This window comes from Cohnella sp. GCM10012308, from assembly GCF_042649185.1.
Lineage (GTDB): Bacteria > Bacillota > Bacilli > Paenibacillales > Paenibacillaceae > Cohnella.
Genome location: NZ_JBHRYU010000014.1, coordinates 115,343 through 173,013, shown reverse-complemented (window position 1 = coordinate 173,013; position 57,671 = coordinate 115,343). Strand labels below are relative to the sequence as shown.

Below are 57,671 nucleotides of genomic sequence, written 5' to 3'. Positions count from 1 at the left end.
GCTGCTGCAGCGCGAGCGGCAAATGCCTGTCGCTGAAGTTTTCCTTGTAAAGCTGGCGTAGCACGGCCTCGACTTCCTCGGGCTCGCCCGCTTTGGCATAATTGATCAAGCGGTTCTCCAGCTCCTGCGGGAAGAAGAAGCGGGCGTTCGTATGCGGAAGATCGGCAAACCAGACCGTCTCGTTTTTGCTTTCGTAGCTGATCGAGGACAAGCACTGCCTTGCCTCTTCATAAGAGCCGGACACCTCGAGCAAGGTCGACCGGAAGCCCCCGATGGCAAAATAAAGCTGCAGCCCCTCGCGCCCGCTCGTCTCCGCTTCGATCGCGGCCACGCTCCGGTCGATCATATGCCGGAACGACGCCTCGTCTCCCAGTTCGTCCACGAACAGCAAAGCAATCTTGTCCTCCGCGATATGATGGGCGTACCGATCGTCCCCGAGACCTCTGCGGATCGCTTCGGTTACCCATACGCGATTGACGTCCAGCTTGTCCAGCTCCGCTTCCGTATTGCTCTGACCTGAACGGCTGAAATTCAGGATCCCGATCGCGTAGCCTTGACCGTGCAGGCCGATCCGCTGGTGAGCGAGCAGCGAATTGATCTCGTTCATCGACAGGAAGTCGCCCTTGAGCAGCCGCTGGAAAAACGTGTCCCAGACGAGCGGCACCTGCTTGTCCATCTCCTCCCGCAGCTCCGCGTTGTTATCGAGCAGTGAAGACAACGACTGCTGGATATAGCCGTACATGTCCTTCGGCTTCTGCGGCGCGCCGGCCGCCTGGTGGCGGTCCCGAAGCGTGGACATAATGCGCACGAGCGGACGTCCGCTCCGGGTCGCGAACAAATACGCCAGCACGATGCCGAGCCCGAGGAACACAGCCACGATCGAGAAAGTCAGCTTTTTAATGGAGATGACCTTCCCCAGCACGATATGGGGAGGCTGCGCCACGACATAGGACCATTTGTTATACGAGGAAGTCGTATATGTAACCATGCGTCCGTCCGTCTTGTCCGAAGCCTCGATCGTTCCGGAAAGGCCGGGCAGGACGACGTTCCCGCCAAGCGCGGACTTCGAGCCGTCGCCGATGAGCGAAGCGACCACTCTCCCCTTGTCGTCAATGATCGATGCCGAGCCGCCGTCCGAGATGTCGATCCCGCTCAGCAGCGACTTCAGTTCGTTTCCGTCCACGAGCACGATTAGAGCGCCCTGGATGCGTCCCGGATACCCGAGCGACTGCACGTAGGTGATCATATCGTACGTCTTATCCTCGTACCGGGCCGCTCCCGTCGGCATGATCTCCCGGTTGCGGTACGTCGAGAGCAGATCGTCGCGCCATGCTTTGTAATCGATTTCATTGTAGGTTAATACATGATCGTAGAAGTACGGCAGCTCATACGAGGAATTGGACGATAAGGCCAGGTTGCTGTTCTTGAAAATAAGAAAATAGTCCAACACAAAATTGTTGGAGGCATTGTAGCTGTACAGGCTCTTCTGCGTCCGCAGAACCTTGTACGCGTTGGTGCTGCTGAACGGATCGGAGACGCGCTGGAAGCTGTTGACGCCCGGGTCGTTGAGCAGCTGCAGGGAGATCGTGTTGATCTCGGAAAAGCGGCTGTCGAGCGTATTCTTGACCTGGTCCAGCATCTGCATGTTGTTGCGGACGACTTCGTCCTTCACCACGTGATACGTCTTGTTATAGAACAGCCACCCCAGCGTCAGCGCCAAGAGCATAAACAGAAAATAAGGAAGCATCATTCGGAGAAATAAAGGCTGCTGGCCCAGTCGATTCCTCAAGCGCATGACTCACGTTCCTCCGTTCGTCTCAGGTGTGTTGTTAGCTATTATAACATCAATCCGAAAATTCTTAACATGAAATTAACAAAATAGAGAAAGAGCAGCGTTATCGCTGCCCGTCATTAAACAGCATTAGAAGTGTAGCGCTTACAAGAAGCAAATTTAATCATAACACATGTAGTCAAGGTGTTGAGGCGGGGCTAGGCGGTGAAAGCAAACCAAAAAGGGATGAAGCAGAGGTATCTCCTGCTTACATCCCTTTTCAGTCCGCGGTTCGGCGCGGGATCGCCATGTAGCTCTATCCGGAGCTTCTACGCCTCAGTTGGCCGCGCGGACTTCCCATGTAGCTCTATATGGAACTTCTTCGCCTCAGTTGGCAGCTTGGGCTGAACAACTTTCAAGCCAACAAACTCCCGGCAAAATCCGGATCGTCGAGCATCGGACTGCCGATGGCGATCAGATCCGCAAGTCGATCCTCCAACGCGCGGTTGGCGAGACTTTGCGTATGCAGTTTGCCGACCGCGATCACTGGAATGCGGAAATGCTGCTTAATCGCGGCGGCATGCGGCAATTGATAGCCCGGATGCACGTCCGCCGGCTTGATCGGGAGCAGTCCGCCGCTGGAGACGTGAATGCCGTCCAGCTCGGCTTCAAGTGGCTTCAACAGCCGTACCCATCCCTCGGGCGTAAGCCCGCCTTCGCAATAGTCCGTTGCGGAGATCCGTACGATGACCGGATAGTCCCTCCCCACTTCCTGCCTGATCGCCGAGAGCGCCTCCTTCAGAAACCTGGACCTGCCCTCGGAACTGCCGCCGTATTCGTCCGATCTTACATTGGTGAGCGGAGATAAAAATTGGTGGATCAAAAAACCGTGCGCCGCGTGGATCTCAATGCCGTCAAACCCGGCTTCGACGCTTCTGGCGGCAGCGAGGCGATATTCTTCGAGGACGCCGCGAATGCCGGCCTGCGTCAACGCCTCGGGCGTGCCGTAATGATCGTCGAAAGGCAAGGCGCTTGGCGCAATCAGCGACCGGGTCACCTTGGGCGAGGATTTCCGGCCGCCATGCGACAATTGAACGAACACAGGCGTTCCGAGCGCGTGGATCGCATCCGTTATCTTTTTCAGAGGCTGCACGTGCTCCTCCTTATAAATACCGATATCGTTCGGCCATAGCCGGCCATTGGGCGAGACAGCTGTCGACTCTACGATAATAAGCCCTACATGGCGCGCTCTGCTGCCGTAATGGGCGATATGATGATCCGTCGGGAACGCGTCGATCGTGCCTTTGTATTGCTGCAGCGGGGCCATGACCAGCCGGTTTTTTAGCTTCAAAGCGCCCAGGGTCGCAGCGTCGTTGACGGTAACTGTCATAGAAGATTCTCCTTCGCAAGTCATGATTGGCATTTTATAATGGATTGGTGTGAATTCGCATGCTATTATCGAGGCCAAATATTGAATACTCATTATTTATTCAGTCATTTTATTTGAACAACCTTAATTCATTAAGCGGAGGCTCTTATGGACCACATCGATTCCAAAATCCTGTCTCTCTTGCACGACAACGCCAGAATATCGATCTCCGAAATGAGCAGAACGATCGCCATGTCGCAGCCTGCCGTCACGGAACGGGTTCGGAAGCTGGAGGAGCAGGGGGTTATCACCGGTTACCGCGTGCAGCTGTCCCCGCACAAACTGGGGAAGCATACGACTGCCTTCGTGTTGTTTAAAACGAATAAATGCCCCGACCTGACCGCGTTCTGCGAATCGTCGCCCGATATCGTGGAGCTTTACAGAATTAGCGGAGAATACAACTTTCTGATGAAAATCGTTACGGAAACGACAGAATCGCTAGCCAGCCTGCTGGATGAATGCAATGCTTTTGGCTTTTCGTCTATTCTGGTCGTGCTATCCACGGCGTTCGAGGATAAAAATATCGCGGAGGTCGGCCCCTCTCATAATTGAGCATCCGCCGCCGTCGCGGCAAGCGCGTGGCGATTGGCCGGTATTGGAACGCCCAGATTGCCTCGCAGCGTGTCTGCTTCGTATTCGGTGCGATAAAGGCCTCTTTCCTGCAAAATAGGGATGACCTGCTCCACGAATTCCTCCAGCGCGCTTGGCGTAACGGACTGAATGAAGAAGCCGTCCGCCGCTTCTTCCTCGTAATAAAGCTGGATCAAGTCGGCGATCTGTTCCGGCGTGCCCATAAAGCCGCCTGGCGGCGATACGAAGCGAAGCGCGACCTGGCGCAGCGTCAGATTTTCCTCGCGCGCGATTCGCCGGATTCGTTCGGTCGTGCTTCTATAGCTGTTGTTGCCGAGATCGCCCAGGTCGGGGAACGGCTCATCCAGCGGAAATTGCGAGAAATCGTGATGCTCATAGAATCGGCCAAGGTGGGCGATGGCTTTTTCAATCGTGACCAAATTGGCGATCTCCTCGTATTTGGCCTTTGCTTCTGCTTCCGTGCGGCCGATAATGACGCCGATGCCGTGCAGGATCGCGATGTCGTCGGGCGACCGCCCATAGGCCGCGGCGCGCGCTTTGACATCCCGGTAGAATTGCTTGGCGTCTTCGATATAAGCATGCTCCGTCAAGACGGCATCCGCCGACCGCGCGGCCAGATTTTTGCCGGCTTCGGACGAGCCCGCCTGGAATACGACCGGCTGCCCCTGCTTCGAACGCCCGATGTTGAGAGGCCCGCGTACGGAGAAAAATTCGCCCTTGTGGTCAAGCGTATGCAGCTTGGAACGGTCGAAAAAAACGCCGGTGTCTTTATTGCGGATAAAGGCGTCGTCCTCCCAAGAATCCCACAGTCCCCGCACGACTTCGAGATACTCCTCCGCCATGCGGTAACGCTGGGCATGGGAAGGATGCCCGTCCTTGCCGTAGTTGAGAGCGGAGCCTTCCAGCGGCGAGGTGACGACATTCCATCCCGCTCGGCCGGCGCTGATGTGATCCAGCGAAGCGAACTGGCGGGCAGCGTTAAACGGTTCGCTGTAGGAGGTCGACAGCGTGCCTACCAGGCCGATCCTGCTCGTAACGGCGGCTATCGCGGACAAGATGGTAATCGGCTCGAACCGGTTCAGAAAATGCGGAAGGGAATCCTCCGTGATATAGAGCCCGTCGGCGATAAAGACGAGATCGAACTTGCCGGCTTCGGCCGTCCGCGCCTGCCGTTTGTAAAATTCAAGGTTGACGCTCGCATCGACCGGCATGTCAGGGTGTCTCCACAGGCCGGTGTGCGCCCCCAAGCCTTGAAGGATGGCTCCGAATTTAAGCAGCTTTTTTCCGGACATTCCGATTCGCGCTCCTTGTCGTTAGATGATCGAGCCTTCGTCTACGTTACACTTCGATAAGCGTATCACCAACTATTCAAGGCGGTCTATGCGGATTTAAAGGGAAATGGACGTTAAAAAATTAAATTTAACGGAAATCGCATGCGAAAAAGCCCTCCACGAATGGAGGGCCCTCGCACTGCTTATACGATCGACTCAATAAACCTTTGCAGCACAGCCGCGACTTCCGCCCGCGTCGCCGTTTCCTTCGGCGCGAAGGCATTGTCATTGCGACCGGTAATGATACCAGATTGCTGCGCGTATAGCGCGGCTTGGCGTGCCCAGGCATCGATTGCCGATGCGTCGGAATAGCGAAGCTCCGAACCTGCCGTTACGTTCGTGTCCGCCTTGATGAACTGCGCGAAGCGATAGAGCATCGCGGCCAGCTCTTGACGCGTCACTTGACGGTTCGGATCGAATCGCGTGCCGCCGACGCCCTGAACAATGCCGCTGCTCGCAGCCCAATCCAGGTACGCGCCGTACCAGCTGTCGTAATTCACGTCCGTGAACGCATGCTGTCCGGTCGCGGCCAACGGGCCATAGCTTCTCTCGTAAAGGCGGCCGATGACGGTCGCGAGCATCGCGCGGGTCATGCCCGTGTTCGGCGCAAAATTTTGCTCGCTGACGCCCAAGAAGAGCTCGCGCTCGGCGACGAAGTCGATGTAGGACTTGCCCCAATGGTTCGCGATGTCGCCGAAAGTCTTGGGATTGGCCTGGAACTCGATTGTCTTGCCGGCAGGCGCGATATACTTCATTTCTCCGGAAGCGTCGGTAGAGAAGCCGATAAATACCTTGGTACTACCATTATAGTAGAACGGCAGTCCGGCGGCTTTTACTTTTGCAAATACCGCCTTGATCGTATGTGCCTCGGTAACATTGGCGAACGTGTAGCTGCCGATCTTGCCCACGCTCTTGCCGTCTACGGTCACATCCGAGATCGCATAGCCCGCATCCGGCGTGATCGTATAGGTCTGGCTGCCGCCTCTGCTAACCGCGACATTCCCCGCAGGACTTATGCTGCCGCCTGCGTCCGCGTCCGCCGTAATGGTCAGGCTGCCGACCGATACGCTGCCTGTCGGAGAGACGATCTCGCCATTGGCGACCGCATAGGTCGAGAAGTTCTGCGCCCAGATGATAATCTGGTTGTCTGCTTCGTCAAGCATATAGCCTTCCGTAGATGGCGTAGTTGCGGAAAGGGCCAGCCGCGTCATCTTTTGCGCCACGCCGATGTGGTACCGATAAATCGTGACGTTTTCTTTTCCGGCCAGATCGTACGGCACGATAATCTTCAGCAGACTGCCTACCGTAGATAGCGTGGTGCGGCTCGACTGGTTGGACGTATCGATCCGTGTCTTGGTCAGCGTCAGATCCAGATACAGGTCGATGCTTTGTCCGCCCGCCAGATTCCGCAGATCGGAAGCGCCTATCGCCGCCGCTGCGTCCTGCTTCTCCACGCCGAGCGTGATCTTGACCGATCCGCCATCCGCGACGAGCTGCTGGTCGTCGGCCGTATACACGTTTTGCGTATCTGCGAACAACTCGTTCAACCCGTCCACGACAACGCTTGGCGTGTCTCCCTTGATCTCCAAAGCGCTGTTCTTGTTGCCTCTCGGCAGAACAAGGCGTCGCGGACTGAAGTCGTAATCCTGATCCTTTACGGTAACGGCGACCGTAATGATCTGATCTTCCTTGGTGACAACCAGATTATAGGTTCCGTTCGGCACGCCGGTGACTTTGAAATGCCCGTTCGCATCGGTCAATGCGGTCGAACCGATCTGGACGTTGCCCTTCATCACCTTAACGGTCGCGCCAGCGCTGTAGTTGGCGTCCGGGGTGTCGTCTACTACGGTTCCGATGACGCTATAAGTGCCGTTGATCGTGAAAAGGATCGTTTTCGCCTGGCCTGCCGGCGTGCTGCCGCTTGCTCGGACGCGAACCTTGACTGTGTGCTCGCCGCTCAAGTTGGGCGGGTTCGCCGGGTCGTAGGTTGCCCAGCTGCCGTCGTCGATCGCGTATTCCATCGTCGCATCCGCGCCGACAATCGTATTTAATGTGTCGTTCGCCGATACGTTCGGCGCTGCCGGTGCATTTGGCGTGAAGTGCAGCGTCGCCGCCGAACCAGCCAGTGCGGTTGCGGTGGCGGATGTACGCACTTGTACCGTATGCGTGCCGGACAGGTCAGGCGCGCTTGTACCGTTGAATTTCACATAAGAGCCGCCATCAATCGCGTACTCCATACCGTTGGCGAGGCCTGCAATCGTGTTGGCATCGTCGTTTGCCGAAACAGACGGAGCCGCCGGACGGGACGGAACAACCAGCGTCTGCGGCGCCGAGTTCGTCGTCGACGTTCCGTCGCCGACCTTCACGATGGAGAGCGATGTGCCGAGCCAGCCGGCTTCAATCGCGATTTTACCGTCATTCCCCGCCGTCTTGGTCACGCCGCCGATCAGATAGTCCGATCCCGGCGTCAGGCCCGTAAGCTTCTCGTCGCTGTAGCTGATCGCGACATTCGGCGTCATCTCTGGAGTGGCCGTGAATGCTACCACCGTTACCGACGTAGTTGCTGACGCAAATGCCGTTGCCGTTGCTGCCGTCCGCACGTAATACGTGTCCGGCGCAAGGCCCGTTACCGTCGTGCCGGTGATTGCCGTCCACGTGCCCGCAGCGCCCTTCTTGTACTCCAGATCGCTGGTGACGCCCGTGATCGTGCCATCGTTCTTGGCCGATGTCTCATCTGTCTTGCCGACAGTTGTCGGTGCGGCCGGACGCGCTGGCACAACCAGCGTCTGCGGCGCCGAGTTCGTCGTCGACGTGCCGTTGCCGACCTTCACGATCGATAGCGATGTGCCGAGCCAGCCGGCTTCTATCGCGATTTTTCCGTCATTGCCCGCCGTCTTGATCACGCCGCTGATGAGATAGTCCGCTCCCGGCGTCAGGCCCGTCAGCTTCTCGTCGATGTAGCTGATCGCGGCATTCGGCGTCGTTTCCTGCGTGGCCGTGAACGCCCCCACCGTTACCGAAGTTGCCTCCGACGCAAACGTTGTTGCCGTTGCAGCCGTCCGCACGTAATACGTGTCCGGCGCAAGGCCAGTTACCGTCGTGCCGGCGATAGCCGTCCAAGTGCCCGCAGCGCCCTTCTTGTACTCCAGATCGCTGGTGACGCCCGTGATCGTGCCATCATTCCCGGCCGATGTCTCATCCGTCTTGCCAACGCCAGTCGGTGCGATCGGACGCGAAGGCACAACCAGCGTCTGCGGCGCCGAGTTCGTCGTTGACGTGCCGTCGCCTACCTTCACGATGGAGAGCGATGTGCCAAGCCAGCCGGCTTCGATCGCGATCTTGCCGCTGCCGTCGGCCGTCTTGCTCACGCCGCCGATCAGGTAAGAGGCGCCAGAAGTCAGACCCGTCAGCATCTCGTCGCTGAAACCGATCGCCGCATTCGGCGTCGTTTCCGGCGCGGCTGTGAATGCTCCCACTGTCACCGACGTCGCTTCCGACGCAAACGCCGTTGCCGTTGCTGCCGTCCGCACATAGTAGGTGTCCGGTGCAAGGCCTGTGACCGTCGTGCCCGCAATTGCCATCCAAGTACCTGCCGTGCCCTTCTTGTACTCCAGCTCGTTAGTGACGCCCGTGATCGTGCCATCGTTCTTGGCCGATGTCTCATCTGTCTTGCCGACAGTTGTCGGTGCGGCCGGACGCGCTGGCACTACCAGCGTCTGCGGCGCCGAGTTTGTCGTCGACGTGCCGTCGCCGACCTTCACGATCGATAGCGACATACCGAGCCAGCCGGTCTCAATCGCTATTTTCCCGTCATTGCCCGCCGTCTTGATTACGCCGCCGATCAGATAGTCCGCTCCCGGCGTCAGGCCCGTCAGCTTCTCGTCGCTGTAGCTGATCGCGGCATTCGGCGTCGATTCCGGCGTGGCCGTGAACGCACCCACCGTCACCGACGTCGTCTCCGACGCGAATGCCGATGCAGTTGCTGCCGTCCGCACGTAATACGTGTCCGGCGCAAGGCCCGTTACCGTCGTTCCGGCGATTGCCGTCCACGTGCCTGCCGCGCTCTTCTTGTACTCGAGCGCGCTGGTCACGCCCGTGATCTTGCCGTCGTTCTTCGCCGATGTCTCATCCGTCTTGCCGACACCTGTCGGCGCAGCCGGACGCGCTGGCACAACCAGCGTCTGCGCCGCCGAGTTCGTCGTCGACGTGCCGTCGCCGACCTTTACGATTGAGAGTGATGTGCCGAGCCAAGCGGCTTCGATCGCGATCTTGCCGCTACCGTCGGCCGTCTTGCTCACGCCGCCGATCAGATAGTCCGCTCCCGGCGTCAGGCCCGTCAGCTTCTCGTCGCTGTAGCTGATCGCGGCATTCGGCGTCGATTCCGGCGTGGCCGTGAACGCACCCACCGTCACCGACGTCGTCTCCGACGCGAATGCCGATGCAGTTGCTACCGTCCGCACGTAATACGTGTCCGGCGCAAGACCCGTTACCGTCGTGCCGGTGATTGCCGTCCACGTGCCCGCAGCGCCCTTCTTGTACTCCAGATCGCTGGTGACGCCCGTGATCGTGCCATCGTTCTTGGCCGATGTCTCGTTCGTCTTGCCAACATCTGTCGGCGCAGCCGGACGCACTGGCACAACCAGCGTCTGCGGCGCCGAGTTCGTCGTCGACGTACCGTTGCCAACCTTCACGATGGAGAGCGATGTGCCGAGCCAGCCGGCTTCAATCGCGATTTTTCCATCATTGCCAGCCGTCTTGGTCACGCCGCCGATGAGATAGTCCGCTCCCGGCGTCAGGCTCGTCAGCTTCTCGTCGCTATAGCTGATCGCGACATTCGGCGTCGTTTCCGGCGTCGCAGTGAACGCACCAACCGTTACCGACGTCGTCTCCGACGCGAATGCCGATGCCGTTGCTGCCGTCCGCACGTAGTAGGTGTCTGGTGCAAGACCCGTCGCGGTTGTGCCAGTGATAGCCGTCCAAGTGCCCGCAGCGCCCTTCTTGTACTCGAACGCACTGGTCACGCCCGTGATCGTGCCGTCGTTCCCGGCCGATGTCTCGTCCGTCTTGCCAACACCCGTCGGCGCAGCCGGACGCGCTGGCACAACCAGCGTCTGCGGCGCCGAGTTCGTCGTCGACGAGCCGTCGCCGACCTTCACGATGGAGAGCGCTGTGCCGAGCCAGCCGGCTTCAATTGCGATTTTTCCATCATTGCCAGCCGTCTTGGTCACGCCGCCGATGAGATAGTCCGCTCCCGGCGTTAGGCCCGTCAGCTTCTCGTCGCTGTAGCTGATAGCGGCATTCGGCGTCGATTCCGGCGTGGCCGTGAACGCACCCACCGTCACCGACGTCGTCTCCGACGCGAATGCCGATGCAGTTGCTGCCGCCCGCACGTAATACGTGTCCGGCGCAAGGCCCGTTACCGTCGTGCCCGCAATTGCCACCCAAGTACCTGCCGTGCCCTTCTTGTACTCCAGATCGCTGGTGACGCCCGTAATCGTGCCGTCATTCCCGGCCGATGTCTCATTCGTCTTGCCAACACCTGTCGGCGCAGCCGGACGCGCTGGCACAACCAGCGTCTGCGGTGCCGAGTTCGTCGTCGACGTTCCGTCGCCGACCTTTACTATGGACAACGACATGCCGAGCCAGCCGGTCTCAATCGCTATTTTCCCGTCATTGCCCGCCGTCTTGATTACGCCGCCGATCAGGTACGCCGCTCCAGGCGTTAGACCTGTAAGCTTCTCGTCGCTGTAACTGATCGCGGCATTCGGCGTCGCTTCCGGCGTCGTTCCCGAGCTGGGCACCTGGAACACGATCGGGAAGCCCTGCAAGTAGGTAAGCGCCACGCCGCCCGAAGCCCCGTTCTTGCCGCCGACGATCACAATCCTGCCGTTTTTGTCGACTGCCATTCCATACGCGTCATACTTGATCAGCAGCTCGTTAAGCGAAGTAATATCGATTCGGCCATCAATGAGCGTACCGTCGCTTGCAAGCGTCACTACTCGACTGGTGGTGTCGTAATTCTCGTCCAGCTCGGACTGCAGAAAATAAGCCGCACCGTCGGAGCCGAGCGCAAGGGCGCTTCCCGCATTCGGGTTGTTAGATGGTGCATATATGCCGTTACTGCCGCTTTGAACGTTTCCGGTAACAACCTGTTTGTTTCCCCACGTTGTGCCGTCGAACTCCATAAGATTAATCGAAAATTGAGGAAAGTCAACGACCGTGTAATAGACCTTCAATTTTCCGTTGCCAGGATCGATAGCCGCACCTGAAATGGATACAGAGCCGCTATGTTCAAATGGTATCGTCTTGGCGCTGAAGGCGCCGTTTTCGTAAACGGAGAATTCTCCATTCGAGTAGATCAGATAAAGCTTGCCCGCTGCCGGAGAAAGGACGTAAACGGGCGCAAACACATCGGTCGAGGCTGTGTAATGCTCGATATTGCTTGTCTGCCACGACCCGGTAATATTCGTAGTCAGAATGGTCGAATAGTAGGAGAAGGGCGAGGACAGCGCATTATTATATTTTTTGGCTGCAACAAACACCTTATTGTTTGCATCCACTTCAACTTTGACATCCTCGATATAGTCCCTGTCCAATGAATTGCCGCTGTAGATTTGACCTGTAATCAGTCGTGTCGGATTCCAGTTCGCCCCGTCGTAGTAGGCATAATCCAGATTGTCCACGCCGGCGTTGCGACTCATGAACGCGACATGGATATTTCCGCTTCCGTCGACCGCAAAGGAACCGCGGTTGACAAGGGAATACGGATTGGACACTGGCGGCGTATATGTCGTTAGCTTGATCCAAGACGAGCCGTCGAATTTATAAAATACAAACGCGTTAGCGCTATTCGTCACCATGGTGTAGAGATTGCCTGCCGAGTCCCGGTTGATGTCGAGGAGAAAGGCGCTGCCGTTCGACAATTGACCGGTCTGGATAGCGGGATCAACGATCCCGCTATCCGGGTCCGTTGCAGTGGGCGCGGCAACAGCAATCGTCACCGAAGCCGCCGTGGAAGCAAACGCGCTGGACGTCGCCTTCGCTCGCACATCATACGTGCCAGGCGTAAGGCCGGTGACCGAAGTCCCCGTCACGCTCGTCCAGCTGCCCGATGGGCTCAGCCTGTATTCCAAGGCGCTGGAAACGCCCGTGATCGTACCGTCGTTCTCGGCCGACGTCTCGTCCGTCTTGCCAACGCCGGTCGGCGCGGCCGGACGCGCCGGCACAGCCAGCGTCTGCGGCGCCGAGTTCGTTGTCGACGAACCGTTGCCGACCTTCACGATCGAGAGCGACGTGCCGAGCCAGCCGGCCTCAATCGCGAGCTTGCCGCTGCTATCGGCCGTCTTGCTCGCGCCGCCGATAGTATAAGCCGCATTCGGCGTCAGACCCGTGAGCATCTCATCGCTGTAGCTGATTGCTGCATTCGGCGTCGCTTCCGGCGTCATTCCCGGCCTGGGCACCTGAAATACGATCGGCAAGCCCTGCAAGTAAGTAAGCGCTGCGCCGCCCGAAGCCAGGTCCTTGCCGCCGACGATCACGATCCTGCCGTTTTTGTCGACAGCCATGCCATACGCATCATCCGTGTTCATCAGTTCGCTGAGCGAAGCAATATCGCTTCGGCCATCGATGAGCGTGCCGTTGCTTTCAAGCGTCACCACTCGATAAGTGATGCTGCCATCTTCAACGTATTCATTTTGCAGGAAATATGCCGTACCGTCTGGCCCAATCGCAAGGGAGCTGCCGGGATGCTGGTGGTGGCTTACTGTAGGTGCCGATAAGCCGAAACTGCCTGGTCCGCTTTGCACGTTGCCAATAACGGACAGCCTGTCCCCCCAAGTTGTGCCATCGAATTCCATAAGATAAAGAGAACTTTGCCCGGTGTTGTAATCAATATCCGTGTAATAAACCTTTAAATGTCCGTTGCCGGGATCGATAGCTGCACCGGCCAACGCTAAATCAGCGTCATGTTCAAATGGTGTCGTTTTGGCGCTGAAGACGCCGTTTTCGTATATGGAGAACTCTCCATCCGGATAGATGAGATAAAGCTTGCCCGCTGCCGGAGAAAGTACGTAAACGGGTACAGACACCAGGGTTGAGTCAACATAATGCTCTATATTGCTTGTTTGCCACGCCCCGGTAATATTGGTGGTCATAATAGTCGAGTTGTAGGCGTCCGGCGAGGACAGGGAATTATTGTATTTTCTAGTCACAATAAATACCTTGTTGTTTACATCAACTTCAATTTTAACGTCCTCGAAAACGTCCCTATCCCCCGCATCGCCGCTATAGCTTTGACCTGTAATCAAGCTCTCCTTATTCCAGTTCGCTCCATCGTAGTAGGCATAATCCAGATAGTCTACACCTGCGGAACTGCGAGTTAGAAACGCGACATGCAGATGCCCGCCACTGTCGACCGCAAAGGAACCGCGCTCGACAAGGGAATACGGATAGGATTCCGGCGTATCGGAATACGTCGTGAACTTGGTCCAAGACGATCCGTCGAATTTATAAAACACGAACTTGTTATCGCTATCCGTAACCATGGTGTACAGATTACCTGCCGCATCCCGGTTGATGTCGAGCAGAATGGGGTTGCCGTTCGTCAATTGCCCTGTTTGAATGCTGGGATCGACGATCCCACTATCCGGATTAAGGACGCCGGCATGCGCGGGAGCCGAATAGGAGAAAGAGGCAACAATTAGACTGACCGCCAACATGTATATCGAAAATAACCTTGCTAAGCTTGCCCGATTGCCTCGAGCTCGATGTCGATTTTTCATCATCTGATAGGAACGCTCCTCGTATAAATAGATTGAGCTTATGTCAAAATCCGACGATATACGCGCTCTACACCTCCGCCGGACCTAGTTATCGATGATACTTACTATATTAAAGCAAGCTTACCAGAGGATGCTGAACAAACTCTTAACCTCACACAAAGCAATATCAAATCAGCATGTTACAAATTCATACAGATTGTGATAGGATTACCTGGGTCGTAAAAACAAGCGATCCCAATCCGCTGCTAGCGTACAATCGAAGCTATGACAGCAGCGGCGGTGTATGCGGCATCGTCAACTACGCTGGTCCCGTTCAAGGTAATTTTCGAGTCGCTGAATTACAAGATTACCTATGATGCCAAGGCGAAGACCATTAAAGCCGTGAAGGACGACACCACCTTATCTTTGACAGTCGGCAGCACCAATGCCTACGTAAATGGAAAGGAAACGAAACTTCCGGTCGCACCCAAGATCGTAAATGGCGTTACTTACGTGCCGCTACGATTCATTGCAAATGCTTCAGGCGAGAACGTTACGTTCGACAACAGCTGGCGAGCCATCCAGATCGGCGATCAGATTGACTGGAAGAAGCTCGGGAACCCTTCTTTCCGCAATGCCAAGTGGGGGATGACGAAGGCTCAGGTGAAGAAAACGGAGAATTCCGTCCTCATAGAAGACAACACGACAGATCCCTCGCAATATCTTAGCTATCAAGCTAAAATTTCGGGATACGATGCACTGGCGGCTTATTTTCTACCGGACAACGCGTTCTCGGCTGCTGCCTACTTTGTTGAACCGTCCGGGGCAAGCACCCATGTCGAGGATTTTAAAACCTTGCGCGCCTATCTCACCAGTCTTTACGGACCGCCCGTCAAAGATTTCATGGCTTTATATCAAGAGCAGGGATACGATTACTCGGACGAGATATGGGAACAGCTCATGTTGGCTGGACAATGGGACGGGTTCGTCGCCTCCTGGCATTCGGTCGATGCCGAGATCTCGCTGATCGTCACGCCGCCGAATACGTTGGACATCACAGATATTCAGATCAACTATTCCAGTTGGAACGCACACGTGGAATAGACAAGAAAAAGGCCCTCCGCACCCCGGAGAGCCTTTTTCCTTATTCACCCCATCTTCTTCGAAGCCTTCCCCTTCCTGCTCCGCTGCTCCAGCACCTCGTCCAGATACGCCGTAAACTTCGACTCGCCGCTATAGGACACATACAGCCAGTCTAGTGCTCGCGTCAACGCGATGTAGAACAACGACACTTCCTTCTCCTCCGCCGCCTCGAGCGGAAACGGCATGCTGTCGACATTGACCACGAAGACCGCTCTAAAATTCAGCTCCTTCGCGCCGTCGATCGTGGAGAGCTTGACGGATTCGCGGGCGCGGTCCAGCTGCTTTTTCGCATCCTCGTTCTCCGTCACCCAGTAATAAGGCATGCCCGCCTCAGTCAGCGCTCTGCGAATCGTATCGACGTAGGAGAACTGGTAGTTATCCTTCACGCGGTACAGAATCGCCATGTCGGCATACGGTATGCTCTTCTCGTCGCGCAAATAAGCGATACGCTCGCACACCCGCTTGATCTCATCGGTAAACCGATCGCATCGCGCAATGACCGGCTCCGGCCCTTTGCGGTGCGTGCTGTAGGGCGGGATGATGTCTACGCCGTCGACGGACCCGCTTCTCACCGTATCCTGAAGGGCGGAATGCCGCTGGTAAAAATCCCAGGCGAACTGCGCGATCTGCGCCGTGTTGCGGTAATTCATCGAGAGAATACGGGACCTGCCGCGGAGGTGATTGGTTGGCGTCCGATCCCCTGTCAGTGGGTTCCCCTGCAGCTCCGGGTTCAAGACGAGCCCCAGCAGCTTGAGCCATTCCGGCTCGAAATCCTGCACTTTATCGATCAAGATCGTATCGTACGTTGGGAGAATCGCCTCATTCTGATCAAGCTTCTCAATCAAGACCGGTATGTCCGTCACCCGCGCATTCAGGACCGCTCTCAGCCACTCGTAAAAGCCGAACACCGCGATGTTCGGCGCCGCGGCGGCGCCGGCCTTTTGTTCTTCGAGGCGGATGAGGTCCAGCAGGTCCTCCGGCTCGCTCATCAGCTGCTCGATCATCTGCTGCAGCGTCAGCGACCGCGCGGCGTCGCGGCACAGCACGAGAAGCTTCCAGTCCGGGTACTGCTTGGCGAGCGTTCGCGCCCGGCCGGCCAGTTTCGCCGCATTCCCGTTTCCCACTCCCCCTCGCCTTTTCCGCTGAACATCGCCCGACTGCCCGGCTCTATTTTCCGCATACGGATCCATCGTCTTGATATAGCGAAGCGAGAGGAGCAGCTGATCCTGGTCATCGGCCGGCTGCCTGAACTCCGCGCTGATCCGCGCCTCGGCGAACAGATGCTGGCGAATCGCCCGAATATCCGCCGTCGTCAGAAAATAGCGACTGCTGCTCCACACCGTGAACATCGCATGTATTTTCTCGATCAGGACATCTGCCGAAAAAGCCTTATCCTCCGGATCCACCTCGTCGCGGCACAGCACGAACGCCGGGGCGATCGCCTCGTAAAGGTCATACTTGATGAAGTCTGTCTGCTTCAATCTCGTAAATACGGTCCCGCAGCCGCACGCAAACTTGAGCTGTCCTCGCTGCTTCCCCGCGGGCTGGATCAGTTGCTCATCCTGCTTCAGTTGCTCCGCGACAAACCTGGCGTTATCTCTCGCCTCGTTGTACGGATTCCGTACGATCTCCACGCGGCCGGCCGCGCCATGCAGTTGCCATTGATCATGATCGACCTGGAGGAGCGCGCTCGGCGTATAATCCTTCACGTCCAGCACGACCAGTCCCAGATCCGGACCGATAATGACGAAGTCGAGCCTCCGCCCCTCGATCTCCGGTTCGTAATACACCATATAATCGCTCGGCAGGTATTCTTCCAATGTGCGAAAAAGTAGACGTTCTCCCGCTGCGGCACTCGTCCGAATAACCTCCGGGACCATATAGGCCATCTTTCGTCACACCTTTAACGGATTTATCCCAATTGTTAATAGTATATATTTATTTCCTTGGGATGGGTAGGAAATGAGATAAAGCAAATCTCATATAAGGCAGCATGCATAATTCCAATATTTTCAAATTTTCATCAAGTTCTACTCTGCTATTTTACGTAATAAAGAGCAGGCTATCATTTACGATAACCTGCCCTTTGGTATTCGTCAGATGCTTAAAGTATTGGCATTTCACGAACTTGCGTCTCGAACGGATGGCTTTGCTTTAAATCCAGGTCTCCAAACGATTTGGAGCCCAGATATTGTTTAGCTTTTTCTTCAGGAATTTCGTTGTCAACCAGTACAAAGGGATCTTCAGCTAAATACGTTAACAGCCCATTGTGATGAGCGAATTTATCATACCATTCATAGTCAAACATTCGCTTAGCTCCAAAGAAATCTAAAAACATAGGTCCAAAATAGTTACACCAAAATATACCCGGCATTCGATCTTCTAATCGACCTGTTACATGCTGTCGTTCTTGAGGTCCGAGATGAGAAATATACCCGTAATCCGCATCAACTATACAGATACAAGAATTAAAAATAGACTTCAATTCAGAATTGATTTTATTCAATGTTAAATGATTGAAAAGCAAAGTAATGTTATTATACTTTCTTAACGGCACTTCCCACCAGCTTACTTGACCCAGAAGCAAAGGCTTTTTCTTTTTAAACATAACGCTCGCTGCTCTCCCATTAAAAGTATTACTTCCCATCCAAAATGATAGAATGTCATCTCTATTAAAAGGGGTTCTGAGCGGTTCAGCCTGTCCACACAAATCGAAATTTAAACCAACATCATTAAAAAGCTCTAAAATCGCATTCGCTGTTTTTCCATTTGCAATATTACTTCTAAAATGAAGTGAAATGACCATGTTATACATAAAGTCACGATCGTCCCTTATAGTGAATTTACCGTTGTTGCCACTTTTTCAGTATGTATAAACTTGTTAAAGATGGACATAAGTATCCATTAGCATGCGGAAACCTTTGTAGTACGCACCTGTCGCATGATCTTTGAACCGGGCGAGCAACTCAACGGCTTTGCTGCGATTGCGTTCGAACATCGAATCGTCGACGATGAAGACGGCATCTCGATCCGCAGACGTCAGCGCGTCCACCTTCTTTACGGTGGCGACACTAAGCGAGGTCAAAAACCGGCGCCATGCAAGGCCGGTATGATTGAGAAAGCGATAAACCGCATCTTTGCCGGGCATGGAATCATCTTTGCGGCTCTCCAGCAGACGAAACCAGTTTTTCTGATGAAACAACAGAACGAAGACGAGTTGAAACAATTGGGCGCAGCTAAAGCCAAAGCGTTTGCGAAATCCAGCTTGCTGTAAATGCTGCATGACTTTCAATTCTTGAAACGTCGGTTTTAGTTCGTTAGGCAGTTGATTCAAATTGGAGGGTTGGGCTATCATAAGGGTAGACACCTCTTCGGTTGAAGTGATTGCTCGACACTCTCACTTTATCAAACGGAACGGTGTTTTTCTATTTACAAGCCCAATACCTGATCGCCTCGCGAGCTTACAACGACCTGCACTTAAGATGATTTTTGCTCTGCGAAAGTTGAGTTACTAAAGCTAGATCAGAATAGGCGCTCATGCAGCAGCGGATTCGCCATATGGGGAGCCAGCAACTTAATTTGGAGCAGAAATTAAAAGGGAAAGTCTAATCATTTGTGATTATGGTTAGGCTTTTTCTTATATGAAAGTAGAGATTGAGGGTAAAAAAGAAAACCACATGGAGTCAGTTCACTCGCATGTGGCTTTGAAAAAATGTTTTAATTTGTCATCAGTGGCCGAGTCCTGTTTGATAACAAAATAACATTAAGTTGTTAGACTCACATATGGTAAAAACATTAAAGTACTTCTCCATCAGCAACTTTCTTTGCTTCAAACAATTCAAATTTACTCCCTGATACTAATAAACTGGACGGGGCACTTTCTGGAAATAAAAATTCAATATAACATAAGTATTTGAATTTTTCAATTTTTTTTATAACTTCTAAATTTACGCTCCAGTCCTGTCTTGGTTCGTCGTTTCTGAAGTGGGCCGCTGTAGAGTAATAATTGGATGGAAATGTTCTTTTCCCCCCTTTTTCAGTCGGAATCCATGTTATTAATGCGTTCTTACGATCGACCATTTTATTTCACAACCTTTACTTTAGTGAATATACTATTTAGAAAGTCAATATCATATGCATATGCTTGCCCTAATAAGTCTAGATTTGAAGAAGGGTAGGCTTGGCTTATCGATGATGTTGGGACAGTAACCTCAATTATTCTAGTATTATTCGCTAAATTTTCCGCATGTCCTTCAGCCTGAGCGAGGGTAGGAACCATCCATTTTGAAGATGACGAATTTGGACCTTCTGAGAATTTGCCTAAAGTTTGAATACTCACTAATTCTTCTTCACTGACAGATCGATATAGCTTTGTCGTACTAGGACCAAATAAACTAGAGAGAAACCCCGCCGACTTCCCTGCAATTATTGTTCCAGTAGCAATACCCGATGTTGAAACACCCATTGTCGCTACATCTGCAGCAGCTGCCACAGCTGGAGCATAAACAATTCCAGCCGCTATAAGCGGAACTGCCAACACTTCACTTAAATAATCCTCTCTAACCCCCCCTTTATCCTTTTCATCAAGGGTATAGATTTTCTTTGGCTCAGCGGGATCGATGTAATATCGTGATTCCTTTATTTGTTGTTTTGCCCAAGCTGCAGCTGGGCCATTTCCAGATGCTAAATTTTTCAAATAAGTATACTGATTCTTATTAAATGTCGCATCATGTACATCATGACCACTTGGATCAGTATAAATTAACGGATTATTTTCAACATACGTATATATGTTCAAGCTTAACGGGTTGTTAATCTGCCCCTCATACGTATCCTCATTAATAAATCTACCTACTGAAGGATCGTAATACCTAGCTCTCAGGTAATAAAGACCAGTCTCAGAGTCGTAAGTCTCCCCCGAATATTTAAATGCATTGGGTACTCCTTCGACTTGTGCAGTTGGCGTCCCCCATACATCGTAGGAATACTTGTTGACGACAGTCCCATTCTCATCGACGATCTGCACCACATCACCATGACCGTTATACAAGTAATAGTACTTGCTACCGGCTACACCTGCGTTTACCGCTTGCTTCATCAGAAGGCGGTCACCACGCACATATTTGGCAGTGATCGCATTACTCGCATCGCTCTCGGAGATCACTTGCCCACTAAGATCGTATTGATACTGAACGGTCCCTGTCGTCGCCGTTTTCTTATATCGAAGCCCATTAGCTCCGTATTCAAAGCTGGTTGTATCAAATCCAATAGTAGCACTTTTAAGTGTATTGAGCAGGTCGTAGATAAAGGAAGCTTCGTTTAAGTTACTGTTTGTTGCCGTCTCTCTTTGTTCGGTCCGGCTGCCTAACAAATCATACGAGTAGCTCGCAGTGGTTGTTCCCCCAAGCTTCACTGCGCTTAGTCGATTTAATTTGTCGTACACATAAGTATAAATCGACGCTCCTTGACCCGCTACCGTTTCTGTGACGGACTCGATATTGCCGTTATTGTCATACGCATAGTCGTATTTGGATATGATCGTTCCTGCTCTGGTGTTCGTCACTGTCTTTACCTGATTTAATGGCGTATACGCATAGGTCGTGAGAAGCTGCGCACCTCCTGTCAGGGTTGGGTACGTAATGGTTTTTACACGACCATTGTCAAAATAGGCATAGATTGCATTGGCCCCTGCCGCAGTACTTAGTGTGGACTGTCCATCCGTCTGTACCCTCAGCAAACGTGTCTTATCGTAGGTAAAATTAACTGATTGCGCGGCAGAATTATTTGTTTGCCGAGTGACTCGTCCCAATTTGTCATAATTAAGCGACAGACTTGATGAGTAGCCAGTAGCGCTCTGCGTGACTCCAGTCACTTGTTTGTTCTGATTAATTGTCACATTCATGCTGCTCGACAAGACGCCATTATTAAATATTTCTGTCTTGTCTGTCAAAATATTATTGCTGCCGATCGTCATCTTAGTCGCTTGACTCACGGATCCAAGTGTCACGCTGCTGAACGTTTGACGATTTTGAGCATCATATTGGTAACCATATACGGCTCCGCTGCGGTCTGTGTACGTTGTCAATTGGCCGAGAGAATTGTAATTAAAGCTTTCGCTTACACCGGACATATCCGTTTTTTGAGCAAGCTGTCCTAATTCGTTGAATTGCTTGCCGCGGATGATCTTGGGCGTATCCGTTGGTGAAGCCTGTATCGTAATTTGCTTAAGTTGACCGGTTGTCGAGTCATAAGAGTAATTGGTTAATTGATTTAATGAATCCTTTACTTGAGTCAAACGACCAAGTACATCATAGGTGTAACCTGTTGTAACATTATTTTCATTGAGATTCCCCTTGGGATCTTTATAGCTAATGACATTGCCCAAGATATCATAGCCGAAATACTCTGTCATCGGAGAGGTTTGACTTGTGCCTTTGTAAGCTGTGCGCGAAATCATTCTACCCCATTGGTCTAACTGGGTAATAATATGATTGGACTGAACTGTAAGTGTAGTTGCGCCGACAAAATAGTTGGTCGACTGTCTACCCTTTAAGTTGTATGTTGTCTTGTACAAATTACTAAATGCGTCTTTAGCCTCAATCTGACGTCCCCAAATATCAAAAGTTACATTTAATGTGTTGCTCATCGGATCAGCTTGGTCGACCGCACGGCCCATGTCATCATAATGATACTGCGTGTTCAAGAGTTGATTCGTGTCATAATCCCAAGACTGACCTAACCTCAGGTTCCCCAATCCATCGTAATACTCATAACGTCTATTCAACTCTGTTTGCACATTATCTGAGACGCGGATGTACTTCCGATAGGAAGTAAAATATAAAGAAGATAACCCTTCATTTGCAGAGTCAAAATCTGATGAAAAGTAATTGTTGGCGTAACTAAAATAGTCCGATACATCATACTCGACCTGCGGCACACCTTGATTTTTAAATCTGGGGTATTTGATTTCTGTCGTACGCCCCAGCTTATCATAGGTATATACCGTTTTATTGTTAGACTCATCCCACTTCTCTTTAAGCAAACCTGTTCCCGGATAATAAGACATAAAGGCTTTCACAACTTTAGCTGTCGAGCCATCCGTAAAATATTGATCCGTCTCAGCGGGAAATGCATAGTTGGTCGCTGCTGAAAAAATCATTTCTGTTTTTGACGATCCCTTTGTGGAGACGACTTTAGCAACTTTGCCTGTTGTCGGTGGATTCGTCCCTTGGCATGTATTTACTGATGCACCGCCAGCACCAGGAATAACCTCATAGCATGTATTCGTTACTTCACCTGCGGCATTTACATATTGTTTAAGCCTGCCGCTGGTATCATATTGATAACTTTCGTTCTTCTGTGTTGAATCACTTTCATTTTGATACCAGGTCTTTCCGCTTAATTGGCGATAAGAAGGTTCATAACTATAAGCTGTTGTATACTTGGACTGGAGCCCTCCATTAATTTGAGAATCGGTTAACGGTCTAGTTTCTGATTGGAGTTCTCCCCAAGCTGTATAGGTTTTAAAGGTTTTAAGTACATCTGGCGAAGCATCCGAATCGCTAGCGTGCAGCTCGCTCTGCATACTCGTAGGTTTAAAACTATAGAGACTGTCAAAAGCAGTGTACCGGGTAATCTGATGCTCTCCATTAGTTGCCCGTGTATCTAAACTAATCTGTTGCTTGAGTCCGTTGAAGGTTGTTGTTGTTTTCAGACCTTTTGTAGGGTTAACTGAAGAAGCTTCTCCTGCAGTCGCAGTAGAAGAAAATAGATAAGTCGCGGGCACAGTATCTGGATTACTATAAGTAGGATAACCCGTGTAGTCCCCTGTGTATAAGTAAGATAAGTAATTATAATTACCAACAAACGAAGAAGTGCTTCCTCCATTACTATACTTTCTCAACTGGTCAAATCTTGACGAAATTCTCGCTTCTTGCCTAACCCCCCATTCGCCTAAATTATGGGTAGCCACATCATAATTATAAGTCGTTTGCGAATTGGGAAATATAATTTTACTTAGTAAAATAAAGTAGTTGTTTATTGCGCCGCTTAATGATTTAGAATTGTAATTAAACAAAAGTCCGTTCATAAATTGATTTTCAAAACTAGTGATTTGTCCTTCTTGATTTTTGAATTGGGTTAACATAGGCGAATGACCATCCGGCATTGAACCTCGCGTGTCGTCCGATCTTCCTTTCAAATAACTGATTTCCTGAACATCTGCGTTTGAAGCATCTTTCACCGTAAGCGTAATTTTTTCTCCATTAAATGTTCCAGTGGTTTGTAATGTATTCTCATAACTGAAAATTACCTTGCGACCAATCGTGTCTTCAATAGAGGCTATCAAAGCGTGAGGTTGACCATCATATAGTGTTCGAGTAGTATACTGAAATTTAATCGTGTTACCGTATCGGTCTACGATTCCGAGCAGTTTACCATCTGCGGCGAAGTATTCTCTTTTTTTGCTAGCGTATTCCAAATAGTATGCTGATGTCTCAGCTCCGTTTGAGAAAGAACCGCCCGATAAAAACTGGACATCCTTTCCTTGGTATCCTTTTAGGTGCGTATAGAGTTCAGCGTCCCCAGTGAGTTGATAATCGACTTGGTAAACGCCGCCTTCACCGTCATGGTAATACTTGTATCCGCCCTCTTCTATTTGTACGGATGGAAATCTAAAAGACCATCCTACACCGAGATCATATCGAGAAATCAGGTAATTTTTTTTACGAGTATAAGGGTATGCATACATTTGCTCATAAGCATAGCCATAGTTGCTCTGGTACATGATACCGACATCTAAATCCAGTCCATCACGACCAGGAAGATGAATATGATTTTGCTTCCAAGTGAGAGAACCTGATACAGGATCAACCAACTCGCTTGAGCTAGAGGCGTCGGCATATTGGGGTTTTTTAGTCTGGTTGATCTGCTGTTGTGTAATTAGGCCGTTCATGACAGCAGTGTCCCCAATAACGTCTGCGTGTGCGGAAGGAGCTTGCTGCATGGACAGCCAGAGTATAGCGATAAAACCGCCCAAATATAATAGTGATTTTTTAATCATTTTATTGGTCTCCCTCGCCGTTCTTCAATGTGTTACTTTCCTCAATTCCATCTATAGAATTGGAAGACGTTGTGTCAGCAGCCGATTCCTCAATTGAATCGCTAGTTACACCATCTGATTCCAACATATTTAGATCATCCTTCTCTAGCAATCCCTGCTTTGCAAAGTCCGATAGGATATCTTCAAAATTAGCTTTTTGTGTATCCATTTTATCTGCAATCTCCAACTGCTCAGCGGGACTAATATTCATCTTTGCAAACTTTTTTGCCAGTGCAGGATTCTGTTTGAGCTTCTTTTGAAGCTTGTTTATCGTATCCGCGCTCAACTCTGAGGCTACCTGCGCCCAATCCATTTGACCCTCTTGCTTGCGCTTTAATAATTCTCGTGGATTTACATTCCACTGATTGCCTAATTGATCGGACATGTAGATGTCCTCCATTGGCACGCCTGCAAGTACCAATTCTTCGACGTCTTTTTGCTGATAGTTAAATCGATCTTTTTTTATAAGGCGGTGTTTTCGATTTTCAGCGGAGACATTTTTAATTTCCAAAAGTTTGTCTCCAGTTGCATAGACACTTTCTGGAATAGAGATATCCATTTTGATTTCTTGCTGCTCCAGCGGCGGCACCATTCCCTGCACCGCATTGCTCTTGCTGAATTGCCCTGCAATATCACTCATGGTATCCCGAATTGTGTTATCTGCCGCCAGTGCAGGCCAAGCAATACTAACGAACAACGACAAAATAACAATTGGAATTAACCAGTGATTTCTTTTCATTTTTCGCATTTCATAACCTCCAATAATTTAAATTAGAAACTTCAGTTAAAAGCAATATCATCGACATATATTGTGCCGCTTCCGTTTGCAGCGGTCGCTTCGATCATAACAATTACATTTGCAAATACAGCATTGGCGGGAACTGTAAAGTTATTCATGTAGATTTGTGTATAGGCATTGTTTATCGTGCTGTAAGGAAAGGACTGTACGCCGACGATCTGATTTTGAGCATTAAAAAAGTTGATTTGAAAGCGTATGTTAGCATTGGAAAGGCTTTGAACATTTACATTCACGCTGGTTGAGTATGAAGCACCAGCGTTTACTTTGATAGATTGGAAAATATAATTCATTGTTCCGCTCGACAAATTTGATCCTGCTATTTTCTGCGCTTTTGTACCACTATTTACAGGCGAAGTTATGAGCTCATATTGCTGCGCAAACCCACCCCAGCCATCAGCAATTTGCTTGTTGCCAGTTGAAAGTTCAAATCCGCTATTTGCCAACTTATTTGGAGCCGCAGAGTACTTCAGATTCATCAAATCTACATAAATCGTTCCTGCACCATTTGCCGCTGTAGAACGCAACAGCACATAAACCACCGCATAAGCTGTATTAGTAGGCGTCGTACCACTGAGAGACAAGGTCACATTCGATGTAAGCAGTGTACTTTCCGAAACATTTGAGCCAATATACTGATGCTGATTATTTAAGAAATCAATATAGAGCTGTGCCTTGGCATTCGTAAGTGATGTATTCGTAAATATGCCAGTTAAGTTATAAGTCGAATTAGGCTTCATTTTTACGTTTTGAGATATTCCTGCGTAGCCTCCCGATGCAATTGTAGTATCGCTTATTTTATGAGATCGAAATCCTTCGTTAACCGATTGGTTTGCAACTTGTATACTAGGCGTTGTCCCGCCGATCGTTTTACTCCAAGCGTCAGCCATACCGGCCAAGCCACTGTAAGCCTCAAATCCCGGGTTAGAAAGCAAATTAGGTTCCGTGTCATAACGAAAATTCATCATATCAACGTAAAGTGTAGAAGAACCGTAGTTTGCATTAGCCAATATCATAATATAGACGTCAGCATAGGTTGCAGTTGCCGGGACGGTGCCGGTTGTTGTCAAAGTTATAAATTTACCGTTGGTGGTTCCCGAATAACTCTCGCTACTATTGCCTACCCAGTAGTTCTGACTGCTCATGAAGTCCATATACAAATACACGTTGGCATTAGAGAGAGATTCGATATTTAGGCTGGCATTTGATATAAAAGCCTTTCCGCCGTCTACCCTAATTCGTTGGGACATGCCGACGTAGTACCCATTCATAACACCGCTTGCAGTAAGTTTTTGTGACTTAATTCCACCCGACACAGGCGTACTGACAGTTTGCGGCACAAGATAAATGGGGTTCCAACCATCTGCCATGCCACTCGTCCCCGTGTTCAATTCGAAGCTGCCATTTACGAATAAGTTGTTGGTCTTAGACTTGCGTATCAGGTTCCCTTTAATGTCGTATTGGTAGTCAATGGTTCCCAGAGAGGACGCGACCTGCGAAAGTCTCCCCCCATTGTCATACAAATGATAGCTGCCCCCGCTGCTAATCACGTCATAAATTGCAGCAGTGGAAGGGTCAATGACGATTGGATACTGCAGTCCTTCAGTGTCTAAGTTCAGTTGGATTATCGACTTTCCTTTGCCTTCCGCTATGTTTATCTTGAGTTTGTCGTAGCGACGATCAGGGCTTGAGGAATCTTGCACCCAAAAGGAAGGAATTTTAAATACGGGGACATCAGAAGCATTTAAGAAGTCTATGGACTGATCCTCGTTTACACGGTAGGTTACGCCCTTAGTCTGCATTTCAAAACTGAATGACTTCGGCGCTTTTTCGTTTAACAAGTGAATTTCCATCTTTAACTCGTCTTCTTGTACCTGATAAATAAGATTAGCGTTCGTCCAAGCATTTTTGAAGGTAATCGAATCTCCTTGGACAGTACCTGAACTATCTTTCATACCAAGAGGTTTGTACGTAACGGACTCATCTCCCAAAGAGAAGGAAATGGCCGCTTTTCCACTACCATGGTTGAGACGAACCTTGAACTGGTTAGCAAGCATACTGTAACTAAAGCCGGCCATTGATGAGTCTGCTTTTATATTTGTATCAATTGGCAACCACGCTTTACCAGAAAAGTAGTTAACCGAATAGCGCGATTCGTCTACACGCTTGCTGCCGTCCGGCCTTATAAAGGTACGCGATGTACGGGTACGTTTGCTGATATCTTCTTTGTCATCTCTGTTGAGATCCCCAATTAACGATTTTTTGCTACTGATCTCTGAATTCCCCATATCATTATTAGCGGCAGAGGTTATGCTAGTTGGTTTCTGTACTCCTGCTTGTCCAGAAGTATCTTTCGGCAGCTTGCTTGCAATTGCCGGATCCCCGAAAATGTTCATCATCGAGGCAGAGGATTGTCCTTCTGCAGCCACACTTCTAATCGACATTCCCCAGCCTGTACCGGATAGTCCCATTGTTATTACAATTGCCAGGATCAAAATAATGAATGATTTCGTACTAAACCTCATCTTTTCCCCACCTTATTTTTGTTTACAGACTTGTATAAAATAATCGAAAATTAAATTTTTAGCGATCAGAGATTTTTTGTTATTTTGTATAAAAAAGTCGAATTTCGATGAAATACATAAATAACAAAAAGTGTATTTTTTATACTTTGTTATAAATGTTATATTATCAGTAATATTTGGTTTTGAAATCCAATGACAAACTACGAAAACTAAAATTTAATAAGATGCGTAAGGTAAAAAATTTCAGAGGTGAAAAACGATGCGGATCATAACAAGGCTGGCCATCGCCATTCTCATACTGGCAACGATGCTGTCCGCGTCCGGCTGCGGATTTAAGAATGGTCTTGCCGGAGCCCTCAGGGGAAATTGCCTTGGAGAGATCGAATGGGTCGACTTTCTTATGCTGGGCGATGTCAGGTATACGTCCAATTCCGAAGGCACGAAGGGCGTCTCCGAAGGAAAACAAGGCGAAAAGATCGGCGACGTATCGTATATGTTGAACGACCATGCATGCACGGACCATAAGTCGAAAAACGGCGATGCCGCCTACCTGCCGATCGGCACGCCGATCTATGCCATGAACGGCTATAAACCGTCGTACCGCGTCATAGCGGACGGTAAAGTATACGAGGCCCATAGCAATCCGCATGCGAAAACGATCGGTGACCTGTGGGACATCGACGGAAAAACCGCAAAGGTCAGCCTGGAGAGCGGCATGGATGGCAGTCCGATCGGCGACTTCACGCCGGAAGCGTCAGCCGTCTTCGCCAGAGATCTAACGCAACTGACGCTGGTCGGTTACGATAAAATCTACAAGGACAACAAGCCCGAATACGGCATCTTCCTCAGGGTTCATCTACAGGATGGAACCTCGTTCCGGATGGTCTACTACGAGAACGCGAACGCCTTCACGGCAGGCGCCTATGGGACCGAAGCGATGAAGTCGGTCATTGTCAGCGAGCGAACGCGGATCAAGAAGGCGGCGGGATTGATGTAACGGAGGCATGATAGCGCATTCAACATCCGTCTGCTACAATACGTTTGACGAAAATTCACGTACTGACAACGGAGGATGGGCTATGAACTTACGGCCGCTGGGCAAAACGGGTTTGCAGGTGAGCGAAGTCAGCTTCGGTACGTGGGCGATCGGAGGTTCATGGGGGCAGACGAACGACGCGGAGTCGCTCCGCGCCTTGGACAAGGCGATGAACGAAGGCGTCAACTTCTTCGATACAGCCGACGTGTACGGCGACGGCAAGAGCGAGCGTCTGCTCGCACGCGCCACCAAGGGCAAGACGGACAAGATCCATGTTGCCACGAAGTTCTGCCGGCAGGGCGATATCCACGACCCGCAGACCTACTCGGAGCGGCAGGTGCGCCAGTGGTGCGAGGATAGCCTGAAGCGTCTGGAACGCGATACGATCGATCTGTACCAGATCCACTGCGCGCCGTTCGAGATCCTGAAGCAGGGCGCCGTGTTCGAGGTGCTGGACAAGCTGCAGCAGGAAGGCAAGATCCGCGCCTACGGCGTCAGCGTCGAGACCGTGGAGGAGGGCTTGTTCTGTCTGGAAAAGTCGGGCGTGCAGGCGCTGCAGATTATTTTTAACATCTTCCGGCAGAAACCGATCGCGGAGCTCCTCCCCCGCGCGGCCGAACGCGGTGTCGGCCTGCTCGTCCGGCTGCCGCTCGCCAGCGGTCTGCTGACCGGCAAGTTCAAGGCGGATACTTCCTTTGAGCCCGAAGACCATCGCAATTTCAACCAGAATGGCGAAGCCTTTAACGTCGGCGAGACGTTCGCGGGCCTCCCCTTCGCCAAAGGCGTAGAGCTCGCGTCGCAGCTCGGCTGGATCGCCGAAGGCCGCGACAACATGACGCGCGCATCGCTCCGCTGGCTGCTGGACTTCAAGGAAATTACCTGCGTGATTCCGGGGTTCAAGAACGTGCGCCAGGTCGAGGACAACCTCGGGGTGCTCGCTACGAAGCCGTTTAGCGCGGAAGAGCACGAGCGGTTGCGACAGTTTTACCGGGAGCAAGTGAGCGAGCATATTCGAGGCGCTTATTAAGCGAGATGGTATAGGCGCTCCATCAGCAGCGGTTCCGCCATTTAGGGGATCCGCTGCATTCATTTTAGGCACAACGACGTTCGATACGAATATCGCCTTCGCTTATTTATTTAGGTTATTGAGTCCCTCTAGCTCTCTGACCCTCTCCTCTAAATGAGCGATTTTTTTATTCATCTTGCCGATAACCGGGACACCGAAGACAAGAATTAAAATAAACAATACGACGGCCATTCTCCACACCTCCCTCTCAGATTCATCGGCAGTGCAGTCGCTTCATTTCACCTGACAGGAGATAGCGGTTATCCTTAAACGAAAAACAGAGCCGAAACGATATACGTTTCAGCTCTGTCTTCGTTCCGCCGTGTCAAGGATGAAGCGCCAACAGGTGTTTGAGGTTGTCATCAATAAACTGATTATCGGCCCTGTTGATGCCGCGACCGGCAAAATGGCCCCAGATCGACTCGATCGGCGTAAAAACGGCATGCGGCATACGCTCGACCTCGTATCGGTTATCGTCCGCCGGACAGAAGAGATCCGTGCTCCCTGGCATCACGCAGGCAAGTGCCGTAATGCTCCTCAGCGCCTTGTCGAAATCCCCCTCGTAGGCCGGGTTCGCGCTAATATCTGCATGTATGCCCGTCCATAGCATAGCCAGCACATTGTGCGGATCCATTTTCATAAAGCTGTCTTCCCAGACGCCGGCCATAAAATCCGCCACAGAGTCGAATCCCATTTCCCGATAAAGCCCCGCTCTGTAAAACGCCTGCGATAACCCCCATCCCGCATACACACGGCCAACGGCACGCATGTCGGCGGCAGTCAACCGGTTGAGCTGGCTTGAATCGAAGCGTACGGCAGCCAATAGCGGCGCTTTTACCCCCTCCAGGACCAGGTACGTCTGGGGCCAAGTCTTGGCCATCCCGGCGATCGGCGCAATTCGCTCCACCATATCCGGATAACTCGCCCCCCACTGGAACGCTTGAATGCCGCCCAAGGACCATCCGACGACGAGCGCGATCTTTGGGATGCCAAACTTCTCCGTCACGAGCCGATGCTGGAATCGAACGTTGTCATAGACGGTGACCTGCGGAAAGTTGGCTCTGTCGAATGGCGCAGGCGTGTTGCTGGGTGAAGAGGATAGTCCGTTGCCCAGCAGATTGGGAACGATAATGAAGTATTTCTGCGGATCCAGCGCCATGCCCTCTCCAATCAGCCACTCATTCTGAACATGCTGGTCGCCAAAAGCAGTGGGATAGACGATGGCATTATCTTTCTGTTCGTTCAATCGGCCATACGTCTTATAAGCAAGAAACGCGCTCGGCAGCGTCGCGCCCGATTGCAAAGTGACGTCACCCAAATCAAAAATGTCGTAATCCATCGTAAGCTCGCTCCCTTCTTGTCGTTAGTATAGAACCGTGATACGATCAATAAAAGTGAATACATTTCAAAGTTATATTCAGTATTATTGAAATTAAAAGGGGGATCGTACGATGGAATTGCGCCAGCTGAATACATTCCGAACGGTCGCATCTACCTTGAATTTCAGTCGGGCCGCGGAAGCGCTGAACTACGTCCCCTCCAACGTTACGATGCAGATGAAGGCATTGGAGGATGAGCTTGGCGTTCGTCTCTTCGATCGCTTGGGCAAGCAGCTCGTTCTTACGACGGAGGGCAAACGCTTTTTAACGCATGTTCACGACGTTCTCGACAAATTGGACGAAGCGCGCAGCGCCGTTCATAACCGTGAACAACTAACCGGCACCCTGACGGTCAGCGCCAATGAAGTGGTTTGCGCCTACCGGCTTCCGGCCGTCTTTCGGCGGTTTCGTACGAAATATCCGGGCGTTCGCCTGATCTTCCGATCCGTGCCGAATCTAGCGCTCAAGCAGGCACTCTTCGATGGAACCGCCGATGTGGTCTTTATATTGGACGAACCCGTTCGCTCGAGCGGACTTGCAGTCGAACCGCTGCTCGAAGAGACGTTCCGCCTGTTTGCCGCGCCGGACCATCCGCTCGCGACACGGACCGATCTGCAGCTGGACGATTTTCACGGAGAAGTGTTCCTGACGAATGAAAAGGGCTGCCCCTATCGCACTATGTTCGACCGGTCATTCGAGAGAGAGGGCATCGATAGCATTACCAACTTGGAGTTTCAAAGCGCCGAAGCGATCAAACAATGCGCGATCTCGGGCATCGGCATCGCCTTTTTACCGGAGATTGTGACGAAAACCGAAGTCGAGCGGGGCGAGCTCGTCGCGCTTCCCTGGCGGATTCCGGATTTGCGCGTGCATACGCAGCTGCTGTGGCATAAAGACAAATGGCTGTCGCCGATCATGACGGGTTTTATAGAGGCAGCAAGGGAGATTGCGCCAAGAGCGTAGCGCCCGCATGGACGATTTGGATGTTTGCTTTTTTGTAAGTATGAATGATTTACCAGCCAAGGAGGGTTTTGGCTGGCTTGTGCCGAAAGGGGTATCTATCTCATCCTTAAGGTGGTTATCGTTTATGGGTCTTTTCGGCGGACTGTTCAACAACTATTCGGAAGTGACGGTTCAGGAGCTGCAGGAGAAATACGGTTCTTTTCTAACGCCGAACGAGACGATCCAAACCGGCTTCAAGCTGATTCGGGATGCCTTTGTGTTCACGGAAGAACGTCTGATTCTGATCGATCATCAAGGCGTGACCGGCAGCAAAACGAGGGTCGTGTCGATCCATCTGGACGCGATCTACGAGGTGACGATGGAGACGGCGGGCACCGGATTCGACGACTGCGAAGTGACGATCCACTACATTACCTCCCCTTACCACAAGAGCAACAACATTTCCGTCTCGTCGTACAAGTTCGAATTCGGCAAAAAATTCAATGCCAAGCCGATCTACACGACCTTGATGTCCATCGCCCTGGCCAATAATAAGCGTTTGAACGGTTGACGCTTGGCTCGGCCACGGACAACACCAAAGGGCTTAGGTTCCGGACGGATCCTGAGCCTTATTATTTCTGCGACGCACGATCCTTTCCCATGATATGAAAATGGGTAGCGTTGTATAGGACCTTCTGCATCCGCAAACTTGCAACCTCGATTGTACTGGAAAGTTAGGCTGTACGCATCGCCTGATCAACAAGCCAATCCCCCTGCCGCGCTCCCTCAGCAATCGGAGACAAGCAGCCCTGCGGCAGCGGCGGCAGATCCTTATGGAATCAAGGTCAACGACACGATCCTATTGCTTCGAGATTGGGACGATAACTCGATACTTCGCAGCCAAGTAAGCCCTCTCCATCTCCTACACTTGCAGAAGCGCACCAAGCACCTTTCACACTGCCTCAAGGATATCAAATGATTGAATCCTCTTCCTTCAAGGCTGCCATTCCCGAGGGTTGGAGATGCGAAAAGAGCTCGTCATCCGACCTTCTAATCTTTAAAAAGGGAGATCAAGAAATCGGTCAAACCGAATTATTAGGCTGGTTTGATGCAATGACTAGGAAGGACATGAAGCCAAACCATTCCGAGCAAAGCGACTTTCGGGAAGTAGAAGGGATAACGTCCATTTCTGGTATGAACGTGCACGCGTACAAAATTCAATTAACGCATACGAAGCCCGCTGCGGAACAGGATCCCGATTGGGCGTACAAGGAGACGAGAGGGTATGTGACAATTAAAGAACAAGAACGTGCCTACGGCTTTTATTTTTTAAGCAACGATGTGGATGAATCGATCATGCAAACAGTGGTCTACACGATTCGATTCAAATCATTATAATCATGCGTTATGCCCAAATCTTCATTTATTCCAAATTATTTTTGAAATTCGATCTTCCCGCGCAACTAGACCGATGAATTTCTGAATCGGCCGTCGTCTAAATTAATAAAGACTCAACGACAACCAAATTCATTTAACGATGGGGTGTTCGAAATGGCATTAACGTCCACATTCACGAGCTTCAACCTGCCAGTAAAAAGCGTAGAGCAATCCAAGGATTTCTTCACCGGAATCGGATTTGCGCTCAACCCGCAATACCCCGATAACGAGACTTCGGTAGCCATTATAATCGGCGACAACCTGCAGGTCATGCTGATCAACCAAGCATTCTTTACGACGCTCACGGAGAGGGAAATCGTCGATACGAGCAAGTACGCTCAGATGACGATCGCCTTGGCCTTCGAGAGCCGGGAAAAGGTCGATGAAATCGTGAATGCCGCGGTCTCCCTGGGCGGGAAGCTGCACGCTGAACCTGAGGATCATGGGTTTATGTATCATTGGGGCTTCGTGGACTTGGACGGCCATCTGTGGGCGATCAACTACATGAACGCGGATGCGGCTCAAGGACAGTCAGACGAATAGTCATTACGTTAAATGAAGACTTAAAGAAGACGCTGGGCGCGTAGGCCCGGCGTCTTTATTAATCCGCTACCAACCGATTAGTTTTGCTCGGTATAGGCTTTGAAGTTGTCCATAATCGCTTGCCAGCCTGCTTGCTGGAACTCGACGGGGTTGGTGCTTTCCGCGTCGAACGTTTCAACGACCTTCGTCGTATCGCCTTGATCGACGAACGTAATATCCACGCGTCTCCCGTCTCCGATCGTGTAGGAGATCGCCTCATGCAGATCCACGACATCATAGACGCCGCCAAAATCAAAGCCCATACTGCCATCCTTCGCTTCCATCCGTGTCGAAAACTTGCCGCCGACCCGCAGATCGTTTTCGGCTCTCGGCGCGTGCCAGTCTTCGGACGCTTGGTTCCACTTCGTGAGGTGCTCCGGCTCGGACCAATAGCGCCACACCTTCTCGACAGGGGCTTGAATGACGGCTTGCACGGTTACTTTCGTCGGTTGATTCGTTTCCATTTAAATGGACACCTCTCTCATGATATTCGTCGTTTGGTTGTTCTCAATCATATAGACGTAAGCCAATTACGAAATTCATCGGTCGAGTCGCTCAGGCAGACCAAATCGCGTAAATAATTCGGCGTTGATGAAATTTTGAACGTGCAGGATTTGATCCTCTTTGGTCTCGATGACGTGAATGCCCCAGGGCACCAGGTCGGCGTCCTCCTTGCCCGGCATATACTGGGCCAACGCCGGATAACCGCCATTCACCGTAACGGGCACAAACCGCGAGCCCTCGCAATGCCAGCGCGTAAGCGAATAGAAGGCGGACAAATCGTCCTTGCCGCGAATCCACATCTCGAAGGGCGGCATCGACATGCAGCCTTCCTCGTGGAACAACGCGACGAGCGCGTTGATATCGAATTGCTCGAAGGCCTCCACATACCGGGACAGCAGCTCCTGCTCCGGCTGAACGTCCATGCTGCTGAGCTCATCCGAGCGAAGCTCCGCACGTCCCATCGTCTCCCGGGCTCGCTGCAAGGCGCTGTTCACCGCTGCGGGCGACATCGCAAGCGTCTCCGCGATCTGCTTGGACGACCATTCAAATACATCCTTTAAAATGAGAACCGCACGCTGCCTCGGAGGCAAAGTCTGCAGGAGCGCGATGAAGCACAGCTGAAGCGTATCTCTGCGCACGAGCCGATCCTCCGGATTGCCCCCAAAGTCGGGAGACGGCCAGATCCAGGACGCGTCCGGATGCGTCTCGCGCGGCTCGACGATCGCGACGGCCGGATCGAACAAGTCAACGGGAAGCGCGCGGCGCTTGGATTGCCTCAGCTTGTCCAAGCACAGGTTAGATGCAATCCGATAGACCCAGGTTTTGAACGAAGATTCCTGTCTGAACGTGCTCCCGCCCTGCCAGACCCGAATACTCGTCTCCTGAACGGCATCGTCCGCATCGTCCATCGAGCCCAGCATCCGGTAACAGAACGACGTTAAGCCCGGCTTCAAGCTTGCAAATAAAGGTTCGTCAAATGCAGTCTCGTTCATCGTCTGGTTCATCGCGGCCTCCCTTAACGATCTCCCCGAAGGGCTACCTTCAGTATAATTCAAGGGGGCGGAGAGGCTCAATTGAATTTGTAGGCGGGAGCTTGAAGCCTTTTCTTGCATCCATTATTGAGGCAGCCGCTTATTGCGCTCCGCCTTCTTCTTATGTAATTAAACCATCAGCTCGTCCACCTTCCAACTCTGCGCCTGCACCGCCTTATTCATGTACAACAGTATCCCCTGCTCCAACGGCCGGCGCCCCAGCTCGTTTAACTTTCGCTTTTCCTCCAAGATTTAACTTGACTGTTATGGAGTCAATAATGCTGATGTCCATAGACCTTGCCAATTATAAGTGTTTGGCTGAAGAGTAGGGCCTTAGAATGTAAATAACCCGTCGAAAATGACAGGTTATAAAGTGTTTTACTTCTCAAGTACCGAAGGTATGAACCTCTTAAAATCCAAATCTGACAAATTAACATAGTATAATCTTGGCGCAAGTCCCTCTCCTGTGTCGGGGTTTTTATATCTCATTGTAATTAAGAGATTATTTTTCGTATTTCTCGAAATGTTGATGATATAATACCTTTCGTCATCAACATTAAACGTTGTTCTTTTCAGCGTGCCGTCTGTGTAACTCAGTAGATATAGGTCATTGCTCTTGTTGAACGATTGATAAAACAAACCCGAAAATTTGCTTTTTGCAGATTCTGAAGCCATTTCAAATTCTGGATCAACATTCATAATAGGATGCAGAGAGTTATTTGTAATTTTCCCCATAAATCTAGTGATGCTAAAATTCGCATAGTATATATAATCGTTCGAAACGACAAAATTGGATACACCTTGACGTAATTCATTCTCGGGCGAGTCGATAGAATTAGATGGAATCTTAGAAACATCGACAGATCGCAGAAAAATCATATTATGGTCATATACATCTAGATACATCCGTATTTTACCGCCTGATTCTATTTTCAAGCGTAATAATGAAATTGTATTTTCGTCAGATGTTATCTGCCGGATAGCTTCTCCTGTATTTGCTCTGTCATCAAAATCAAATTTCTTTAATAGCTTTCTCTTGTTCGTTTCTGAATTATATTCTTCTAACACAGAACCGCCGGTTGCGACTACTCTAACCAATAACAGTTTATTGCCCACAGCAGTCATCGTATTGTAAGGAAATCCCCCTCTTTCAGAAAAAACAACTGACATCGAATTATTGGATAAGTCCACTTTATAAAGATAAAGCGTTCTATTTTTAATATCCGAAATTTCACCAGTTGTAACATACATGTATAAAGAGTTACCAATGACTGTCGTATCATACTTAGCTTCGTAAGACCAATTCTTAACTGTACCCAATTTTATATTTTCTTTTGTTTTAAAAATGTAGCGATAGTAATCCATATCAGTTATTGAGTCAACAGACCCGGTCGGAATCTTATTATAAATAATGCTGTCATCTGTAAGAACTAAAATTCCATAACGTTCAATTTTTCCAATCTCTTTATTATTGATGTCATAAATAGAGACTTCTTCATTGGAAATAGAAGAACCTGTGGTGCGTGCAGTACTAGGAGAAATTGCTGTTTGTTTAGATTCATTTATTTTTTCGTTTTTAGAATTGCCATTACAACTACATAGAATCATAATAAAAGCCAATCCAAGCATTACGATTAATTTTTTCAAACAAACCCTTCCTTTTCGTAAGAGCTATCAAATGCAATCAAGAGGTGTTTGCTTAAACAAACACCTCTTGATTGTTATACTTTTACCAGATCACGCAAATTGTAACAGAACTAGCAACGGATGATGTTTTTTCATAATAATATGCCCACCCCGATTGTGTTCCGCCTAGTGGATCGGCGAATTGTACTTTTGACTTGTCATCATAAATTGCGTTAACGGCCAAATTGTGACCACTTGTTGAATAGTGCCAATTAGCTCCAGTAGAATTTACAATCCCCACCGAACTAGGCGATTGCATAGTTACAACATCGTAATACAAGTTATTGAGCAGAGTTGTTTGGCTTGGGCTTGAAGTATAAATATAATGAACTGTACTTTGCTTGCTATTTAAGTATGCCGGAATCGTTGTAGGATCTGTGCCACTAGTTGTGGTTCCTAATGCAGTCGCGATCGTAGACTGACTATCAGATGTTCCCGAAAGATATTGCACGATACTCTTTGAAACTGCTGGAGAACAATAATAAGTTTGTGTTTGCTGATACATAGTGAAAGTACCTGGTATTGAGATCTTAGTTGCTGCTGCTCTCGACAAGAGAGATTGTGCATCATATTCTTCTGTAACTTCCTCAGCACTGCGGATTTTTTCATTTATTTTCGCCCGCTCCTCTTCGGAGAGACTATTAAAATAGTTTTCGTTTTCTTCAGGAGTTAAAACGATTACGCCAGAGGCTACATTTTCTTTAGTTTCAGATGTATTTTCTTCAGCACTTGCAACAGTAACAAAAGAAGAAAGCATTGCTAATGCCAGGAAAAGACTTAGAATTCTTTTTGTCTTCTTCAAACGTAACACCCTTTCAAATTGGTTTTTATTTTGAAAGCTGGCCAGCTATTCAAACACATTAAAAAGTAACTCGTCAATCTCAAAAAGATAAAAATGCAAATATACTACACCAAAAGTGTTAACACACGCTCGCCAAAGCCTGTTGATATACGTTTATATTAATCATGTCAATCTGTACCTGTTAAAAGAAAACCAATTATGAAACAAATTTTATTTTTTCTAATTACAAGAACATTATATATCACAAACCACAATATTACAATTTTTTAATTATATGTTAATTTAAAAGTGCATGCTTGACATCCCGTGGAATAATTGCGCCATCAAAGAACCTCCCATTAATTAGTGGGGATCATTACTTCTAGGATCTTGCGCAGTAGTCTTCCACTTACTTGAAGTGAAATGGAAGGGTAAACGTCACACGAGTACGACCTTCCCATCTTTTAGATGCGATTGGTGCAAGGCAGAAAATGAAGTAATTATCACAAATGATGAGCCATCAATATAGAAGACAACCAAAAAATACAAAAACGTTGCTTACATGTAAAAAATTTGTATCAAAGGAACGTTCGTACCAACATCCATGAATATTAGTCTAATGTTGCCGTGCTAAAGCTAAACCCGATATGCGAAGCTCCGCATCGGTCTACAAGATATTCCTTAGCAACCCGTTCGAGACTTCCACCTTGATATCCGCTCATGCTTGACTTACAACTAGAACAGAGCTGATGACTTATGCGTCTCAGCTCTATGTAATATATCGCCTATTATCAACTTCACTTATTTTTAACGTAATCTTTTAGGAAAAAGTACATCATCAACTTCTCAATCTACCAGCAAACAAGCCTTAGCTTGCGAATACGTGATTGCGTTTACCCACCATGTCGGAACCCACGATTTCCTCAAACTGATTATTAGTCAGTGTAACCGACGAATTAACGAAAGTATGAAAAAATCAGTGTCATTACTCTTCTTCCGAACGATCAGCCATCAGCGCCGCAGCCAACCGAGCTCCATCCTTCACGCCCTCCATATACAGACGCTCATTCTCCAGCGCTCGCCTGTACAGATGCCTGTCTTCCCAAGCCATGTACTTGGTAAACTGTATCGCATCCATACCGCCGTACAACGATGCGAATGCCTCCTGCTCCTCATCGCGTGCTTGCCGCAGCTCCATTCCTACATCGCTGTGGGAAATAATCTCGTCAAGCCGCTGCTGCATGGCATTCCGAAACCAGTCCGGCACTTCCATACGCCTCCCCTTCCTTGCATCCATTATGGACGCAGCCGCTTATTGCGCTCCGCCTTCTTCTTATGTAATTGAACGATCAGCTCGTCCACCTTCCGACTCTGCGCCTGCACCGCCTCATTCATGTACAATGGTATCCCCTGCTCCAACGATCGGCGCCCCAGCTCGTTTAACTTTCGCTTTTCCTCCTCATACTGATGGAGTAAGTGGAGCATGGTTGGCCCTCCCTGCATCGTGTTTAATCGCTTTGTGCTCTTCTAAGATGCGGGCATTTTCAATACTTTACTGCGAAAATCGGTTTATTTCATTTTAATGCGATTATCGCATTAAAACAACCATAACCTCACTTACAATTTGGCTAAATGTGAGGTGCGATCAGATGAAGCATCGGAAAGAACCGCCAGGCGATAAAAACATAATCGGCACCAAAGTGGTTGCCGTCCGCACAGCTAAAGGTTTAAAGCAAAAGGAGTTTCTGGCTAAGCTCCAGACCTTTGGTCTTGATATAAGTCCAACTAGTCTGTCACGTCTGGAAGGGCAGTACCGGCTTGTTCAGGATTATGAAGTTCTCGCTATTGCGAGGGCTTTGGATATTTCCGTTAGTGAGTTATTGGGCGAAGATGCAGAATAAAAATAAAACCTTTGCTTGGATAATGAAACCAAAAAAGTAATTTCCTTAAACTATTGGCCCTTCATAAACTAAATATCAGCAAAGCCGTGAAGCGACGCGTGTCGCTTCCTATTGCCATGAGCGAGGCCGGTAAAAGCGAGCCTCACTGAATAAATATTTGAACTTATATAGACTAGGAATTAAGCCTTCAAATTGTATAAAACACTAGAAAGAATGCAGTGAGGAAAAATTTTTTCGTGAAAGGGAGAACCTATGAAACTTGAAGATTTCTTATATTATTTATCTATAGCCAAAAGCCCCTCTGATATAGTGCTGGCTTGGAGTACTATGGGAAGTGCAGTTAGAAATTCTAAGGCAGTTATTACACTGGAGAATTATGAGAGGAGCACTTTCTCTCAAAATGCTGTAAAAACTCTTTACTTGGATAATAACGACTTCATTCCTTATTTCCAATCTCCATATTTTTATTTTGTTGACGATGATATTTTAAAAAACATGTTCTCAACTCGGAATAATGTTGAAATTCCGGTTGATTACTCTATTATGTTTGATACAAATTATGCAAGTTATATCCATCTTTTTGTTAATAATAATACAGGCGACCTGAAAAACGAAGTATTCCAATCTATTGCTACGTTACTTCGAGACAATTATCAGTATGATTTTAATTTTTATCTCATTGAAAATTCGAAAAAAATAGACTTAGACATCAATTGGGATATTATCACTTTTATTAAACAGAACAAAGCTATTTTCACTAATATAGTAAGCCTGCAATTATTTAAAAACATCGATACTGAACTTTTCAGAACTAAAGGAAGAATAAATTATACAATTACTTACGAAGAAGCTGAACAAGAAGCAAAAGTAGTTATTTCTGATCTTTTTTGCACCGAGCAGGGGAAAGAATACTTACTTAGTTTCGCATTTATACAAAAGCAAATGACTTTATTTTTAATTGGTATGTTAACAATACATTTCTCAAGTAACAGGAACGCTTCAAAAAAAATGCTCGATTTATTTCAGTTTATGGACCAAAAAATGGGGACCTTTTTTGATAGAGAATCTATAATTGCACATAAGTTTTTTAAAAAACAAAGCGATATTATTATTTTTAATAAAATACAAAAAAAAGGAGATACTAAAAATCTCTTTGAAACTATTAATAATATTGCATGGGACTTTATTACACCCCGTACTATGGAACTAGTTATGCGATATGGTGGAGAAGGAAAATTTTTTATCCCCTTCTTACTATCGCATGATATTGGCTTAAAACAAGTACTGCAACTCTTCAGCATAAAGGGGTGTTTTTTCGACAATAGTATGAAAGTCATACCAATACCTCAACAAAACACTAATGAATATTATGAATCTGAAAATTGCAAATTGGATTTAACATCTTATTTTTCTGAAGAAAATAAATCCACTAGGGCAAAAAGATTAGAAAAAAACAGACAAGAGATTAACGAGATTTTAATTGAAGAATTTGAAAAATTAGTTGAAGCAGTGACAAACCATTAAGTTTTTAATTTAATCCTTTATTCGTTTACAGCGTAGATTGCCCTGCTTGCGGTATTGCGGTTACCTCCGACTTCTTCAAACTAATTGAAATTGAATACGAACTAAAACAGAGCTGAGACGACTTCTGCGTCTCAGCTCTTTGAATTATTAGCCTATATTAATCACGCCAATTTCTTGAACTGATCTTAGGAAGAAATACAGCATCAACTTCCCAATCCGCCAACAACCACGCCTTAGCCTGCGAATGTGTGATATCGTTCGCCCACCATGCGCGATGATTTGTAGCAGAGGCCGGTAGCGCAAAGACGATGATCTCCTCATTTTGATGCATGCTCAGCGTCACCAACGAATCATCGAACGTAATCAAATAATCATATAGCTTCTGATACTTTCCTACGAGTGGGGTATCGGAAGCGTCACTAAATTTCGCTTGTTTAACAACTACGGGATTTAACTTGATTTCCTCTCCCTCAATGCATTCGACAGCCGCTGCAGCATATACCCGATACCCTTGCAGTCGCTCAATGGAAAATGCAGTGCCTGCCCCTCTGTAAATATTCGCTTGATTCTGGATGTGTAGTGCTGGCCGCCTAATACAGTGATCTCGGAGAACTCGGACAACGATTTGTCCTTCGCTTGCTTAAGAAGAGCATCGATCGTTATCATCTGCGCGCTCGGTTTAACAAACGATACATCATAAGGAGCTTCGACTATATCATCAGGAAAAAGAAATCCATGCTTGGCTGATAGAATGACCCAATGATCGAAGAACCGCTCAGCATACCGCTTGCATGCTTTTGACAAGACGCCAGTATACACATTCCTCGCATGCTGAGGTCCCGCTTGAGGAGCCTGGTCCCAGATCTTCGCCGAACCGCAGGGAATGATGCAAAGCCCCTTATCCTTCATTAAGCACCCACCAATCTGCCCAGATCCCCAACTGATAGCGACGTTTTGTACAATTCATTTACCTGCCACAGACCGCTTTCTCTAATCTTGTCTATAGGTGAGGATAATCCAAGCCAATTAGCGGATGACTGACACCACTTACAAATGGAGACTGTGGACATTATTTTCGACTTCAACTCGAGACGCTCTTTCTTCTCGGGAATTTCAATCACACTGAACGAAAAATGTCGTTGCATGTACTGCGTGACCTGCTTTTCCACTTGCTGTTGATAATCGGTATCCACCAGATCATTGTACATTCTCTTTCCCTCAGCGGAGGTTAAGTCCAGATCCCATATCTTCAGGTAATCATCATTCTAGCGATTCAGTAGACTTCTGCTTCTCCTTGAGAAAGTGCTGCATTAAACGCGAGCGAAGTTGATCAGCACCCGTATGAGATCCGACGAGCACAATGCGATCGACTTGATGAGCCCGCTCACCTTTCTCAAACATGAGAAAATACCGTTTAGGGAGATTGCCTGCTCTTCAAATGAAAATTGATATCGCGATAAGCTCTGTACGTGCCTATGCAACTTCTCGCAAAGCTCGCTCATCCGGTAGAACTCCTTTATTAGCCAGTCTTAGTAAATCTACATTTCGGATAGCTGCTACAGCCAATGAATGCACCATTCTTTCCGCGTCTCTCCACCAGTTTCCCGCTGCATCTCGGACAGATGCCCGAACTCACCAACGCCTCTTTTTCCTTCAAGTTCATTTTGATGTCGGCGACGTGTTTTTTTCGTTCATGTCGGGTATGAACAGTCTTAGTAGACAGTGCCTTATGAATATCTAGCCTCTTCTCCTCGGGCAACACGATCGTCTTATACTTCTGTATCGTTGATACCAACCTCGTCGTGTAAACGACCTCTGCACTCATAGGCTCAAGCTTAAGGTCCGCACGCGTGCTAAAAGCAACGATGGATATGAATGGTATCGTCTCATCCTTCAGAAAACCTTCCAGCGCCTTAATATGTCCGTAGTTCTGCCGGATCGGATTGTAGAGCTTCTCCTTGCGTTTGTATATCACTTGCGTCCAATACTCCGACTTCTCGCTCCCCATGATACATCCCGTGTAGTTCTTGGTCTCAATGACAAACACACCATAATTCGATACGACGAGATGGTCGATCTGCGATGTCTTCCCGTCGGGTCGCTGGATCATAACATCGTGAAGGACGGTGTATTCTTTGAGATCGAGCTTGCCTAGCTTACGACGAACGGAGAATTCGCCTATTACGCCTTTGATCTTAGGGGGCTTTGATATTATGATGAGGATGATAAAAACAAGCATAGTAAAATAAATCATTGTAATAAAACTCCTCAGATATCCTTCAGAATTAGCGAAAAAAGTTGCTGCTAATATTCTCAGTGTCTCTTTTAATGTATATTTGTAACTAGCTGTGATAGCAGCAGCCGTTACAACTCTCAGTTCAAAACCTCAAAACATATTATACAAATCCAGTGTAGTAGTTTGAAAACTTCGAGCTTCATAAAGGAAAATAAGCTGGAGGCATTTGAATAATAATTCTAAACAAACAGAGCAAAGAGGTAATATCACCTCTTTGCTCTGTCTTTACACATGTTTGCTCACGAGATATAAAAAATAGTTGTCCAAATCGGATAATGAATCAATTTCTTCACAAATAGTATCCAGACCTTGCTCGATATAACGAACCATATAATCGTCAAAACCGCTCTCATCCAGCGGCTCTCCTAGCTTCTCCATCATAATGTGTTTGTAGAGCATATATTCCTCACCTTTTGCAAGGACGCCGCTACCCACTTCATGTTTGGTTTTTTTTCCTTCTCTCTTTGGAGGAATAGAATCAAAAGTCAATCCTTTGACATAAGCAAGCTTTAATGCCTCAGGTCGTTTTTCGTTCCAGTCCAACTCGCTCATAAGTTTAAACAACTTTTCTTCGCCTTCTATGGTCAGTGAAAATCGTCCATGTGCCATGCAGCGTTACTCCTATTCGAAAGCAAAGTAGCCTTCCATAATCTCTGTTGACTTTACTTCTTCGTTATATTCAAGTAAATAAGATTTTTGCACGTATGGGGTGATTTCTTCATAAAAGTCTTTTGTAATTTCAGTATCTGTCGACAAAATAATAACTTGATCGCTTAGGTTCGTAAAGAATCGGTTGACGAGATTTGACTTATGATCGCTATCGAGACGTGCAAGTGGAGTATCAATAACGAATGGGAAACTTGTCCCTGATACCTTCGTTAACGCCCAGATCATCGCAAGTGCTATCAATTGCTTCTCCCCCTCTGAGCGAGAAACCAAATTAATTTCACTATTCGCATCATCATAAATCCTCAGCACAAATTCCTCTGGATGAAACTCGACACGATGCAAGTCATTCTTGCGGAACAGTTGCAACAGAATGGTTTCAATTTCTACCTTCAAACGTTTTGCTTTAAGTACCGTTACTTGGTCAATAAATTCTTGTGTTGCGTTAATAAGCTTCGTCATCATATTTACTTTCTCTTCAACAGGACCGAGCTCTTGTCTTGCTTGTCTTTTGTTTGTCAATTCTCTCGAGAGACGCACATGTTGGTCCTGTAGCCTTCGCAACACTTCATTACGCGCTTTCCTCGTTGAATACAGCGCGCCAAGTTCTTCGGAAACCTTACTAATTTGCTCATCTTCTTCGTGTGTATCAATTACATCGGGCGCATCCTTAATTTGATCATGGAGCGTTTTTAGCTCATTTTCCACTCGTGTTCGCTTCGTAAGGATTTCTGAGATATTGATATTTCCCTGTGGGCTCCAGTTCAATATATTTTGAAGTTCATTGTTTGATAAGTAGTCGACATGTAGCACATTCATAGGTTCCACTTTCATTTCCTGCACTTTATTGATACGCGTCCATGTTTCTCGCCCATGATTCATAAGCTGGTTCTTTTGTTCCACACTCAGAGCAGGCGTCATGGGCTTACTTAGCATATCAGTTATGAACTTGTCATACGGCGCAAACATCGCTTGGCTACGACTTAACGCTGTCTGATAGTTTTGCTCCTTTCGAATAGCTTGCTGAAGCCGAATTACTAATGGTTTTATAATCAATTTTGGTAAGGCATTATCAAAACTTTTAACCGCTTGATTCAGCTTTTTTAGCTCGTTCTCGAGTTCTCCAATGCGCTGATGAATCTGACCCTTTGTCGAGGATGCATTGGCGAGCTTTCTACGTCGCTCTTGATTGAGCCTGTTTTTTTCTTCGCTTAAATACTGAATCTTTAAATCGTCAGGACGTTCTTTTGCTTTTAGAGATTCCAATTCATCGGTACAAGTTTCAAGCTCCTTAACCAACTTCTCAAGGTCTGTATCTTTGACTGATTTAGACAAATTCAGCTCTGTGTTATACCGAATCTGATTTAAGTCCAGATGGAGTTGATTATAAAGCTCAAGAGAAACAATTTTTTGGATTGCTTTAACCGTTTTTTCTTTGTCGTGTTCGCCGACCAAATCTTTAATTTTTTCTGCATCAAAAATGAAAAAAGGTGCAACGTCAAGTGGGATCCGTTGATCAATAAATGCGATAAATTCATCATCTGAAGTCGTCGCTTCTCGAAGCAAATCCCCGGCGATAACAAAAATACGCCGATTCTCTTGAACCTCACCTTTGTCAGTTTCTTTAAATGTAACTTCAATCAGGTACTGACCCGTTCGATCAGAGAACGAAAGCTCTATTGTGCTTTCTCGTCCACCTTCTCTATAGAAGGTTCGATTAATGGCGTCCCGCTTTATTTGTTCGTACTCGTCTTTTAAAAATTTCCGTCTGCCATATAGACAGATAAAAACCGCATTGATAAGTGAGGTTTTGCCATGTCCATTTTTTCCACCGATAAGAGTGATGTTTGCTTTATAAGGGCTATCCAATTGCTTTTCATTTTTAAAACTAACTTCTTGCGAGCCATAGTAGGGGCGGTAATTGTTAAACCGGATGTAATTAAAAATCATAATGCATTAATCCCCGCTTCCTCTTCCTCAATCCAGGACTCAATTAGTTCAGTTATGCGGTCATAAATCCCCCGACGCCTTGCCATATTTTTATCCGCATATTCTTTTTCAATAATAAACAATTCCCGAAGGTATTGTGGATTTATGCCATTTTTCATGCATATTTCAACTAAGAGGCTATCCTCTTCTTGAACGCTTATTGTCATGTGCACGACTTCCTCGCTTTTCATGCCCATCGTAGATGCCCATGCTGATGGACTTAGTGTATAATTAGAATTATAGTAAATTTGACCCTATTTTGCTAGGAGGATTTACCGTGGACATATTATGCTCTCCACATACTGAAGACATCGAAAAAAGCCTAATGGAGAAGGATTTTATCAGTCAACGGTACTTACACCTCACGCCTACCATGATCTTATTTCGTAGACGTATTCGTTTCTATTTGAATATGGAGACAATTAAAAAAGAGATTAAAGAGAAACCTGATGTCCCTGCCGATATGAAGCCGGAAGAAAAAGTGCATCAGTTTGTTGACATCTTCGAAATCAATCAATTTGTCAAATCACTTCGTCGGACTTCTAATGTCCATGTTTTAAATAAAGCGGAAGCAACCGTTTTACTCGAGCGCATTCTCTCCGCAAATCAAGTTACCAACAATCCTAGTTGGTCTTCTGCCATGCTAGATATATACGACTTATTTACACAACTCAGTTTAAGCGGGCTTTCACTTACGACGCTTCGAAGTTTTGATTCCAGCTCAAAGTGGCAGTTCGTACTTAGCCTATACGAAACCTACCTGTTGGAGCTTAAAGCACAAGACGCTTTCGATGCTGCCCTCCTTTCTAGGAAGCAACTCGAAACCCTTGATGTCTCCGGATATGCTGAATTGATCTTGGATGGTGCCTTTCTTCCCTTTACGCCCATGTTGCAGCTCATTATCGAGAAGTTTCAATCGCAAGGAAAACGAATTACCGTGTATCTGCCCTTCGATTCTGATCGAAACGATCATCCTGCACTCAAAGCCATTACACAGGTGTATGAAAGGTTTAAGCCCAACACGAGTTGGATCTCTGTAAAAGAAGCGGAATCCGACTCTTTTTTCATTAAGCGTTTGCCCAAGCTCATTTTTCGAAACGAAGCGTCTACTCATGTGGATCCCTCATTTCAGATTCTTCGCTTTAGCACCGTCGAAGAAGAGCTTCATTTCATTATGCAAACAATCGCGACGCTACTTCGGCATAAAGGTACTAAACCTGAACAGGTCGTGATAGTGACTCCTGGCGCCATGGAAATCCGCCCGCTTATTCGCGAAATCTCGGAAGAATACAACCTTCGGGTACACTTGCCTAAGCGCCCGCTTCTCCATTTGAATCAAGGACGAGCTATTAAACACCTTTTTGATATTCGCATAGATACTCGGAAAGAAAAGGATACTTACTTGACAAGTAAGATTATGAAGGTCTTTTTAAACGAATCCATAGTTAAGCATACCCCCCAAATACTTCAGGCGTTTGAGAAAATTGAGGGCTTCTTCGAGGACTGCAACTCAGTATCTGATTTTTTCGTCAAGATATCACAGCTTCAAAAAGCCCATGAATTAATTGAACCTAAGTATGATCAACATCCATTAAGAACTGTTTTGCCGGAACAACTTGAAGAAATCAAGCGTATTGCTTTGTTTCTCGAAAATGCCAGTGCCATCTTGGTAAATGCTCCTGATGCTCATATCATTGCTCACATGCAGCGATTAATTGCTTATCTGAAGTCCGATTCTCATTTCCGTGAACTAGACGATGACATTTGGAGTCGTCTCCAGTCGATCTTGCAGTCTACCAGTGGTCAGCAAAACTTGGTTATGACAAGTATGGAATTTGGCGAACGTGTGTCGGCACTCTTTAATGAAGGAGAAGAGTTTGAACCCGGCGAACAGCCAGTAGAGGATGACACAGACGTCGAGTTAAAACGAGAAATACTCGTAACTGGTCCAAACAACGTTGAGTTTCAGCGCTATGATTATGTGTTCCTGTGTCGATTTACTCAAGACGTTTATCCTGAAGCAAAACGATATAACTGGCTAATGTCTAAAAAGATCGAACACGCTTGGCTACAACATAGTACATCTTCTCCTTTTAAAGACACAAAGGCGCTAGAATATTTTTATTTAGATCGCGGAATGTATCATATCTACCTTGCTCTATGTGCGCCACGTACGCAGCTAACCATTTCCTATGCCCAAATGGACAATGGTTTGCCCCTGACGCCTGCACATTACTTGCACGATATTGCTAAAACATTTGGTATTCAAGAAGGGGATCGTCTCGCAAATAAAAATGAACCTACACTTGAACAACTTCTGGAAAAACATAAAATACTTAAATCTCCATCAAAATTTATACCTATTTCATCAAATGAGCCAACAAGTCCTCAAAGCTGGCACATCGCAGAACGTGATTTTACAGCCGAAGATGTGGCAATTTTTTATTATTGTCCACGCCGTTTTTACTACCAAAGTAAACATGAAGAACAACATACATTTCACCAACTATTTCATCTACAAGCCTATGCGACGTCATGTCTTCATGAAAAAGCGGTTGAACTTTTTGTAAATGGAGAGTCATTCCCCATTACAGAGATTATTGATACGAGCAAGCAACTTAAGCGGCTGAAAGACGTTATCGTAAGGCGTCGAGAAGAGGCAGAAACGTCGATACGACCCTTGTTCCCCCTTAGCTTACGCCATTGGCAAAACGTCCGTGTGCAAGCAGATTTTCATTTGACAACTTTGCTAGATCGAATATTTAAAGGAGACTTTGTGAAAGAATTTCGAAAACGTGGGAATGCATCTATCTCGGTTAGTATGAGGATTGCTTCACAAGACGATTTCATCCAAATGGATGATTTCAGTTTCTCATCAATACGTGAGCTTGAAGTACAATATGCTGGGCGGGATGTACATCGATATTCAATTTCCAACAAAAAAGACATCCTCTCCTTCTCGTCATCTGACTATGATGAAAAGGATTCAATGAAAGAAATTAAAGACTGGTACCTCACTTTTAAACGCGAATTTAAGAAGAGGACACCCTATGTCACAACAGCCCTTGAACAAGTTATCGAAGCGGTTCGTACAGGCTCCTATCCGAAAAAAACAGGCGGGCATTGTAAATACTGTTCCTTTAATACTATTTGCCGGGAGCGAGAGGTCGATTCATGCTAACTAAAGAGCAACAAGCAGCCGTTCATTCCGATGCCAAATTTATATTAGTGAAAGCAGGAGCCGGTACAGGAAAAACTGAGGTGCTTAGTCAGCGTATTTTAAGGCTTCTTAATCAGAATCAAGATCTCAGCATCTCCGATATGGCAGTTATTACGTTCACAAACAAAGCCACCGAAAACTTGGTGGGACGATTAAAACTCTATTTATATCACAGTTGGAAAGCAAACTCAGACATCGATGCAAAAAAGCGTCTGCGTTATGAACTTGAAAATTTAAATGCTGTTCAGATTTCAACAATTCATTCGTTCTGCAAATCGATTTTAAACGATGCCGGACCATTGAGCTTCGATGATTTTAATTATTCTCCCAACTTCAATGTTTCCGAGTCCTCGTCGAGACAGGCATTAGAACGAGCATTTGAATTTTTTTACACAAATAAAAGTAACAAAAGTGAACATATTTACCATGAAAATATTATGCCTTACCATCGTTTTAGAGATATATTTAACAAACTTTATCATATGCTGCGTTCTCAAGGCTTGTCCATTTCTGATGTTGTAACAAAAACTAAAAAAGAAATGCGCATTGATATGGGCATCGTTAAAGGCATTAAAAATGAGCTTGTAGAGCTCCTTGTACTTGTCGTCCAATACCATCAGCAACTTCGTCACCAGACACTTGATCCAGATAATTTGCTTGAATACTGCTACAAGCTTCTAGTTCGAAGTTCGGATGCTGCAAATCAAATAAAAAATAAGTACAAATATGTTTTTGTTGACGAATTTCAAGACACCTCCTTATACCAGACGGGAATTATAAAGAAAATATGCGATGGAAGCCCTGAGAGTCCGTCTCTATTCGTCGTTGGAGATAGCAAACAATCCATATATCAGTTTCGCGGAGCTGATTTGTCGTCATACCAACAAGTTGAGCGATGGATACAAAGAGATGGCGAAATTTTAACTTTGTCAACTAACTTTCGCTCAACAACGGAATTAGTCATGCTTGTCAATATTCTGTTTAGGCGAATTAAAGAAGCCAATCCACAGTATTCATTCCAACCTGAACCATTACGACCTCGAGAGGAATCAACTGCTCCTGTTGATTATACTTCTGCTTATGAATGGTTATTATCCATTGAAAAAGAGGGAATTAAACAACCGGAACTTGTTGCTCGTTACATAAAAGAAAATATCGATAAAGGTATGTCTCCAAAAGATTTTGCAATTCTTTTTAGGAAGAACTACCAGATGATGGACTTCTATGCTGCGCTTACTGCGGTGGGAATCCCCGCTCAGCTAATTGGCGCTGGAAGTTTCTATAATCAGCGTGAAGTAGTTGATACATACAAAATACTCAATTACATCTTGAATACAACTAATCCCGTATATGCAGAAGAAGCACTTGAAACTTTTTATGTCCAGAATGATCCAATGCGGCTCCAGATGCTAGCAGATGCTCTCGTGCCTATTATTCAAAAGCGTACACCTGCACAGTTGCTAGACCGTCTTTACCAGGTAAGCAACATACGTGAGCGGATTGCCAGCACTCTCCCACAAGGCGTGGCGAACCTAAATAAGTTGAAAGCTTTAACACGAAAGCTTAGTATTAGCGAAAGTCTGCAACTTCAAGAGTACACCGGCTGGCTACACGCCATGATTGCCTCGCAAAAAGAAGAGCAACAAGCCGATGTTGCCGAGGGTAATGACATTGAAGCAGTCACTTTAATCACCATTCATAAAGCGAAGGGACTGGAATATCCCGTTGTCATTTTGCCCCGTCTTGAAGAATCGACAAGTCAATCGGTTCTCGCCCCACCGATTATTTATTCGAATCAGACGGGACTTGAATTTAGTTATGCCCCCTACTATGGAGATCGCAATTCAAAAATTGTGAGTACAAATTATAATGGAATGATAGATGATTTTCAAAATGAGCTTTACTCTGAGGAACTGCGGGTATTTTATGTTGCACTAACACGAGCTGAAAAAAAATTAGTGTTCGTCGGTGACGAACACTGTCCAAAAAAATCAATTTGTTTTCAAAATTGGCTCCGCCTGTTATAAGGAAGAACTGCTAAAAGAAACACGATTGTAAGCCACACTAAGCAACTTGCTTAGCGTGGCTTCTTTTAACTCATCCATAGCTTCTAGATGGATATCCATTATAAAGCTATACTGCTTCTCATCTAGTTCTTCGATCATATTGAGATTAGCAAACTTTAGCCCCGTTACGCCCATGCTGGCAAGAATTTGTTGCGTTTCCTCAACGAGCGACGCTCTTTGTAAAAAGCGTTCTCTTAAGGTATAGATCCTAATCGATGAAAGCGCTATGCCGCTTGCTAATAAATGTCTAATCTCAGTTGCTATATGAAGTACTTCGTCCACTACACTAGGGAACGCTTTAATATTCGGTTTAAATGACTCAAACCAAGCTTGGCGGAGGGCATCAAATTCGGGCACAATCAGAACAGGATGCATTAGTTTCACAAAGGCGCTAGTTACATCATACGGTATTTCTATTATTCGGAACTTAGAAACGAGAATCTCAGTGATTGTCTGCTCAATACGTTCGGGTTCATCAAAATTATCCCTAACCAAAAGGTATTGATCAGGAATAACTTTTGACATGTTAATAACCTTTGCATCATGGCTTGATATGTTTACCATCCAAACAGCACACATAACCGGAAACATCAATTTCCCCTGATACCTACCAGTTTCCACACAAAATTCGCGTTTACTTTGGAGATTTTCGGACAGCTTGTGTTTATAATGCCGTGCTTGCTCGTATGGAGACAATACGGATTTCTGCTGCCCCTCTACCGACAGTCCCCAGTAATTCGGCGTGAGCGTTTGAAGCGTCTGTGTAGTATAGTCCTTTACTTCAATGATTAGCGTCCCCGCATAAGGAGAAAAGAGTACAATATCGGGACTAGTATCATTCACAAGTGGTTCATGAAAAATATGCCATGCATCTGAGAGGTGGTCCTTTAAAAACGTGAACACACGCTCTTCGCCCGCAGTTTGAAACAGCGGCTCTGTGGGATAGATATATGCCACATACTCACCCCTGAGCAGTAATTATTTGGAGGATAATATCTGACAAAGTTGATCAATCTCTGCTTTCGTATTGGATTTTGAGAGCGAGATCCGTACTGATTGTCTGACTTCATTTACACTTAAACCCATGCTCTGCAGTACATGCGACGGCTTACTTGAACTGCAGGCGGAGCCCGTAGATAAAGCAAATTGATCCGATAACTTTTTAATTAACATTTCATTGTTTGCACCGCGAAATTGGACGTTAACTATTCCTGGAATTTTCTCTCGCGTATCGCCGTTAAACTTAACTACTTTCGGCAATACCACCATTAACTGCTCACGTAAATACGCCTCAAGTTCCATCAGCGTTTGCTGTGTTTGTTCCTGTTCGAGCAGCACAATTTCGGCTGCTTTTCCAAAACCAACAATGTTATGGACAGATAGTGTGCCGCTTCTATAATTCGATTCCTGCCCTCCCCCATGCAGAAGGGGAGAAATCTTCGTTTTAATTCCGAGATCGTCTTTACGAATAATTGCCGCACCAATCCCTTTGGGTCCGTGGAACTTGTGAGCAGAAAGTGATAAAAACCGAATCGATCGATCCAGCATTCTCGTGTCTAACTTCCCCACCACTTGCGTTGCATCTGTATGAAAAAAGATGCCCCTCTCTACGCACTTCTTTGCTAAAGAGCCAACGTCATTTAAGGCTCCCGTTTCATTATTACCCCACAACATGCTTATAAGCGTTGGCTGCTGCTCGAGGGCTGCCGTAAAAGTATCACCTTGCACAGCCCCGTTTGCGTCAACCTCCATATAGTTAACCGTAGCTCCTCGTTGCTCTAGATAAGCCGCAACTTCAAGCACCGAAGAATGTTCTGCTTTGCTTACTGCAAGCGATGGATTAACGCCTCCGTATGTCTCAAGAATGCCTTTTAGAATCATATTGTTACTTTCGGTAGATCCTGAAGTGAATACCACTTCATCCAAATCGCAATTAAAAAGCTTGGCTACGTTTCCTCGCGCTTCTTCCACAGCGTCCTTAGCATGAGTCGCTAACGAGTAATATTTACTTGATGGATTACCATACTCTTCGTACAAAAATGGAAGCATAGCTTCAACTACACGGGGATCAATCTTGGTGGTGGCGCTATTATCGAAATAGATCATCGCGTTTCCCCCTTCGCTACTTCGTTAGTAGATTGACGATCATCTTTTCCTGATTTCCGGCATAATCATACTCATTTTCGAGCATGAATATCCCTCGCTCCAAGTGTGCGTTAAACAAATCCGGAAAATATTCTTCATCACTGATATCACGCGCCATGTGCTGTGCAATGAGGGCTTTAAAGACATAATCATAAATGCCAGTAACGGTATTACGATTAAATTCCAATCCAGATGTATCCTTGACAAAGGCAATGGCCGGCTCTGGATTCCGAAGCGAGAGCACAACAGCGTAGCGACACAAAATGTTGGGAGTCAACCTGATTTTGTCTTGGAGCTCTTTGAGCTTGTCGCCCGTTTTCTTTGAGGTTTTAAGTCTGAAGTTCATGCGACAGCTCCTTCTTCATTGACATATCAAAATAATCAGTGTTCCATTTGACCGTGTTCCTCTCGGCATCATAGTCAATGGTGTACGTTTTTGCTAAACTCGGCTCAATCAGTGCAAAGTTTTCTTCGTTAATCTCCGAATCCGTAGATAGAATAATAACCTGCTCTCCACATCGAGGAATAAAACTTTCAATTATACTCTTTTTGTGGGTCTGATCAAGTCGCCCAAGTAACGTATCAAAAACAAAAGGTAACCGACGATTTGAACACATCGCCATCGCCCAAACCGTAGATAAGAGCAAGATCTGCTTCTCTCCAGCAGACAAGCTCTCAATGTTGATTTCATCGCGAGTGCTGTTAAAAATGTGTAATTGGAACGTTTTGGGATCAATCTTTACCCTCGTAACAAACATTTCCTTTCGGAAAATGGCTTGGAGCATCTGTGCTGTTTGTCGTTCAACTTGTTGTAGCTTTTTATGAATTTGTTCTGCCCGAAAAATCCGACTTACGTCCAATACACGAGTTGTAATTTCAAAGATATTGCCTGCTTTTTTAGTTTGAATTACTTTTTCTTTTTGAAATTCATATACTTTAATTTTTTCGTCTAACTGTACGTGAATAAGTGCGACCATTTCTTCAAGTTGCTTTTGCTTTAAAGCCAAAACTCTTAGTTCGTCTTCTGCGTTTCGAATGTTGTCAATAAGTCCTTTAAGCTCGCTAGAAGAATCGTTTTTATCAATTAGCTTTCTAACCGTTTGTACTTGCTTCAGCAACTCCGCATTCGTCTTGAAATCCTGCAGCATTATCTCTGGATTAAAGGCATTGATTTGACGAAGCATTGCCTCTATTTCTGCACGTTGCAAGCTCGAAGCGTTATGCAATGATTGTTCTTGGTAATTCGAAATTAACGACAAGAAGTCCGTAAATATGTTTGCTGCTGATTGGAAACTTACCGTTTTATCACCGAGATAATTCGTTAGAAGAGCTTGTACATCTGAAACGTTCACTAGCTCGGATACCGCATTTCTAACTTCATATTTGGACTCAAGCTTCATTTGTTCTGCTGTAGCCGCAACCAAATCCTTTACGAGGAAGAAGGGCAACAGTGTTTGAATGATTTCACGATTTCGTTCCATCACTACGAACCGCTGTTGTTCAATTTCATTAATTTCATTAAGAAGTGCATCGCGCTTTTCCTTAACTAATCCGCCATGCACATCAAAAATACGTTGATGTTCGGCAAGTAACGCCTTAGTATCTTCACCTTTTAATTCGATCTCGTTGAGCTCACGCAGATATTGCTCTAACCGGGATTGGACTTCATTTTTCTCATGTTCAAGATCCATTAATTTCCTTTCCTCATCGGTCAGCGTCCCCATGACGTCATCTTGCTTTAGATAGCTTGTAAGGTCGTCTTCGAGGCTCTCGAACAAATCTAAGTTAAACATCACTTTTGCAGTTTGACTCAAATAATCCGACAAGGTTTCTTTAGAAACAATCTGAGAAATCTTTTCACCATCAAACAAACAAAACTCGAGCAATTGAGGTGGGGTTTCCTCACGTAGCTTTGAAAAAAAGATGTCCTTGTCGGAGTCACTTAAATTATCTCCATTACGTTTAACAAAGAGGGACTCCTTTAAGGAATTTTTCGATTTTGTCCAACTTCGGTTTATGGTGTATTCGTTCTTTTTCCAATCCTCCACAATTTCAACTTCTAATAAAATACTGTATTGGCGTAGATTTGATTTAAGGGCATACGTATTTAATTTTGCTTGAATTTTGTCATAGTAAGCTGGCGATTCATTTTTCAGCCCGAAAGCAAATGTACCATACAGAGCCAGCCGAATTGCTTCAAGTATCGTCGTTTTACCGGATCCGTTTTTACCACCAAATAAAACGACATTTTTTGACTTGCCGGAAGTACGAAGATCAAAATCATACCTTCCCCAGAAGGCACCTACATTCTCTAGAAACAAACGGTTAATTTTCATTCTTTGTATCCTTCTACCTTCCCGTAGTGGAGCCAATCCTGTTTCAAAATTTTATCGAATTCTTGAAACAATCCTCGACGCACCCTATATCCACTATAGTTTTTTTCAACATTGACAAGTTTTTTCATCAATTGCATGTTTACCCCATGCTTTTCGCAAAGAAATTCCAGTGCTGTAATTTGATCGTCATCAAATAAGGAGCGTTCATTATAGTCCCAGTCTAAATCAGTCCCCATGACCTCCCGATAAATTCGTGGTAGACTGTCTGTCCAATCCCCTTCATCAATCCAAAGTTTTCGTATGTGTTTAAGCTCTTCCACGCTAATGAGCTCATATGTTGGATCGTACGGGTTTATCACTTCCTGTTGAGTCTCCAACAGCTTGCGCAGAATTTCCTTTCGAGCCTCAAGCGTGAAAGGACCAAGTCCAAGCTCCCGCTCTTCGCCTTGTCCCACGAAATATATGCTTCCATTCATCCGGCGTTTTTCGCGCATATCTCGATTGTCACGGATCTCAGAAAGCCATTTTCGGTACACAGCGAGTGGGCGAAGCCAATCTTCGCCAGATTCAATAAAACCGTTTAACGCTTTATCTTCAGTAACCACCGTACACGTCCAGCAACCAAAACGACTGTTACCGCATGAACCAGCCGTTTCTTTAATATCTTTATCGACAATAAGCGGGCACTCACCTCCGCTTGAGTTTTGATATAGGGCGTGAAGTTCAAAGTTATCATTTCCCCATGGCGACTCTTCATTTAAAAGGTAGTTCCAGACGTCATCAAGGTCAAAATGACGAATGGGCGCATATACATATGCGTTCGAAAGCGTGGAGTGCCGCATAAGCACCTTACCGTCGATTGTATGATTTTCCATGACCTGAGCACGTGTGGCGCTTTCCGAGTCTCGTACCCCTAACACCATTATTACTTCGCCAAACTGATCAACTTTGTCTTTAATAAACTTGTTTGCCGGATCAATCTTCATCCGATCTGTACACCAGCGGAATTTTTGACGCGGTGACGGATATCCCTTTCCTATGATAGAAGACCAGAAACTCTTCTCGACTTCAGGACGGACTTTATGCGTTTCAATCGGCAGCTCTAGCTCAAGCGCTTTTGATTGTATTCGCATAAGAGTTTTATTTATGGAAGCAATAATTAGCGGGGTTTCAACCAATGTATCCGAGGAAATAATGTAGATCTTTTTGTGCCGTCTCTCCTCTGGAAGATTATAAATCGCTTGAAAAATAAGCTGTACAAGTACTGTGGAGTCTTTTCCACCACTGTATCCAACTACCCAGGGTAGGGAATCCATAAGATAAACATTTTGAACTTGTTCCATAGTACTTTCTATCATTTTAGTATCATAAAACATTATGATTCGCCCACTTTCAGTTTGTTTTCCAACTGCTGTTCCATTTTGTTTAGCGGAAGACCTAATTTATGCTTTATCAAGTTTGAAGTAAGCTGAATCGCCTCTGGGCTTTTGCTAATTCTTCCAATATGACCGTACGCCCGACCTAGCCATTCCGTATTTGTTCGGCTCCAGTCGATTCCACTAAGTCGCTCAATATATCGGTCCCAGTCTTTACTATGTTCCGTCATCAAGTAGTTGCCTACAAGACCAACCGCTTCAAG

General features: G+C 47.2%; 42 protein-coding genes and 1 pseudogene (2 of these 43 running past the window's edge). 12 read left to right on the top strand and 31 right to left on the bottom strand.

What is annotated here, in order from left to right; all coding sequences use genetic code 11:
- Together ACFOTD_RS17010 and ACFOTD_RS17005 are read right to left on the bottom strand one after the other, a co-directional pair.
- Nucleotides 1-1,795 carry the 5' portion of a helix-turn-helix domain-containing protein gene (locus ACFOTD_RS17010; RefSeq protein ID WP_378120800.1) on the bottom strand. Its footprint begins 566 nt before the window's first position, so 1,795 of the gene's 2,361 nt are visible here — the first part of the coding sequence; its start codon is at nt 1,793-1,795; its stop codon lies beyond the left edge, outside the window.
- 391 nt (nt 1,796-2,186) lie between these two features.
- Nucleotides 2,187-3,161 (bottom strand): oxidoreductase, encoded by a 975-nt coding sequence (locus tag ACFOTD_RS17005; protein ID WP_378120798.1) that lies wholly within the window; start codon nt 3,159-3,161, stop codon nt 2,187-2,189.
- Nucleotides 3,162-3,308: 147 nt separating this feature from the next.
- On the opposite strand from ACFOTD_RS17005, the gene ACFOTD_RS17000 reads away from it, so the two are divergent.
- On the top strand, nt 3,309-3,752 hold the full coding sequence (locus ACFOTD_RS17000; protein ID WP_378120796.1) for an Lrp/AsnC family transcriptional regulator: 444 nt from the start codon (nt 3,309-3,311) through the stop codon (nt 3,750-3,752).
- Here ACFOTD_RS17000 and ACFOTD_RS16995 read toward each other — a convergent pair.
- A complete protein-coding gene (locus ACFOTD_RS16995) occupies nt 3,743-5,083 on the bottom strand; it encodes an LLM class flavin-dependent oxidoreductase (protein WP_378120794.1) in 1,341 nt (446 codons plus the stop codon). The genes ACFOTD_RS17000 and ACFOTD_RS16995 overlap by 10 nt on opposite strands.
- 182 nt (nt 5,084-5,265) lie before the next feature.
- Nucleotides 5,266-13,728, bottom strand: coding sequence for a DUF4073 domain-containing protein (locus ACFOTD_RS16990; protein WP_378120792.1), 8,463 nt, complete (start codon nt 13,726-13,728; stop codon nt 5,266-5,268).
- 438 nt (nt 13,729-14,166) lie between these two features.
- Here ACFOTD_RS16990 and ACFOTD_RS16985 point away from each other — a divergent pair, with 438 nt between their 5' ends.
- On the top strand, nt 14,167-14,985 hold the full coding sequence (locus ACFOTD_RS16985) for a copper amine oxidase N-terminal domain-containing protein (protein ID WP_378120790.1): 819 nt from the start codon (nt 14,167-14,169) through the stop codon (nt 14,983-14,985).
- A 44-nt stretch (nt 14,986-15,029) separates the two neighbouring features.
- On the opposite strand, the gene ACFOTD_RS16980 is transcribed toward ACFOTD_RS16985, so the two are convergent.
- From ACFOTD_RS16980 to ACFOTD_RS16950, 7 genes and pseudogenes are all read right to left on the bottom strand, one after another.
- A complete protein-coding gene (locus ACFOTD_RS16980; protein ID WP_378120788.1) occupies nt 15,030-16,913 on the bottom strand; it encodes a 3'-5' exonuclease in 1,884 nt (627 codons plus the stop codon).
- A gap of 215 nt (nt 16,914-17,128) precedes the next feature.
- Nucleotides 17,129-17,839, bottom strand: a complete 711-nt coding sequence (locus tag ACFOTD_RS16975; protein WP_378120786.1) for a hypothetical protein — start codon at nt 17,837-17,839, stop codon at nt 17,129-17,131.
- A 90-nt stretch (nt 17,840-17,929) separates the two neighbouring features.
- Nucleotides 17,930-18,379, bottom strand: a pseudogene (locus ACFOTD_RS16970) (IS4 family transposase); the annotation flags it as partial.
- Nucleotides 18,380-18,819: 440 nt separating this feature from the next.
- Entirely contained in the window at nt 18,820-19,104 is a 285-nt protein-coding gene (locus tag ACFOTD_RS16965) for a hypothetical protein (RefSeq protein ID WP_378120784.1), read from the bottom strand.
- 1 nt (nt 19,105) lies between these two features.
- Nucleotides 19,106-24,085, bottom strand: a complete 4,980-nt coding sequence (locus ACFOTD_RS16960; protein WP_378120782.1) for an RHS repeat domain-containing protein — start codon at nt 24,083-24,085, stop codon at nt 19,106-19,108.
- A 1-nt stretch (nt 24,086) separates the two neighbouring features.
- The gene (locus ACFOTD_RS16955; protein WP_378120780.1) at nt 24,087-24,872 is read right to left on the bottom strand and encodes a hypothetical protein; all 786 of its coding nucleotides are present in this window, start codon (nt 24,870-24,872) and stop codon (nt 24,087-24,089) included.
- 32 nt (nt 24,873-24,904) lie between these two features.
- Nucleotides 24,905-27,445: a hypothetical protein gene (locus tag ACFOTD_RS16950; RefSeq protein ID WP_378120778.1), complete on the bottom strand. Its 2,541-nt coding sequence runs from the start codon at nt 27,443-27,445 to the stop codon at nt 24,905-24,907.
- 259 nt (nt 27,446-27,704) lie between these two features.
- On the opposite strand from ACFOTD_RS16950, the gene ACFOTD_RS16945 reads away from it, so the two are divergent.
- Nucleotides 27,705-28,442 (top strand): hypothetical protein, encoded by a 738-nt coding sequence (locus ACFOTD_RS16945; protein WP_378120776.1) that lies wholly within the window; start codon nt 27,705-27,707, stop codon nt 28,440-28,442.
- 82 nt (nt 28,443-28,524) lie between these two features.
- Nucleotides 28,525-29,508: an aldo/keto reductase gene (locus tag ACFOTD_RS16940; RefSeq protein WP_378120774.1), complete on the top strand. Its 984-nt coding sequence runs from the start codon at nt 28,525-28,527 to the stop codon at nt 29,506-29,508.
- 102 nt (nt 29,509-29,610) lie between these two features.
- Here ACFOTD_RS16940 and ACFOTD_RS16935 read toward each other — a convergent pair whose 3' ends face one another.
- Both ACFOTD_RS16935 and ACFOTD_RS16930 read right to left on the bottom strand, forming a co-directional pair.
- Entirely contained in the window at nt 29,611-29,739 is a 129-nt protein-coding gene (locus tag ACFOTD_RS16935) for a hypothetical protein (protein ID WP_378120772.1), read from the bottom strand.
- Between the two features lie 133 nt (nt 29,740-29,872).
- Complete coding sequence (locus tag ACFOTD_RS16930; protein WP_378120770.1) at nt 29,873-30,886, bottom strand: alpha/beta fold hydrolase; 1,014 nt, start codon at nt 30,884-30,886, stop codon at nt 29,873-29,875.
- A gap of 112 nt (nt 30,887-30,998) precedes the next feature.
- Here ACFOTD_RS16930 and ACFOTD_RS16925 point away from each other — a divergent pair, with 112 nt between their 5' ends.
- The 4 genes from ACFOTD_RS16925 to ACFOTD_RS16910 all read left to right on the top strand — a co-directional run bounded on the left by ACFOTD_RS16925 (nt 30,999) and on the right by ACFOTD_RS16910 (nt 33,848).
- On the top strand, nt 30,999-31,889 hold the full coding sequence (locus tag ACFOTD_RS16925; RefSeq protein ID WP_378120768.1) for a LysR family transcriptional regulator: 891 nt from the start codon (nt 30,999-31,001) through the stop codon (nt 31,887-31,889).
- A gap of 124 nt (nt 31,890-32,013) precedes the next feature.
- A complete protein-coding gene (locus ACFOTD_RS16920; RefSeq protein ID WP_378120766.1) occupies nt 32,014-32,439 on the top strand; it encodes a PH domain-containing protein in 426 nt (141 codons plus the stop codon).
- Nucleotides 32,440-32,843: 404 nt separating this feature from the next.
- The gene (locus ACFOTD_RS16915; RefSeq protein ID WP_378120765.1) at nt 32,844-33,266 is read left to right on the top strand and encodes a hypothetical protein; all 423 of its coding nucleotides are present in this window, start codon (nt 32,844-32,846) and stop codon (nt 33,264-33,266) included.
- Nucleotides 33,267-33,419: 153 nt separating this feature from the next.
- Nucleotides 33,420-33,848 (top strand): VOC family protein, encoded by a 429-nt coding sequence (locus ACFOTD_RS16910; RefSeq protein WP_378120763.1) that lies wholly within the window; start codon nt 33,420-33,422, stop codon nt 33,846-33,848.
- A 77-nt stretch (nt 33,849-33,925) separates the two neighbouring features.
- On the opposite strand, the gene ACFOTD_RS16905 is transcribed toward ACFOTD_RS16910, so the two are convergent.
- The 5 genes from ACFOTD_RS16905 to ACFOTD_RS16885 all read right to left on the bottom strand — a co-directional run bounded on the left by ACFOTD_RS16905 (nt 33,926) and on the right by ACFOTD_RS16885 (nt 39,156).
- Nucleotides 33,926-34,351 (bottom strand): SRPBCC family protein, encoded by a 426-nt coding sequence (locus ACFOTD_RS16905; RefSeq protein ID WP_378120761.1) that lies wholly within the window; start codon nt 34,349-34,351, stop codon nt 33,926-33,928.
- A gap of 75 nt (nt 34,352-34,426) precedes the next feature.
- Entirely contained in the window at nt 34,427-35,395 is a 969-nt protein-coding gene (locus tag ACFOTD_RS16900) for a sigma-70 family RNA polymerase sigma factor (RefSeq protein ID WP_378120760.1), read from the bottom strand.
- A gap of 405 nt (nt 35,396-35,800) precedes the next feature.
- The gene (locus tag ACFOTD_RS16895; protein ID WP_378120758.1) at nt 35,801-37,069 is read right to left on the bottom strand and encodes a hypothetical protein; all 1,269 of its coding nucleotides are present in this window, start codon (nt 37,067-37,069) and stop codon (nt 35,801-35,803) included.
- Nucleotides 37,070-37,151: 82 nt separating this feature from the next.
- Nucleotides 37,152-37,910, bottom strand: coding sequence for a hypothetical protein (locus tag ACFOTD_RS16890; RefSeq protein ID WP_378120756.1), 759 nt, complete (start codon nt 37,908-37,910; stop codon nt 37,152-37,154).
- Nucleotides 37,911-38,874: 964 nt separating this feature from the next.
- Nucleotides 38,875-39,156: a hypothetical protein gene (locus ACFOTD_RS16885; RefSeq protein WP_378120754.1), complete on the bottom strand. Its 282-nt coding sequence runs from the start codon at nt 39,154-39,156 to the stop codon at nt 38,875-38,877.
- 382 nt (nt 39,157-39,538) lie between these two features.
- Here ACFOTD_RS16885 and ACFOTD_RS16880 point away from each other — a divergent pair, with 382 nt between their 5' ends.
- Together ACFOTD_RS16880 and ACFOTD_RS16875 are read left to right on the top strand one after the other, a co-directional pair.
- Nucleotides 39,539-39,790: a helix-turn-helix domain-containing protein gene (locus ACFOTD_RS16880; protein WP_378120753.1), complete on the top strand. Its 252-nt coding sequence runs from the start codon at nt 39,539-39,541 to the stop codon at nt 39,788-39,790.
- Nucleotides 39,791-40,042: 252 nt separating this feature from the next.
- Complete coding sequence (locus ACFOTD_RS16875) at nt 40,043-41,314, top strand: hypothetical protein (RefSeq protein WP_378120751.1); 1,272 nt, start codon at nt 40,043-40,045, stop codon at nt 41,312-41,314.
- 157 nt (nt 41,315-41,471) lie between these two features.
- On the opposite strand, the gene ACFOTD_RS16870 is transcribed toward ACFOTD_RS16875, so the two are convergent.
- The 7 genes from ACFOTD_RS16870 to ACFOTD_RS16845 all read right to left on the bottom strand — a co-directional run bounded on the left by ACFOTD_RS16870 (nt 41,472) and on the right by ACFOTD_RS16845 (nt 46,432).
- Entirely contained in the window at nt 41,472-41,774 is a 303-nt protein-coding gene (locus ACFOTD_RS16870; protein WP_483862636.1) for a DUF7662 domain-containing protein, read from the bottom strand.
- Nucleotides 41,765-42,223 carry a DUF6884 domain-containing protein gene (locus ACFOTD_RS16865; protein ID WP_378120748.1) on the bottom strand — a complete coding sequence of 153 codons (459 nt, stop codon included), beginning with the start codon at nt 42,221-42,223 and terminating at the stop codon, nt 41,765-41,767. The genes ACFOTD_RS16870 and ACFOTD_RS16865 overlap by 10 nt, the downstream gene beginning before the upstream one ends.
- Nucleotides 42,223-42,522, bottom strand: coding sequence for a GIY-YIG domain-containing protein (locus tag ACFOTD_RS34575; RefSeq protein WP_483862635.1), 300 nt, complete (start codon nt 42,520-42,522; stop codon nt 42,223-42,225). Before ACFOTD_RS34575 ends, ACFOTD_RS16865 begins: the two co-directional genes overlap by 1 nt.
- A gap of 311 nt (nt 42,523-42,833) precedes the next feature.
- Entirely contained in the window at nt 42,834-43,568 is a 735-nt protein-coding gene (locus ACFOTD_RS16860; RefSeq protein ID WP_378120746.1) for an NERD domain-containing protein, read from the bottom strand.
- A 267-nt stretch (nt 43,569-43,835) separates the two neighbouring features.
- Nucleotides 43,836-44,219, bottom strand: a complete 384-nt coding sequence (locus tag ACFOTD_RS16855; protein WP_378120744.1) for a hypothetical protein — start codon at nt 44,217-44,219, stop codon at nt 43,836-43,838.
- A gap of 12 nt (nt 44,220-44,231) precedes the next feature.
- Nucleotides 44,232-46,226: a DNA sulfur modification protein DndD gene (dndD, locus tag ACFOTD_RS16850; protein ID WP_378120742.1), complete on the bottom strand. Its 1,995-nt coding sequence runs from the start codon at nt 46,224-46,226 to the stop codon at nt 44,232-44,234.
- Nucleotides 46,223-46,432, bottom strand: a complete 210-nt coding sequence (locus ACFOTD_RS16845) for a DNA modification system-associated small protein (protein WP_378120740.1) — start codon at nt 46,430-46,432, stop codon at nt 46,223-46,225. Before ACFOTD_RS16845 ends, dndD (ACFOTD_RS16850) begins: the two co-directional genes overlap by 4 nt.
- Before the next feature lie 110 nt (nt 46,433-46,542).
- On the opposite strand from ACFOTD_RS16845, the gene ACFOTD_RS16840 reads away from it, so the two are divergent.
- Entirely contained in the window at nt 46,543-49,446 is a 2,904-nt protein-coding gene (locus tag ACFOTD_RS16840) for a PD-(D/E)XK nuclease family protein (RefSeq protein WP_378120738.1), read from the top strand.
- Nucleotides 49,440-51,512, top strand: a complete 2,073-nt coding sequence (locus tag ACFOTD_RS16835; protein ID WP_378120737.1) for a UvrD-helicase domain-containing protein — start codon at nt 49,440-49,442, stop codon at nt 51,510-51,512. Before ACFOTD_RS16840 ends, ACFOTD_RS16835 begins: the two co-directional genes overlap by 7 nt.
- Here the strand turns inward: ACFOTD_RS16835 and ACFOTD_RS16830 are convergent.
- The 6 genes in view from ACFOTD_RS16830 to dndB are tightly spaced (at most 21 nt apart) and all read right to left on the bottom strand, a layout consistent with a single transcriptional unit that may run on beyond the window.
- Nucleotides 51,507-52,508 (bottom strand): nuclease-related domain-containing protein, encoded by a 1,002-nt coding sequence (locus ACFOTD_RS16830; protein ID WP_378120735.1) that lies wholly within the window; start codon nt 52,506-52,508, stop codon nt 51,507-51,509. The genes ACFOTD_RS16835 and ACFOTD_RS16830 overlap by 6 nt on opposite strands.
- Before the next feature lie 21 nt (nt 52,509-52,529).
- Nucleotides 52,530-53,657 carry a cysteine desulfurase family protein gene (locus tag ACFOTD_RS16825; protein WP_378120733.1) on the bottom strand — a complete coding sequence of 376 codons (1,128 nt, stop codon included), beginning with the start codon at nt 53,655-53,657 and terminating at the stop codon, nt 52,530-52,532.
- Nucleotides 53,658-53,673: 16 nt separating this feature from the next.
- Complete coding sequence (gene dndE / locus ACFOTD_RS16820) at nt 53,674-54,042, bottom strand: DNA sulfur modification protein DndE (RefSeq protein ID WP_378120731.1); 369 nt, start codon at nt 54,040-54,042, stop codon at nt 53,674-53,676.
- Nucleotides 54,026-56,032 carry a DNA sulfur modification protein DndD gene (gene dndD / locus ACFOTD_RS16815; protein ID WP_378120729.1) on the bottom strand — a complete coding sequence of 669 codons (2,007 nt, stop codon included), beginning with the start codon at nt 56,030-56,032 and terminating at the stop codon, nt 54,026-54,028. The genes dndE and dndD (ACFOTD_RS16815) overlap by 17 nt, the downstream gene beginning before the upstream one ends.
- A complete protein-coding gene (dndC, locus tag ACFOTD_RS16810) occupies nt 56,029-57,408 on the bottom strand; it encodes a DNA phosphorothioation system sulfurtransferase DndC (protein WP_378120727.1) in 1,380 nt (459 codons plus the stop codon). The genes dndD (ACFOTD_RS16815) and dndC overlap by 4 nt, the downstream gene beginning before the upstream one ends.
- Nucleotides 57,408-57,671: the 3' end of a DNA sulfur modification protein DndB gene (dndB, locus tag ACFOTD_RS16805; RefSeq protein WP_378120725.1), read on the bottom strand. It continues 837 nt past the right edge of the window; the window shows 264 of its 1,101 coding nt (coding positions 838-1,101); its start codon lies beyond the right edge, outside the window — the gene reads right to left on this strand; its stop codon occupies nt 57,408-57,410. Before dndB ends, dndC begins: the two co-directional genes overlap by 1 nt.

What these genes read in the sequence shown, in the direction of transcription:
- ACFOTD_RS16995 (WP_378120794.1), bottom strand. Translation starts at nt 5,083, where the DNA reads ATGTCCGGAAAAAAGCTGCTTAAATTCGGAGCCATCCTTCAAGGCTTG.
- dndD (WP_378120729.1), bottom strand. Translation starts at nt 56,032, where the DNA reads ATGAAAATTAACCGTTTGTTTCTAGAGAATGTAGGTGCCTTCTGGGGA.
- ACFOTD_RS16955 (WP_378120780.1), bottom strand. Translation starts at nt 24,872, where the DNA reads ATGCGAAAAATGAAAAGAAATCACTGGTTAATTCCAATTGTTATTTTG.
- ACFOTD_RS16945 (WP_378120776.1), top strand. Translation starts at nt 27,705, where the DNA reads ATGCGGATCATAACAAGGCTGGCCATCGCCATTCTCATACTGGCAACG.
- ACFOTD_RS16940 (WP_378120774.1), top strand. Translation starts at nt 28,525, where the DNA reads ATGAACTTACGGCCGCTGGGCAAAACGGGTTTGCAGGTGAGCGAAGTC.
- ACFOTD_RS16965 (WP_378120784.1), bottom strand. Translation starts at nt 19,104, where the DNA reads ATGGTCGATCGTAAGAACGCATTAATAACATGGATTCCGACTGAAAAA.
- dndE (WP_378120731.1), bottom strand. Translation starts at nt 54,042, where the DNA reads ATGAACTTCAGACTTAAAACCTCAAAGAAAACGGGCGACAAGCTCAAA.
- ACFOTD_RS16915 (WP_378120765.1), top strand. Translation starts at nt 32,844, where the DNA reads ATGATTGAATCCTCTTCCTTCAAGGCTGCCATTCCCGAGGGTTGGAGA.
- ACFOTD_RS16985 (WP_378120790.1), top strand. Translation starts at nt 14,167, where the DNA reads ATGACAGCAGCGGCGGTGTATGCGGCATCGTCAACTACGCTGGTCCCG.
- ACFOTD_RS16875 (WP_378120751.1), top strand. Translation starts at nt 40,043, where the DNA reads ATGAAACTTGAAGATTTCTTATATTATTTATCTATAGCCAAAAGCCCC.
- ACFOTD_RS16865 (WP_378120748.1), bottom strand. Translation starts at nt 42,223, where the DNA reads ATGAAGGATAAGGGGCTTTGCATCATTCCCTGCGGTTCGGCGAAGATC.
- ACFOTD_RS17000 (WP_378120796.1), top strand. Translation starts at nt 3,309, where the DNA reads ATGGACCACATCGATTCCAAAATCCTGTCTCTCTTGCACGACAACGCC.
- ACFOTD_RS16920 (WP_378120766.1), top strand. Translation starts at nt 32,014, where the DNA reads ATGGGTCTTTTCGGCGGACTGTTCAACAACTATTCGGAAGTGACGGTT.
- ACFOTD_RS16835 (WP_378120737.1), top strand. Translation starts at nt 49,440, where the DNA reads ATGCTAACTAAAGAGCAACAAGCAGCCGTTCATTCCGATGCCAAATTT.
- dndD (WP_378120742.1), bottom strand. Translation starts at nt 46,226, where the DNA reads ATGATTTTTAATTACATCCGGTTTAACAATTACCGCCCCTACTATGGC.
- ACFOTD_RS16980 (WP_378120788.1), bottom strand. Translation starts at nt 16,913, where the DNA reads ATGGCCTATATGGTCCCGGAGGTTATTCGGACGAGTGCCGCAGCGGGA.
- ACFOTD_RS16855 (WP_378120744.1), bottom strand. Translation starts at nt 44,219, where the DNA reads ATGGCACATGGACGATTTTCACTGACCATAGAAGGCGAAGAAAAGTTG.
- ACFOTD_RS16900 (WP_378120760.1), bottom strand. Translation starts at nt 35,395, where the DNA reads ATGAACCAGACGATGAACGAGACTGCATTTGACGAACCTTTATTTGCA.
- ACFOTD_RS16935 (WP_378120772.1), bottom strand. Translation starts at nt 29,739, where the DNA reads ATGGCCGTCGTATTGTTTATTTTAATTCTTGTCTTCGGTGTCCCGGTT.
- ACFOTD_RS16845 (WP_378120740.1), bottom strand. Translation starts at nt 46,432, where the DNA reads ATGACAATAAGCGTTCAAGAAGAGGATAGCCTCTTAGTTGAAATATGC.
- ACFOTD_RS16910 (WP_378120763.1), top strand. Translation starts at nt 33,420, where the DNA reads ATGGCATTAACGTCCACATTCACGAGCTTCAACCTGCCAGTAAAAAGC.
- ACFOTD_RS16825 (WP_378120733.1), bottom strand. Translation starts at nt 53,657, where the DNA reads ATGATCTATTTCGATAATAGCGCCACCACCAAGATTGATCCCCGTGTA.
- ACFOTD_RS16950 (WP_378120778.1), bottom strand. Translation starts at nt 27,445, where the DNA reads ATGAGGTTTAGTACGAAATCATTCATTATTTTGATCCTGGCAATTGTA.
- ACFOTD_RS16860 (WP_378120746.1), bottom strand. Translation starts at nt 43,568, where the DNA reads ATGATTTATTTTACTATGCTTGTTTTTATCATCCTCATCATAATATCA.
- ACFOTD_RS34575 (WP_483862635.1), bottom strand. Translation starts at nt 42,522, where the DNA reads ATGTACAATGATCTGGTGGATACCGATTATCAACAGCAAGTGGAAAAG.
- ACFOTD_RS16960 (WP_378120782.1), bottom strand. Translation starts at nt 24,085, where the DNA reads ATGATTAAAAAATCACTATTATATTTGGGCGGTTTTATCGCTATACTC.
- ACFOTD_RS16925 (WP_378120768.1), top strand. Translation starts at nt 30,999, where the DNA reads ATGGAATTGCGCCAGCTGAATACATTCCGAACGGTCGCATCTACCTTG.
- ACFOTD_RS16930 (WP_378120770.1), bottom strand. Translation starts at nt 30,886, where the DNA reads ATGGATTACGACATTTTTGATTTGGGTGACGTCACTTTGCAATCGGGC.
- ACFOTD_RS17005 (WP_378120798.1), bottom strand. Translation starts at nt 3,161, where the DNA reads ATGACAGTTACCGTCAACGACGCTGCGACCCTGGGCGCTTTGAAGCTA.
- dndC (WP_378120727.1), bottom strand. Translation starts at nt 57,408, where the DNA reads ATGTTTTATGATACTAAAATGATAGAAAGTACTATGGAACAAGTTCAA.
- ACFOTD_RS16905 (WP_378120761.1), bottom strand. Translation starts at nt 34,351, where the DNA reads ATGGAAACGAATCAACCGACGAAAGTAACCGTGCAAGCCGTCATTCAA.
- ACFOTD_RS16880 (WP_378120753.1), top strand. Translation starts at nt 39,539, where the DNA reads ATGAAGCATCGGAAAGAACCGCCAGGCGATAAAAACATAATCGGCACC.
- ACFOTD_RS16975 (WP_378120786.1), bottom strand. Translation starts at nt 17,839, where the DNA reads ATGTATAACATGGTCATTTCACTTCATTTTAGAAGTAATATTGCAAAT.